Genomic DNA, 55,602 nt, shown 5'->3' on the forward strand with positions numbered 1-55,602 from the left:
GTGGCGGCGCACTGGTTCTACAAGGACTATGTCGAGAACGGGCCGAAGAAGAACATTGCCGCTTCTGACGAACTCGTTGCGCCGTTCCGCTGGCTGCGACAGGTGGTTGAGCTGCTGGAACACGGCGCGACACCAGAAGAATTCCTCGAGCATACAAAGCTTGAGATGTTTCAGGATCAGGTCTTCTGCTTCACACCTAAAGGCCGGCTGATCGCGCTGCCGCGCGGTGCCACTCCCATTGATTTTGCCTATGCGGTGCATACGGACATTGGCGATAGATGCGTCGGGGCGCAGGTCAATGGACGCCATGTGCCCTTGCGCTCGGCGCTGCGCAATGGTGATGAAGTTGAGATCATCGCCACCGAACAGCAGGTGCCACCGCCGGGCTGGGAAGACATCGTCAAGACGGGTAAAGCCCGCGCTTCCATTCGTGCGCATCGGCGGCGCGCAGAGCGTGGGGAGCATATCCGGCTGGGACGCGGCATCGTTGAAGCTGCATTGCGGGCGGAAGGTCTGCCGCGCGATGAGGCTGCTCTGGAAGTTGCCCTGCATGACATGCAGACAGTCTCGCTCGACAATCTGTTTGAACAGGTCGGACGATCCACCTTGAGTGTGGACAGTGTCGTGCAGATCATGACCAAGCACTTCACGCCGGAAACGGTGTCGCGACGACCAAAGATCAAAGGTGCAAAGGTTGCGGCAGCAGCCGGCAAGGCCCGTCAGGAAGGCAGCGTGCCGCGTCGCCGTCCGGATGCTGTGCCGATCACGGGAGCGGGACCGGGCACCGGTGTTACCCTGTCCGATGTTTCCATGCCGATCCCGGGAGACCGGGTTGTGGGCATTGTCCAGCAAGGCCGGGGGGTTGAAGTCTTCAGGATCGACAGTCCATCACTTGCTGAATTTGATGATGAACCGGACCGGTGGATTGACCTTGCCTGGGATATTGATCCGGAAGAACACAGGCTGTTTCCAGCCCGGGTCATTCTGACCTTGGCCAACACGCCGGGTGCACTTGGTGAAGTCGCGACCATTACCGGCAAATACGGCGCGAACATTGAAAACCTGATCACCACGGACCGCAAATCCGACTTCTACGAAATGGTGGTGGATATTGGTGTTGAGGGTGCAAAGCATCTCGAACGCCTGCTGACCGGTCTGCGGGCGCTTAAATGCGTGTCTGCCGCAACCCGGGTCTACGGATAGGGCTATTTGCAGTCGCCTTCCGGTTTGCTATTCAGCGACCCATGACAGATTCAACTCTCAGCCTAGATCAGGTCCTTGATGAATTTCGGGCCGCCGGTGCCCTGCTTCAGGGGCATTTCGTTCTTTCGTCAGGTCGTCACTCAGATACCTATCTTGAGAAGAACAAGGTCTTCATGGACCCGGCCCGAACCGAAAAACTTGCATCCGCGCTGGCGGCAAAAGTGCGGGCTCAAGTCGATGGCACAATTGATGTGGTCGTCGCGCCTGCGGTTGGCGGCATCATTCCCGGCTACGAGATGGCCCGACAGCTTGGCCTGCGCTCCATGTTTACAGAGCGCGAAGACGGCAAATTTGTCTTCCGGCGCAATTTTGTCCTCAAGCCCGGCGAGCGGGTCTTGATGGTGGAAGATATTGTGACCACCGGCCTGTCCTCGCGTGAGTGCCTTGCGGCTATCCGCGAAGCAGGGGGTAACCCTGTTGCTGCTGCATGCTTTGTGGATCGGTCAGGCGGCAAGGCGGACCTTGGCGTTCCACTTGTGCCGCTGGCTCAGCTTGATGTGCCTAGCTACGCACCGGACGAGCTGCCGGAGGCCCTGGCGGCCATTCCTGCTGTGAAACCTGGAAGCCGTAACCTCAAGGCCTAGGCCTCAGCCCGCGTCTTGGGAGATGCATGGCTGGACAGCGCGCTGCGAACTTTACTTTGGGGGCCGGGCGCACCATTTTTGAGCCTATGAGCACCAAAACACTTCGCCTTGGCGTCAATATCGATCATGTGGCCACCATCCGTAATGCGCGGGGTGGGCAGCATCCCGACCCTGTACGCGCTGCCGAGATTGCGGCCAAAGCGGGAGCCGACGGGATAACAGCCCATCTGCGCGAGGATCGGCGGCATATTTCCGACGGTGATATTGACCGACTGATGGATAATCTTGAGCTGCCGCTCAATCTTGAAATGGCCGCGACGGAAGAGATGCTTGAAATTGCGCTCAAGCATAAGCCCCATGCCTGTTGCCTTGTTCCCGAGCGCCGGGAGGAGCTGACGACAGAAGGCGGACTTGATGCCGCTGCCCAGCACAATCAGCTGGCGCCCTATGTGAGCGAGCTTGTTCACGCCAAGATCCGGGTTTCCCTGTTCGTCAATCCGGATCGGGTGCAGCTTGCGGTTGCCAAGGCCATGGGCGCCCAGGTGGTTGAACTTCACACAGGCTCATATTGCGATGCCTTGAATGATGGTGACCAGGAGAAGGCAGCAGGGGAACTTGCGCGGCTTCAGCAGGCTGCCCGTGAAGGCAACGATATGGGTCTGGAAATGCATGCAGGCCATGGCATCACATTTGATGGTGTCGGCGCGATTGCAGCGATACCTGAGCTGGTTGAACTCAACATTGGTCACTTCCTGATCGGCGAGGCGATTTTTGGCGGGCTTGATTCAACCATCCGGCGCATGCGGGCCATGATGGATCAGGCACGTGCGTCCTCGACGACGGCAATTGCGTGAGGCTGATATGATCCTTGGTATCGGAAATGACCTGATCGACATCCGCCGCATCGAAAAGACGCTTGAGCGGTTTGGTGATCGTTTTATCCAGCGGATTTTTACTGACATTGAGCAGGCCAAATCTGAGCGCCGCCTGCAACGGGCTGCGTCCTATGCAAAACGGTTTGCGGCCAAGGAGGCCTGTTCAAAGGCGCTTGGCACTGGTCTGCGACAGGGAACATTCTGGCGAGACATGGGTGTTGCCAATCTGCGCAGTGGCAAGCCGACCATGGTGTTGACTGGCGGTGCCCTGGGCCATCTTGAACGCATGACCCCCGATGGCATGGTGGCGCAGATTGATCTGACGATCACCGATGACATGCCTCTGGCTCAGGCCATTGTGATCATCTCTGCGGTCCCGGTAAAGAGCTGATATGAGTACCGGTATGACTGAAACCAACTCACCCTACAAAGTCGCAGCGCTGTATCATTTTGCGGTTGTTGATGATCCCGCTGGCCTGCGGCCAGACATTACGGACGTCTGCAAATCAAACGGACTCATGGGGACCATTCTTCTGGCCCCTGAAGGCATCAACGGAACTGTTGCCGGCACGCCTGACGGGATAGACAAGACGATTGCCTATCTGAAATCACTGCCACAGTTCACGGGCCTTGAGGTCAAGTACTCTGCTGCTACGGAAATGCCGTTCCTGCGTATGAAGGTTCGTCTCAAGAAAGAGATCGTGACCATGGGGGTGGACGGCATCGATGCTGCGCGCGCCAAGGGCGAGTATGTGGACCCGCTCGCATGGAATGAGATGATCGGTGACCCGGATACGATCGTTATCGATACGCGCAATGCGTATGAGGTTGCGATCGGCACTTTTGAGGGCGCGATTAATCCGGATACGGAGACATTCCGTGACTTCCCAACCTGGTTTGATGATTTTGCCAAGAACCTTCGCAAGGACACAGGCGAGCAGCCAAAGATTGCGATGTTCTGCACCGGCGGCATCCGCTGCGAGAAAGCAACGGCCTATGTGAAGGCACAGGGCTTTGATGATGTGCATCACCTCAAGGGCGGCATCCTCAAATATCTTGAAAATGTGCCTGAAGAAGACAGCAGCTGGAACGGGGACTGCTTTTTGTTCGATCAACGCGTGGCAGTCGGCCATGGGTTGAAAGAAAGCGATTATGGGCAGTGCTACGCGTGCCGCATGCCTCTCAATCCTGAGGAGCGAGCTTCGGACAAATATGTCCACGGGGAATCCTGCCCACATTGCTTTGATACAAAAACCGCCGAGCAGCGGGAGCGTTATCGGGAGCGTCAGCGTCAGGTGAATCAGGCCGCACAGGAAGGCCGCAAGCATCTGGGGTCGCGATGAGCGCAGACCCGATCCTCTTTAGTTTTCGGCGTTGCCCCTATGCGATGCGGGCACGTATGGCCCTGCTTGTCAGCGAGACCCCTGTGCGGCTGCGTGAGGTGGTGCTGCGCGACAAACCTGAAGAGATGATCGAAGTCTCACCAAAAGCGACGGTGCCGGTGTTACTGCCGGAGGAAGGCCGCGTCATCGATGAGAGCCTCGCCATCATGCTGTGGGCGCTGGAGCGGAACGACCCTCATGATTGGCTGGACAATCAGCAAGCCAGCCTGGACCTGATCCAGGAAGCAGATAGCGGGTTCAAGGACAAACTTGATCGCTACAAATACCCGACGCGCTACGAGGGTGTGGATCCGATCGAACAGCGCGATTCCGGTGTCATGTTCCTCAAGAAACTGGATGAGATGATTGCCCCTGAAGGGCAATTGCTTGGCGCCGAACCGCGCCTCGCTGACCATGCCATCTTCCCGTTTGTCCGGCAGTTCGCCAATACGGATCGGGAGTGGTTTGACGCGTTGCCACTGCCCGCATTGCAGAAGTGGCTGGAAGGGCATCTGGCATCTGATCTGTTTGCCACCACCATGACCAAGTATCCGCAGTGGAAGAGTGGTGATCCGGAGCCTCTCTTCGCCAGTTAAATTGGGCGTAAAGACCTCAAAACATTGCGATTCCGCTGGATTGCGGCTATCAGCGCCACATATATGGCAATTCTTCATGCTATTCGGGCACAATTGACCGAATCCGGCATGAGGCTCCATTGGGCAGCGCGATGCCTGACAGAGTGGGTGGAAAGCTTGTGAGCATGACGGATAAGACGAATTCGGTGCAGTCCAGCGGTGTGATGGAAACCATGCGCACAGTTGGCTATGCGCTGCTGATTGCGCTGATCATCCGGGCATTGCTGTTTCAGCCGTTTTCAATTCCCTCCGGCTCCATGCTCTCGACGTTGCTGATCGGGGATTACCTGTTCGTCTCCAAATATGCCTATGGCTATTCGAAGCATTCATTGCCTTTCAGCCCGCCATTGTTCTCTGGTCGTATTCTGGGCGGTGAGCCTGAGCGGGGAGATGTTGCGGTTTTCAAACTGCCGACCGACGGACGCACGGATTACATCAAGCGCGTGATCGGCCTGCCGGGCGATCGTATCCAGATGCGTGACGGCCAGCTATTCATCAATGATGAAGGTGTGCCGCGTGAGCGGGTCGAAGACTTTGTGGAAGAAGACCGGTTCGGCAATATCCGCCGGGTGGCGCGCTACCGCGAGACGCTGTCGAACGGCCGCAGCTACCTGACGCTGGATCAGGTGCGCGGCAGTTCCGGCGACAATACGGGCGTCTTCACGGTACCGGCCGGGCATTTCTTCATGATGGGTGACAACCGGGATAACAGTCAGGACAGCCGGGTGCCAGGCGCTGTGGGCTATGTACCATTCGAAAACCTGGTGGGTCGTGCCGAGTTCATTTTCTATTCGACGGATGGCTCTGCGCGGTTCTGGGAATTCTGGCAGTGGCCTAGCGTGACACGCTGGGGCCGCATCGGGCAGGGCGTCAATTGACGCGCAAGCCATCCACAATGGGTAAGAGTGCTGATCAAAAGACAGCCGATGACCCAGCCGCGTTGGCAAGACAACTTCAGCACAGCTTCAAAAACCCTGACCTGCTAGAGCGTGCACTGACGCATGCCAGTGCGACGCCGGCGTCAGGACCTGACAATGAACGCATGGAGTTTCTCGGCGACCGTGTGCTTGGGCTGGTGATTGCGGACGCCCTACTAACCCGATTTCCCTCAGCGCCTGAAGGTGAGATGGCGCCACGTCTCAACAAGCTTGTGCGTCGCGAAACATGCGCGGATGTCGCCCGTGACCTTGAGCTTGGCCGCTATCTTCATCTGGCACCAGCTGAAGTTGCCCAGGGCGGACGGGACAAGACAGCCATACTTGCCAATGCCATGGAGGCTGTGATTGCGGCGCTCTACATGGATGGCGGGCTGGAGCCATCTCGTGCATTTATTCTCAATGCGTGGGACAAGGCATTTGATGCGGTTGCGCAGATACCGCGTGATGCCAAAACCCTTTTGCAGGAACGCCTGCATGCCATGGGTCAATCGCACCCGAAATACACGGTGGTGGGTCAGGCGGGCTCTGACCATGCGCCTGTGTTTGATGTGGAAGTTCATGCCGGTGACGCAGGTGTTGCGCGCGGCAAAGGCTCCTCGAAACGCAATGCCGAGCAAGCTGCTGCAGCGGAATTGCTGAGCCAACTGGAAGAAAATGAATGAGTGAAGAGACTGGCACCAGCAAAGCGGGCTTTGTCGCGCTGATAGGAGCCCCAAACGCGGGCAAGTCGACACTGCTCAACCAGCTGATCGGTCAGAAGCTGGCGATCGTCACCCACAAGGCGCAGACGACGCGTACGCGTATCCGTGGCATCACCATGGAAGGCAAGAGCCAGATCGTGTTTGTGGACACCCCGGGCATCTTCACGCCGAAGCGCCGCCTCGACAAAGCCATGGTGGCTGCGGCCTGGGGTGGGGCGGATGATGCTGATGTCACGGCGCTGATCGTGGACGCCAAACGGACGCGACCGGACCATGAAGGCTTCATAGCCATTCTGGAAAGTCTGGCCGGCGCAAAGCATCCCTGTCTGCTGGTCCTCAACAAAGTGGATGAGGCGCCAAGGGAACGGCTGATGGAGCTGGCTGCTGTGGCCAACGAGAAGGCGACGTTTGCCGACACCTTCATGATTTCCGCCCTGAACGGCAGCGGGGTTGCTGATCTTCGGGCCCGTCTTGGTGCCATGATGCCTGAGGGGCCTTATCTCTATCCCGAAGATCAGGTTGCTGATCTGTCGCAGCGGGTTCTGGCGTCAGAAATCACGCGTGAGAAGCTGTTTCTGCGGATGCATGACGAACTGCCATACGCGACCACAGTTGAGACCGAAGGCTGGACCGTCAAGAAGGACGGGTCGATCAAGATTGATCAGGTGGTTTATGTGGAGCGTCCGGGCCAGAAGGGCATTGTGCTGGGCAAGGGCGGGGCCGCGATCAAGGAAATTGGGAAACAGGCCCGTCAGGACATTGAAGAGGCGCTGGATATCAAGGCGCATCTCTTCCTGTTTGTGAAAGTGCGTGAGAAGTGGGGTGATGATCCGGAGAGATACCGGATGATGGGGCTGGATTTCCCTGGCAAGTAGGCCGCCTGTGTGAGGGGAAGTTTTCCACAGCGCGGGATAAGCCGGTGCATAGTCGCATTTTTGTTGTCATTCTGTCTCAGAGAGACTCGCTAAGCTATTGATTTTACTGAATTGCTCCATGCGACTCAGTTGTCAAATCCAGACAAATGACGGGAGTTGGAGCACCGATGGACTGGTCCGATGAAGGCATCGTTCTGCACGTGCGCCCTCACGGCGAAAGCTCGGCCATTCTCGAGCTTCTGACACGGGATCATGGCCGTCACATGGGACTGGTTCGGGGGGGAGGCTCCAAACGCATGCGCGGCGTGCTGCAGCCGGGAAACACGCTGAGCGTCACTTGGCGGGCACGGCTGCAGGAGCATCTGGGGAATTATACCGCAGAGCCGGTGGCACAACGCGTGGCAACCGTGCTGGCGGATCGTCAGGCGCTCGCAGGTCTTACCTCATCGGCAGCGCTGGCGAGTGCTGTCCTGCCGGAACGCGAGGCACATCCGCGGGTGTATGACGGGCTGACCATTCTCCTGGATGCGCTTGATACCCCGGAAACCTGGCCGGCCATCTTGGTGCGCTGGGAGCTTGGCTTGCTTGAGGATCTCGGCTTTGGGCTTGATCTGTCAGCCTGTGCCCTAACCGGTGAGACGGAGAATCTGGCCTATGTCTCTCCACGATCCGGTCGTGCTGTCACCGCTGAAGCGGCCGGGACGTACAAGGAGCGGCTGCTACCGCTGCCCCCATTTTTGACCGGTGGCGGGCAGGCAAGTGCGGAGGATGTTCAGGACGGCCTGCGTTTGACCGGGTTTTTCCTGGAAAAGCGGGTTTTTGCGCCCTCGGACAAGCAATTGCCAGTGCCGCGTATCGGGCTTGCTGAGGCCCTTGCCGCCACTGAGGGGCGCTAGCTGCCGCTGATTGTTGCGCCCACGAGGGCCACAAAGGCCATCATCGCAAACAGGGCAGTTCCGGCGTAGAGCGGGGTGTTGGTCACGCTGCGTTTTGTCAGTTGGACCTGTCGCCAGGGGACGACCAGTATTGCGGGCAGAATAAGAAGCGTTCCTGCGCCTCCGGCCAGTTTTGCCGCGGTTTCAGCGGTCAGCGCGAAGCTAGACTGAGGGATGCCATAGCTCGCCAGCGCCGCCGTCAGCAGCGCTGCAACGGCCATGAACAGCCAGTATTGTCGGTTGGAGATCATCTGAGACCTGACCAGTTCCGCGTTTTCTGCAGGATGGCGGCGCTTGACCGCACGTGCGGTGCATGCGACCGGCTACAGTATACAGATTAGCTCGATTCGGGACACAGAACGCTTTGCCGCGAGTATCTGTGTGGGTCGTCGGAACACCGTATTCCTAGGTGGAGGGATACGTAGTAATTGAGTGTTGTGAAGGGGCCAATCTATAGCGACACACAACGGTCTCAGACATCATTTTGGGCATGTTTGGTGGACCGCCAGTAAGTACAATTTGGCCTTAGGTTGGTTGGCAAATGATTGGGGCGGTTCTTGCGGGTTTGAACTTGCTCTCGATTTTACCAGGAGTAGTTTTTGTTCTTGTAAAATATCGTGAGTGGAAGAGAGAAGAGCAAAATGCGGAACGTGGTTTCTTAGACTTCTATTTTAGAATAATCACGGAGCCTGAAAAAAGTCCTCTTTTAGACAAAGGAAAAGAGCAAGCTACGCCATGGATTCCATATGTTCTTTGGTTTGTTTTCGTGAACTTTGTGATGATTGTTTATGTGGTCATTTCGGTTTAGGTGGAGATTCAATGGTGATTCAAGTTACGGCGCAGCAATCACATGAGTAAACCCACGACACCACCCGAAGACGCCCGCCCGATTGCCCTGCGAGAGGCGCTTGAAGAGCGGTATCTGGCCTATGCCCTGTCCACCATTACCCAGCGTGCGCTGCCGGACGTGCGGGACGGGCTGAAGCCAGTTCAGCGGCGGCTTCTGTTCGCCATGCGGCAACTCAAGCTGGACCCCAATACGGGCTTCAAGAAATGCGCTCGTGTGGTGGGTGAAGTCATTGGCCGCTACCACCCCCATGGTGACCAGTCGATTTATGACGCGCTGGTGCGGCTCGCTCAGGATTTTGCCCAGCGCTACCCGATGGTTGAAGGTCAGGGCAACTTCGGAAACATCGACGGCGATAACGCTGCCGCCATGCGATACACCGAAAGCCGGATGACCGAGGTCGCCCGGTTGATGCTTGACGGCCTTGATGAAGACACTGTCGATTTTCGCGATACCTATGACGGCGAAGACGAAGAACCGGTGGTTCTGCCGGGCGCCTTTCCCAATCTGCTGGCAAATGGCACAACCGGGATTGCTGTTGGTATGGCGACCTCCATTCCACCGCACAATGCAGCGGAACTGGTGGACGCGTCGCTGCATCTCATCAAGCAGCCCAATGCGCGCGATGAAACGCTGCTAAAATATGTGCCGGGGCCTGACTTTCCCACCGGCGGCGTATTGATTGAGCCGGCTGAGAACATAGCCGAGGCGTATCGGACCGGGCGCGGGTCCTTCCGACTGCGCGCGCGCTGGACACGTGAAGACACGGGGCGGGGCGGCTATCAAATCGTCGTCACCGAGATGCCGTATCAGGTTCAAAAGGCGCGGCTGATCGAGCGGGTTGCTGATCTGCTGCAGGCCAAGAAGCTGCCGCTGCTCGGAGACATTCGCGATGAGTCCGCGGAAGACGTACGGCTGGTGCTGGAACCCAAAGTCCGGACGATTGATCCCGAAGTCCTGATGGAAAGTCTTTTTCGGGGAACCGACCTTGAGGTTCGTATCCCCCTCAACATGAATGTGTTGAGCGCCACGCAGGTCCCGCAGGTGATGAGCCTCAAGGACGTGCTGCGGGCCTTTCTTGACCATCGCCGGGTCGTGCTTCAGCGGCGGACGAATTTCCGGCTCGGCAAGATCGCCCACCGGCTGGAGGTTTTGGAAGGCTACCTTGCGGCCTATCTCAACCTTGATGAAGTGATCCGGATCATCCGTGAAGAGGATGAACCGAAGAAGGAACTGATCAAGGCTTTCAAGCTGACTGACGTTCAGGCTGAAGCCATTCTCAATATGCGGCTGCGTTCTTTGCGCAAGCTGGAAGAGATGGAAATCAAAGGCGAACACAAGGAACTGACGGCAGAGCGCAAGACGCTCAACGCCTTGATGAAGTCTGAGACCAAGCAGTGGGAGACGATTTCCGGCGAGCTGAAGGAACTGAAAAAGACCTTCGGTCCCAAGACCGATATTGGCCGCCGTCGTACCGAGCTGACCGATGCGCCCGATGTGGATGAGGCAGCTGTTGTTGAAGAGCTGACGGTCAAGGAACCCATTACGGTCGTGTGCTCGGAAAGCGGCTGGATCCGCTCCATGAAGGGGCATACGGACGATACATCGACGCTCAAATACAAGACCGGGGACGGGCCGCGTTTCGCCGTCCATGCGCAATCCACAGACAAGATCATTCTGTTTGCCACCAATGGCCGGTTCTACACGCTGGATGCAGCCAAACTTCCCGGCGGTCGCGGTTTTGGTGAGCCCGTGTCTGTGATGGTTGATCTGGGCGACGGTGAAACCATTGTGTCGTTGTTTGTGCACAAGCCGGGCAGACAATTGCTGGTGGCGTCACAAACGGGGTACGGGTTTGTTGTGCCGGAAGACGAGATCATTGCCATGACCCGCAAGGGCAAGCAGACATTGAACCTGGCGTCAGGCGATGAAGCGCAAACCTGCGTCACTGCTGACGGGGACACGATTGCGGTCATGGGTGAAAACCGCAAATTGCTCTTGTTCCCACTGGAGCAGGTCAATCAGATGACCCGCGGACGCGGTGTGCGATTGCAGCGCTACAAGGATGGTGGCCTACGTCAGGCCAAGGTCTTCACGTTGAAGGAAGGCTTCCAGTGGCGCGATGGCGGGGGTCAGAAAACGATCGATGCCAAGGCGCTCAAGGATTGGCGCGGTGACCGTGCGCAGGCTGGGCGGTTGCCGCCGACCGGGTTCCCCAAACGCGACTGGATTACGTTTGACGGCTCGGTACAGAGCGAGCTGTAGTACCTATTCGGCCGTAAAGCGATGAATGCGGTCATAGCCCCAGTAACGGACCATGAGCTGGTACTCGTCCCCTGAGGTGTAGCGGGCGGCATCCAGGGCAATCTCGTTGACGTCTTCCAGATAGGACTCTGGTGTCAGGTCAGCATTCATGACCACCTGTGCGCAGATTTCCTCAGGTTCACCCTGCACGAAGTTGCCGCCACGATCGGCCACAAACCAGCGATGGACGCGGCAGGGGGTTGAGGCTTCCAGCAGGATCGGGTCGTCCGTGTTGTTCTTGAGATTGACCGTGTAGCTGAACGGGACGTCGCCTTCGCGCGGCAGAATGACCTTCTCTGGGGCTGTGACCGTCAGGTGGACCGGGTCCTGATCCAACTCCAGCCAGCCCTGGCTGATGGCCACGGATACAATGCCTACAACCGCGATCATGATCAGCGTCGTTGCCATGTAGTTGGGGAGGCGCGGGCCGTCCGCTTTTTTGTCAATCGCCATGAAGTGTCTTCCTAGAAGTTAGCCGAACACGATTTCGGGCAGCCAAGTGGCGATCTCAGGGAACACCGACAATATGACCAGAGCAAGGAGCTGAATGATCACGAAAGGGATTGCGCCGCGATAGATGTCGGTGGTCTTGACCTCGGGCGGTGCGACCCCACGCAGATAGAACAGCGCAAAGCCGAAGGGCGGGGTCAGGAACGATGTCTGCAGGTTGATGGCCATCATCACCCCGAGCCAGATGGGATCAACGCCCATCATCAGCAGGACCGGTGCCACCACCGGTACCACCACAAATGTGATTTCGATGAAGTCGAGGAAGAATCCTAAGAAGAACATCACCAGCATGACGATGATCATCGCGCCGACGACACCACCGGGCATCGAGTTCAGGAATTCGTGCACCGTATCGTCGCCACCAAGCCCTCGGAATACGAGGCTGAACAGGGCAGCGCCCACGAGGATGACAAACACCATCGACGTGATCTCGGTGGTGGTGCGCACCACCTGTCCCAGGCAGCCATTGCTCAGGGTGCGGAGCAGGGACACATACATGCCCCAGGCAACGATCGCGCAAAGTATGTACGCCGCGCCACGGGCGATCTGCAGGGTCGAGCTGTCGGTGTTGAGCCCCAGGCGCAGGTCGAAATTTGACGTCAGGACAAAGAGGCCGAGAACGGATGCGGCTGCAAGAACCGGCGGCCAGATGCCGCCCATATGCGCCTTAGACAGCATGCGGATAATGCCGCCGCGCAGGGCAGGGGCATCGGTGTGGCCGGCGATATCGAGCAGGGGCTGGCGATATCCTGCCAGTAGCGTGGCGCCGACTGCGCCAACGGCAGCCGCTTCAGTCGGCGTGGCGACACCGGTCAGGATCGAACCAAGCACAGCAACAATCAGCAGGACCGGTGGAATGAGGGCCTGAAGGATGGGCCCCAGGCCCGGCTGGTTTGCCAGCTCTGACGCCTCTAAGGCAGGTGATGATGAGGGTTTGAAGAATGCCATCATCAATTGGTAGGTGATGTAGAGACCCACCAGCATCAGACCGGGCAGCAGGGCCCCGGCAAACAGGTCACCTACGGACAGTGCATCGGGTGAAAAGTTGCCCATGGACAATTGGGCATTCTGATAGGCGCTGGACATGACGTCGCCCAAGAGCACCAGCACGATGGACGGTGGAATGATCTGGCCAAGTGTCCCAGCGGCGGCAATTGATCCGGTGGCAAGGGCAGGGTCATAGCCACGCTTCAACATGGTGGGCAGGGAAAGCAGCCCCATGGTCACGACCGTTGCACCCACAATGCCGGTTGAAGCAGCAAGCAGGGCACCAACAATGGTGACTGAAATGCCAAGGCCGCCACGCATGGTGCCGAACAGGCGGCTCATGTTTTCCAGAAGCTCTTCGGCAACCTTGCTGCGCTCAAGCATCACGCCCATGAACACAAAGAGCGGCACTGCGATCAGTGTTTCATTGGTCATGGTTCCAAAAATGCGCTGTGGGAACGCACGCAGGAATGACAGGTCAAAGACGCCGAGCATCGCGCCCAGCACGGCAAAGATCAGTGCCGTGCCAGCCAGCGTGAAAGCGACGGGGAATCCTGCCAGCAAAAAGATGCACGCGGTTGCGAACATCGCAATGTCGAGAATGTCAGCAACGCCCATTACATGAGCTCCGGTGGAGCTTCAGGGCTCGGTTCTTCGTGTCCCATCAGAATGCGGACGGAATGTGCGGCAAGAGACACGCCCTGAAGAGCAACGAGGCCGGCGAAAATGATGATCACCGTCTTGAGCAGATACACACCATGGATACCGCTTGTTTCCTTGGACCCTTCAAAAATCGCCCATGAATTGGATACGTACGGCCAGGCCAGCCAGGCAACGGCAATGCACATGGGCAGAAGGAAGAAGATCACGCCGAACAGATCTGTCATGGCTTTACGTCGCGGCGTCGCTTCCCGGTAGAAGACATCGACCCGCACATGACCGTTGTGGAGCAGGGTGTACCCGGCGGCCAGCATGAACAGGAATCCATGCATGTAGACGATCGATTCCTGCATCCAGATGGAGCCGATGCCGAAGACATAGCGCTGCACAACAATGACGAACTGCACGACAACCATGATCAGGGCCAGCCACGAGACCGTGCGTCCGATCCGGTTGTTCAGTCCATCAATGAGGGCGATGAGGCGTGTCACGAGAGGTGCCGTCTAGCCTTCATTGCCGGTGCGCATGTTGACGTAGGCTTCTTCAGAGATGCGCGTCCAACGGATGGAGTTGTCCAGGTTCTCGCGGAAGCTTTTGTAGATGCGTCCGGCGATTTCGCTTTCCTTCGAGGCTTCTTCCAGCACAGTGGCAGAAGCATCGCGGAAACCTGCAAAAACCTCATCCGAGAATTTTTCAAGGATGACGCCATGGTCGCGCAGGAGCGTGTCCAGGGCGGCTGAGTTATTGTGGTTGAACTCGGCCAGGGTGTAGTCGTGCTCGGTGTGGCAGACATTCTGGATGATGCCCTGCTGTGACTTTGTGAGGCTCTCAAACACGTCCTTGTTGAAGACAGTCGCAAGGGCAGCACCGGGCTCATGGAAGCCGGGCCAGTAGTAGTATTTGGTGACTTTGTAAAAACCCTGCGCCAGGTCGTTCCAGGGGCCGACCCATTCGGTTGCGTCGATGGCGCCGGTCTGCAGGGCCTGATAAATGTCCGGACCCGGAAGGCTGACGGCGGCGGCGCCGAGCTGACGGAGCACTTCGCCACCAAGACCCGGCATGCGGATCTTGAGGCCTTTCAAGTCTTCGAGGCTTTCAATGCGTTTGTTGAACCAACCGCCCATCTGCACGCCGGTATTGGCAGACAGAAAGCCCTTGAGGTTGAACTGGGCCGAGAGTTCGTCCCACAGCTCCTGTCCGCCACCGTGGTAGATCCAGGCGGTTAGTTCATTGGCCGTCATGCCGAAGGGGACAGCGGTAAAGAATGAGAACCCGACGGACTTGCCCTGCCAGTAGTACTCAGCCCCATTGTAGCAGTCAGCTGTGCCGGTGGAGACAGCGTCAAAGCACTCAAAGGCTGGGACCAGTTCACCGGCGGCGTAGACCTTGATGGAGACCTGGCCGTCGGTCGCGTCTTCAATGCGTTTGGCGACGCGTTCAGCGGATGTGCCCAGTCCTGGAAAATTCTTCTGCCAGGTCGTCACCATTTTCAACTTGCGCTTGCCGGTCAGAATGGCCGGGCTCGCAGGCGTTGTTTCTGTGCTGGCGGTCGTCGTTGAGGCGTTGTCACAGCCGGCAACAGCCAGCGTAGCGGCAGCGGCACCGGTAACGGCGGCGCCGGTCAGGAAATCCCTGCGTTTCATCTTAGTCTCCCCGGAGATATTTGACGCGCAGTATAGGGATGGGGAGGCGTGGCGCAATCAGGCGTTGGAAGTGGTGTCAGACGGAGGTGCGAGGGGTGCCCAGCCATCCATGGTAAGGGCCTCCAGCGGCTGATATTTGGCCTTGTAGGCCATCTTCCGGCAGTCATCTATCCAGTAGCCCAGATAGACATAGGGCAGACCCATTTCGCGGGCTTTCTTCACATGATCCAAAATCATGTAGCTGCCCAGGCTGCGGGCTGATTCTGATGGGTCGAAAAAGCTGTACACCATGGACAGACCATCATCGATGACGTCCGTGACGGACGCGCCTACAAGCTTCTGGCGGCCCAGCGGTTCCTGGGTTTCATCGGTCAGGTCAGACCTGGTCCAGTATTCAAAAATGAGCGTGTCGACGGTGGTCTCTTCCACCATGGCGGAGAAGTCGTCCTCGTCCATGTCCGACATGCCGCCATTGGCGTGGCGATCCTGAAGGTAGGTGTGCAGCAACTCGAATTGGGGCTCGGTGGCAATCGGCTCACGGGGCACGCGTTCGAGATCCGTGTTCTTCTTGATGATGCGGCGTTGAGACGTGGAGGGTGCAAATATATCGACGGGGATGCGAACAGAGACGCAGGCTGAACATCCATCGCAAGCGGGCTTGTAGGCAATGGTCTGGCTGCGCCTGAAACCGGCACCGGTGAGCATGGAATTGATCGTATTGGCGTCCACATCGAGGAGATGGGTGAACACCTTTCGCTCAAGCTTTCCTTCCAGATACGGGCAGGGGGCTTCAGCGGTCAGATAAAATCGCGGGGCGGTTTTGCCCGGGTGTGTCACGTAAGGCTCCGAGTCATGCAGGACATGGTCACTCTACAGACCATAATACCATGGTGCGAAGAGAGAAAAAGCAAGCCACAGAATGATCACCAGTGGCGCGCCTGCCTTCATAAAGTCCGAAAATTTGTAGTGACCCGGACCAAGGACCAAGAGGTTGGTCTGGTAGCCCATGGGGGTGGCGAAAGAGCAGTTGGCCGCGAAGATCACAGCATAGACAAAGACCATAGGATCGACGCCTAGCCCGTTTGCCGTGCTGATGGCGATGGGTACAAACAGAACGGCGGTTGCGTTGTTGCTCAGGACGTTGGTGAGGATGGCCACCAGCAGGAAGAACACGGACAGCACCACTGCCGGCCCCAGAGACGCAAACACAGTGATAACCTGCTGGGCGATATAGGTTGCCCCGCCGGTCATTTCCAACGACGTGCCAAGAGCAAGAGCTGCACCCACCAGCAGGAAAATCTGCCGGTCGATGGCACGTGAACCCTGACGGATGTTGAGGCAGCCTGAGGCGATCATGGCGAAGGCGCCAAGAACGGCAGCAACGGCAATGGGAACAATGCCAAAGGCAGCTGCTGCGACCGTGCCACCAAGAATGATCTGCGCCTTGCGGGCGTTGCTTAGGTCTGGAATTTCGGTCGCAGACCACTCAAGCAGCAGGACGTCGCGGCTGGTACGCAGACCGCGCACGCTTTCGCGGGTACCGACAATCAGCAGCACGTCACCGGCCTCAAGACGTATGTCGCTCATCCGGGCACGGATCATACGGCTGCGGCGCTGAACACCGAGTACGATGCAATCGGTTTCCATCCGGAAACCCGCCTGTTCTACATTGCGACCGATAAGGCGCGAGCCCGGGGCAACGATGCTTTCGGCGAGCATGAGGTCGCGAACCGGGCGCTGCTCGTCCCCGTCGTCAGGGTCACTGGGGCCGCCATCCTGATGGATCAAGCCCTGAAAAATCTCAGGGTCCTGCTTGAGGGACTCAGTCAGCGTCGCGCGGGTGGCCGCGATGATCAGTGTGTCGCCCGGGCGCAGAACCAGATCTTCAAAGGGTGGCAGAAATGCATGCTCGCCGCGTTGAACCATGCGGACTGTGATGTTCTTGAGGGCCGGAAACATGCCGCCGGTGGCTTTGCTTCCAACCATTGGGTGGCCATAGCCCAATTGAAGCTGGGCAATGAACTGTTTGCCTGAGCCTTCCATTTCCTGCGCGAGATTGGCCCGAGAGGGAAGCAGTCGGGGCAGGATGCCAGCCACATACACAATGCCGACGGCGGCAAGGAACATGCCCGGTATGGTGAAGTCAAAAAAGCCGATGCGGTCCATTCCCGCTCGCTCGGCAGCACCGGAGGCCAGCAGGTTGGTGGATGACCCGATAAGCGTGGTCATGCCGCCGAGGATCGACGCATAGGAGAGCGGGATCATCATCTTGGAGGATGAGACCGCTGCCTTGGCTGCAAGGGCACTGACGACCGGGATGAAGATCACGGCGACGGGCGTGTTGTTCATGAAGCCTGAGACAATCAGGACAACCACAAGCATGACGCCGAGGGTGAGGTAGGGCGCGCGTGTCGCGTTTGCATTGCTGAGCTGGGCCAGGTCTTCAAGGGCGCCGGTCTGGAACAGGCCCTGACCGACCACCAGCAGCGCCAACACTGCGATAAGGGCAGGGTCCGCAAACCCGGCCAGCAGCACGCGGGCATCCAGAAGGTTGTTACCAGCGCCAACTTCGACCGGGAAGATATGGAAAAAGGCAAGCAACCCCGCGACAAGCGCAAGGGATGTCAGCTCAAGGGGAATGTCTTCCGAGGCATAGGCGGCGATGGCCACGATGATCGCAGCAAACACCACCCACATCTGCCAGACGTGAGAAAAATCGGCCTCCATAGGCCGCATCTAGGCATGGAGGAGGACGAAAGCCAAGCAGCGTTTTTGCTTGTTTTGTGGGGGAATCTTCTAGTGAGAAATCACCTGCGCATCGGGCGGAATGCTGGACGGCGAGTTAATGACAACCGTTCCAATCAGATAGTCATGCAGACAGCGTCGGCGTTTGTTGAAGAATGGGAACAGGAATAAAATGATGGTCGTTGACCAGGAGAGATAGAACACCAGCGTCTGCAATGCGCCCTGCAGATACTCAGGCCGTGCGCCGTCCCATGTCCGGACCTCGATACCCATGAAGCGCATGCCCGGAGTGGCCGAACTCGGACTGCCAATGGTGAAGGTGAAATAGGCCAGCCACATAAGCGGCGTTGCAAATGGCAGGGCAGCCCAGGCCAGTCCGAACGTCAAAACGCCAAGCACCACGAAGACAATCGTGAGAAATACGGTGGCGACCGCCAGAAGGAGCCAGTCAATGACGAAGGCCATAAAGCGCTTTTTCAGGATACCGTCGAACAGCTCCGGGTAGCGATCCGCATCAATATGGATGGCGTCGGCACCAGAGGCATCTCGCCAGTGTACCGGACCTGCGCGGTCAACCGTCGTCATTCACGTCTCCTGAAATCCACGTTCGTTAACGTAAAATGGGGACCGAGAGAACGAAGTGCAATAGGGGCGGTTTAAGAGAGTAGTTTCGCCTAGCGCATCTGGCTTGGCGGCAGAACCGGGGCTTCGCGCAGCAACACAATGGAAATGCGCCGGTTTGCAGCCATAAACGGGTCTTCCGGGAACAGCGGCTCGGAATCCGACTTGCCGGCAACCTGATAGACGCGATTGCCATCAAGGCCGTTTTCCATAAGCACACGCCGCGCGGCATTGGCACGCTCGGAGGTGAGTTCCCATGCGGTGTAGTCGTCGCCGGTGCTCATGGGCGTTGAATCGGTATGACCACCGATGGTTATGCGGTTGGGAAGCAGATTGAGCGTCTTGCCAATGGCGTCCAGCAGGACCCGGGTGCGCTCGTAAGGCACAGCGCTTTCGGCCGGGAACATGGACCGGCCTTCCTGGTCCACAAGCTGGATACGCAGGCCTTCGGGTGTTTCATCAATGATGATGTGCTTGGAAAGCTCTGCGAGTTCCGGCAGATCATTGAGGCTCTGTCGGATCGACATTTCAGCGCGTGCGAAAGAACGGGCTTCCTGTTTTGCTTCGCCATTGTCGATCAGCAACTGGCTCTCATGAGCCATTTCAGCGCCATCTTCTTTCTTGTCGCCGATTTGGCCTTCACCAGGTGTCTCGCCCTTGTCCTTGCCTTCGTCTTCCTTCTGTGCCGGCGGGGCGATGGAGACGACAACAGCTGTGATCGCGCCGCCTTCCTTGGCACCGCGGCTGTCATGGGCTGTACCGGCGAGAATGCCACCGGAGCCTGAGTTTGAGCGGCTGATGTTTGGGGGCGCGAAGTAATCTGCCAGCCCGTCTTTTTGCTCGGGCGTGGTCATGGAGATCAGCCACATGAGCAGGAAAAAGGCCATCATGGCGGTCACGAAGTCGGCGTAGGCGATCTTCCACGCGCCACCGTGGTGGCCGTGTGCGGCTTTCTTGACCCGCTTGATGATGATCGGCTGTTCGTTGCTCGACATGTGTGCGCCTTGATCCTTCTGGCGTGGCGGTCAGGTGCGGCCTAGACAGGCTGCAGCGAGCCTGTGCGTTCTTCGAGTTCAGCAAATGTGGGACGCGTGTCGCTCAGCAGGGCCTTGCGGCCGAACTCCACAGACACCGCAGGCGGGTATCCGGAGAGATGCGCGAGCAGGGCTGCCTTGATGCACTGGAAGTATTTGGCTTCCGCGTCATAGGTGTGCTTCAGCGACGCGGTCATCGGCGCAAAGAAGCCATAGGCCACGAACACGCCGAGGAAGGTACCCACAAGGGCACCACCAATGAGCTTACCGAGAATTTCCGGCGGTTCGTTGATCGAGCCCATGGTTTTGATCACGCCCAACACGGCGGCCACAATCCCCAGAGCCGGTGTGCCATCTGCCAGCGCCTGCATGGCGTCGATCAGGTGGTGGCGTTCTTCGTGATGGGTTTCTAGTTCCTCATCAATGAGCGCTTCAAGCTCGTGCGGATTTTCCGTGCCAAGAGTAATCAGCCGGATGTAGTCGCAGATGAAATCGACCGCGTGGTGATTGTCCATGACGGTGGGAAACTGTTTGAAGATGTCTGAGTCATGTGGATTTTCCACGTGGGCTTCCAGCGCCAGGTTGCCCTTGGCCTTGGCCAGCTTGAAGAACTGGAACAGGCAGCTGAGGAGCTCCAGATAGGATTCCTTGTTATAGGGTGATCCCTTCATGAGCGCGCCCATGGCGCCGCCCATCTGTTTGATGACGTGTCCCGGATTGGCAATGATGAAGGCGCCCATGGCGGCACCCAGAATGATCACGCCTTCGAAGGGCTGCCAGAGCACATAGAGCTTGCCGCCCATGGCCGCGTAGCCGCCCAGCACGCAGACAAACACAGTAATAATGCCGATAATCAGTTTCATCGCGCCGACGGTCCCAACCGAGTACTACGCCTCCGCACCCTGTGTGCTGAGACTTTTGCTGACATAATCTGAAGGGAAGTGTCCCCAAATCGCGTTAACACGCGGTTGAGGTTGATAAGCGTGGTTAATGCTTTGCTAAAGCAGCAGGTTGCCACTAACCAAAGCGTCGCCTAGAACGGCACAAATGCTTGCATTCCCGCCCAACGCCCATCCTCAGGCAATTCCTTTATGACCGACAATTCTCGAGATTTTCGTAACGCGCTTGGTTGTTTTGCGACCGGTGTCACTGTTGTGACGACACGAAAGGCGGATGGCACCCCTGTAGGGATCACCGCCAACTCCTTTTCGTCGGTCTCGCTGGACCCGCCTTTGGTGCTGTGGTGTATCGATAAATCCTCGGACACGCTGGCGGATTTTGATGCGGCAGGGCAGTTCGCCATTAATGTTCTGAGTGCTGAAGATATGAATGTCAGCAACGAGATGGCCAAACCGGGCCGTCATTCCATGGAAGAACATGTGGGCGGCAAGGGCGCCAAGACGGGGCTTCCTGTGGTGGAGACGGCGCTTGCTACCTTCGAGTGTGACGTGGAGAGCCGCCACGATGCGGGCGACCACATCATCATGGTTGGCAGGGTTGTTGGTTTCACCTCCACAACTGAAGGTGACCCGCTGCTCTACTTCCGCAGCAAATATGCGACGGCTGCCAAGTAGGCTTATCCGCCGGTTTCGTCTTTCAGCTTTTTGAGATTGTCCCGCATGGCGGTCAGCACTTTGACCGCGTGGGCATAGTCCTTTTTCGATACGCCTTCGATGGCGCGGGCGTGGATCATCGTGAACACACCCTGACCCAGAAACTTCACCGAGTGAAAATAGGGCGTGAGCCAGACCTGCTTTGAGCGGCGATCCGTGGGGTGGGGGCGGCGCTCCACAAGTCCCTGCTGCACCAGTTCATCCACATGGGCTCCGACCGAGACCTTGTGCATGACCATCTCATCGGCCAGCTCGGTCTGGGTGCGGCCGTCATTTTCCATGAGGAGGGCCACAACGGCTGATTGTCCCCGGCTCATGGGCATTCGACGGTCATATTCACCAGAGAGCAGACGCCCGAATTCCTGCAGAAGACTGGAAAATGCCAGCGCTTCTTCAATTTCCTTTTGATCCGGACGGGGGCCCGCCAGCGGAAGAGGAATCTTGGTGTCCTGGTCGCTCATGTTCCCACTATACCGACTTGGCGGCGTCGCGGAAAACAAACGCCCGCGCAGGCCCTAGTTGTGAGCCGGTCGCAATGTCAGCATGCCGATTGATCCCGTCTCGATTTCCGCGCGATCCGTGGTCATGCGAATGTGCCCGCCATCCGCCCAGAGCGTGGCGAATGTATCGTAATAGTCCGACGCCGGATTGCCGGACTGGCCCGTTGATATGATGTAGACGGAGTTGTTCATGTCATCGAAGTCAAAGACGGCGCGATAGCCCGCTGCATGAACATTGGCAAAGGGGCGGGCGCCGGACCCCGTCTGTCCGCGATTGACCGTGTACGGACCACCGGCGCTTGGGCGTTCGATATTGAAGATGTTGCGGACACCGGGAATGAAACCCATGGGCAGGTGATTGTTCACCACTGGGTGGGCATCACCCCAGTTCCACTTGCTCATGTCGTTGCCGTAGAGGTTGTTGAGGTCCTCAAGGCCCGCCGCAAGGGCGGTGCGAACTACATCCGTGCAGTGCTCGGTTTCAGTTGTTGTGGTGTTGTCGCACCAGCGTGCGGCCATCTCATCCCCGGAAAGGGCATTGAGGAGGAATGTCTCACGGCGGCGGCCCACACTATCTGCCAGCTCTCCAAGTTCATCCGCGTACAGTTTCTTGTGCAGCTGCTTCAGGGCGGCATGGAAGATCAAAGGCTGCGCAAGCTCCTTTTCCATGGTGGCATCCCAGTCGCGCAACAAGGCCTGTGCTTCTGCCATCTGGTCTGTTTCCGGTTCCACGCTGGTGAAGTAGGGGACCAGAAGAGCCGCCAATTCGGACTTGTTGTCGGCCAGCATGGCTTCAAAGCTTGCCACATCGTGCAGCCGCGTCGCCTCGATCATGTCCTCAATGCGGTTGGCCCGGTAAGGCCCATCCCAGCTTGAGGAAATGTAGTAGGGGAAATCATCCGCGATGATCTTGTTGTTGGCGGTCGCGATGTAGCCATGGGACGGGTTGATGACGCGCGGAAGTCCTTCGTGGGGGATCATGCCCAGCCAGTCATTGGCGGGATTGGCGCCGGACGCAGGCAGCAGTCCGCCGGTCTCATGCTCGTCGCTGCGCACAGGAACAGCAGCAGGGGCAATCATGCCGATGTTTCCGTCCACGTCAGCCACCACCATGCTCTGCATGGGCGACACCTGGAGGCGCGTAGCCTCGTCAAATTCCGCCACCGTGCGGGCCTTGGTGTAGCGGAAGCCCGCTTCAATGGTCGTGTCTTCGCTGGTGAGCGCCGTCCACTTGAGAGCAACGACCTGACCGTCGGCGACGACGTCGTCAAAGGTATCTGCAATGGCATCGAGGACAGGGCCATTGCGGGTTTCGCGTACCACAAGTGTTTCATCCGATCCCAGACGAACAACAATCTCTTCTTCGCGGATCGCAAAGTCCGCCCAGCCTTCAGGTGTCCGGTACTGCTCCGGGTTGTTCGGGTTTACGTCTTCAATCGCCATGTCCTGAGTGTCCGGACCGGTATTGGTGAAGCCCCAACCGATATGATTGTTGCGACCCAGTACGACGGACGGAATGCCAGGAATGGTAACGCCGATGACATTGCTGTCGCCGACACTCAGATGCGCGGCGTACCAGATGGAGGGTGCGAGCATGCCCAAATGTGGGTCGTTGGCCAGCAGAGGCTTCTGGCTCTTTGTCCATTTGCCATCCACCACCCAGTTGTTTGAGGCGCCGGGCGGACCCGTGTCGGGAATGGCGGCAATGATCCGCTCCAGGCCAAGCGTGCGATAGAGCGATGCGAGATCACGCACCGCCGGTTTGCTGTCGGCCGGGTAGGGCGGGTCAAAGGTCTTCATGTCTTCATCGTCCAGCACTTCCATGAGGCGGGTGCGCAGGACTTCCGAGAAGGCATTGCCGGACAGGCCGGCTGCCAGAAGCTTGACCATGCCGACCGAGTCAGCGGGCTGCCATGGTTCAGGTGTATGCATCAGAACCTGAAACTCCGGCGGATAAGGCCGGGTTGATTCAGACATGTAGGCGTTGACCCCGGCCGCATAGGCATCAAGCACCGCGCGAAGCTCCGGGGAGAGCACCGCAAGCGACCGTTCGGAATGCCCATAGAAATCCAGCGTGCGGATGATCTTGTCCGCGGGCAGGGCAGCGGAGCCAAACACTTCGGACAGGCGTCCCTGAACCACACGGCGGAAGAGTTCCATCTGCCAGAGCCGATCCTGCGCGTGGGAGACGCCTAGCGCGAATGCGGCGTCAGGGTCCGACTCAGCAAAGATGTGGGGAACGGCATGTTCGTCCCGAATGACCTCAACCGGGGCTGACAGGCCGGGCAAATCCATGGTGCCTGCGTAGTCCGGCACGGCACGCTCTGCGAGGCCGAGAAGCTGCAGCACCAGCAGGCCAATAACCACGGCCAGCGCGGCAAGCGTGATGGCTGCCCAGCGAAGTATCTTGATCGTCATGGCCTGCGGCCTCCCCACACCCTCGATATTTGATCCGGTGTACGTATTCCGGTCCCGAGTGGTTTCATGTTTAGTGCGCCCAATACATATGAGCGGCTCCACACATAGGAGCATTCCCCAGGAGATACCACATGGCACGCGTTGCGTTTATCGGACTTGGCGTTATGGGCTTCCCCATGGCCGGACATCTGGCCGAGGCCGGACATCAGGTAACGGTCTACAACCGCACCACCATCAAGGCCAAGCAGTGGCGTGAGGCCTACAAAGGGTCTCATGGGGGTTCCGGTGCGTGGACGCCCGCAAAGGCGGCAGCGGAGGCTGAGATTGTTTTCACCTGTGTGGGCAATGACGATGATCTGCGATCGGTGACCCTGGGGCCGGACGGCGTGTTTCAGACCATGCAGCCGGGCACGGTGTTTGTGGACCATACGACGGCGTCCGCCGATATTGCTCGCGAACTGGCTGCTGAAGCAGAAAAGCGGGGCTTTGGTGCCATTGATGCGCCTGTCTCGGGCGGGCAGGCAGGGGCGGAAAACGGTCAGCTCACCATCATGTGTGGCGGCGATCCCTATCACTACAAGACGGCGGAACCGGTCATGGCGGCCTATGCCAAGCAGTCGCGCCTGCTGGGGCCTGCCGGGTCCGGGCAGCTGACCAAGATGGTCAACCAGATTTGCATTGGCGGCCTTGTGCAGGGGCTGTCCGAAGCCATTCATTTTGCCCAGAAGGCCGATCTGGATGTGGCGGGCGTCATGGATGTCATCTCCAAGGGGGCCGCTCAAAGCTGGCAGATGGAAAACCGCTGGGAGACCATGAATGACGGCAAGTTCGATTTCGGCTTTGCCGTGGACTGGATGCGCAAGGACCTTGCCATCTGTCTGGCGGAAGCGGCCCGCAATGGAGCAGACCTTCCGGTCACCAAAATCGTCGATGGCTATTACGCCGAGGTGCAGGAGATGGGCGGCAATCGCTGGGATACCTCGAGCCTCATTGCGCGTCTCACCAAGGACTAGGCGTGCGTCACCGGCCTCGCGCCACCCGTTTGGGGCAAGGGCTGGCACAAAAGAGGGAAACGCTGCCATAGCGGGTCCTGTCCGTGTGTCCGTGTCCTGAATGTCCGTTGTCCGTGTCCGGTCAGACCGCCATGGCAACGCATCCCACGCCACCGGCCGGGGACTGACCAGCAGCGCACCTCACGCGGTTGAGACGCGAGGCTGTGAACAGGATACGGGTGGTCTGAGGGGCGGGGATAAGTTTTTGTTTTCCGGAACAGTCCGCATGGCCCCCACGGTCAAGCCGTGGCATGGCGGCGATATTTTATTGAAACCAAACAACGCCATTGCGCGGTTTAACCGGACAATCCTTTGAGCGCTTGCTACCCGTCCCGCAGCCGCTCTGCCACGTCCTTGGCAAAGTAGCTCAGCACGCCATCAGCGCCAGCGCGTTTGAAGGCCAACAGGCTTTCCATCATGACCTTTTCGCCATCCAGCCAGTTGTTCTGGGCAGCAGCCTGCAGCATCGCGTATTCGCCGGACACCTGGTAGGCGAAGGTGGGCATCTGGAAGGTGTCTTTCACCCGTGCCACCACGTCGAGATAGGGCATGCCGGGTTTGACCATCACCATGTCCGCCCCTTCTTCGATGTCCAGCGCCACTTCGCGCAGGGCTTCGTCGGTGTTGGCGGGGTTCATCTGGTAGGTGCGCTTGTCGCCCTTGAGCGCGCCCGACGACCCGACTGCATCGCGGAACGGGCCATAGAAGGCGGACGCGTATTTGGCCGCATAGGCCATGATCTGCACATCGGTGTGACCGGCATTTTCGAGCGCGTGGCGGATCGCACCGATGCGCCCGTCCATCATGTCGCTGGGAGCAATGATGTCGCAACCGGCTTCTGCCTGAACCAGCGCCTGGGTGCACAGCACCTGCACGGTTTCATCATTGAGGATGGTGTTGCCTTCCAACAATCCGTCATGGCCGTGGCTCGTATAGGGATCAAGCGCGACGTCGCAGAGGATGCCGATGTCCGGCACCTGGGACTTGATGGCCCGGGTGACCTGACAGATCAGGTTTTGCGGATTGAGGCCCTCGCTGCCGCGCTCATCGCGCAGGCCGGGTTCGGTGTAGGGGAAGAGGGCAATGACGGGAATGTCGAGGTCGGCTGCCTGGGCTGCCGCCTCAACGGCGAGGTCGACAGACAGACGATCAACGCCGGGCATGGTCGCCACGGGGTCCCGGACATTGTCACCATCGACCACGAAGATTGGCCAGATCAGATCATCAACGCTCAGCGCATTTTCCGCCGTCAGCCGACGGGTCCAGTCGCTTTTGCGATTGCGGCGCGGGCGGGTGGCGGGAAAACCGGGGGCCATCTGCTCGGGTGCATTGACCGAACGGCTGCCGATATTCTTGATGTTGGACGTCTTTGGATCTGTGCTCATATAACCTGCATAAAAGGCTATCGGCTTTCGGGCAAGTTTTTGGGGCACGGGTTGGGGTTGAGTGCATGCGGCTGCTAGAGCGCGACGAAATCATTTCTTTGTACAACCGGTTCGGCGCCAAACAGGACACTCAGGGCTGGTACGAAGACGAACCGCTGGCTGAGATGAAGCGCCACATGGCTTTCGATACCGCTGACAGCGTGCTGGAACTGGGCATGGGCACCGGTCGTCTGGCCCATGAGGTGGTGACGGAACTCACCCCCCGCGGCACGCGCTATATTGGCCTTGATCTGTCGCCGGTGATGGTCAATCTGGGGCGCAATCGACTGCGCCAGTGTGATCACGCCTTTGCCGTGGTGGGGGACGTGCGGGCCCCATTGCCGCTGAGAGACAACAGCGTCAGCCATGTCTATGCGGCCTATGTATTGGATATCTTCTCGGAAGATGAGATCCGGGCGGTCTATGACGAGGTGCGGCGGGTACTCAAACCCGGCGGCCTTTTCGGGGCTGTAAGTCTCACCGGTGGCTACTCGCCCCTGTCGCGCCTGACATCGAGCCTTTGGTCGGCCGTGCACAGATTGCGGCCCCAGGCAGTTGGCGGATGCCGCCCGCTCGAACTTCTGGCCTGTGTGCCGGACGAATTCGAGTTGGCCCATGCCTGCAAAAAGGTGGCGGGGGGTATTCCGTCTGAAGTGATTGTCAGCCGCAAACCGGCCTGACCACCGTTCACCTTCAGGCTTTGAAGTGTGTGAATACAGACCAGCTTCCGATCAGAATGAACCCGATGCCTGCCAGCAGTCTGATGGGCACCATGTCCAGATATTTGGCTGCGTAAGAGCCGAGCAGTACGGCGATACCTGTGGAGGCCGTCAGGGCAAGCGACGCGGCGGCAAAGACCAGCCACGGATTGAGGTCCTCATCGGTTGCAAACAGGAGCGAGGCCACCTGGGTCTTGTCGCCAAGTTCGGCAAGAAAGACGGTTATGAAGACCGGGATCAGGGCGTAAAGGCTCATTGATTGCTCCAATAATGGTGTTTGTGGCGGTGTCTGATCGTCCACTCAGATCTTTCGACGGTGTGTAGAGGATGGGCTGAGTCGTCTCAATCCCAGTGTTCCCCTTGGTCAATCCGGGCAGCCAATCCTGACAAATGCGGAGGCAATGATGGCGCGATTGCTCCGCGTTGACGCGCCAATGCGGCCTAGCTACACCCGTCATCACACAAACAAGAAAGAGCGGACGGGAGTAGGGCGGCAGATGGATTTTGCTCTGACGGAAGATCAAAGGGCTTTCTTCGACACGGCTTCAGATTTTGCTGCCAATGAACTGGCTCCCCATGCGGCTGAGTGGGACGAGAAAGCCATCTTTCCCGTGGACACCATGCGCAAGGCCGCAGCCCTCGGTTTTGCCGGCATTTACGTGCGCGAGGATGTTGGCGGGTCGGCACTGACCCGGCTCGATGCAGCGCTCATCTTTGAAGCACTGTCCCAGGGTTGCACCTCGACGGCCGCCTATATCTCGATCCACAACATGGCCGCGTGGATGATTGATACGTTCGGCAATGAGGACCAGCGCCAGAAGTGGCTGCCGAAGCTCACATCGATGGATCTCATCGCGAGCTATTGCCTGACTGAGCCAAGCGCAGGCTCGGATGCGGCTTCCCTCAAGACCAAGGCCGTGCGTGACGGCGACCACTATGTGATCAACGGCTCCAAGGCGTTCATTTCAGGCTCGGGGACGTCTGACGTGTATGTCTGCATGATCCGGACAGGGGGCGACGGCGCAGGCGGTGTGTCCTGTATCGTGGTGGAGAAGGGCACTCCCGGGCTGTCCTTTGGCGCGACCGAAAAGAAGATGGGTTGGAATTCGCAACCCACAGCCGCTGTCATCTTTGAAGACTGCCGCGTGCCCGTGGAAAATCTCATCGGCAACGAAGGGGACGGCTTCAAGATTGCCATGAAGGGTCTTGATGGCGGGCGCCTCAACATCGGTGCCTGTTCGATAGGGACTGCGCAGGTGGCACTTGATACAGCCATGGCCTACGCAAAAGACCGCCAGCAATTCGGCAAGGCGATTTCGACGTTTCAGGCGACCCAGTTCAAGCTCGCCGACATGGCAACTGAACTTGAAGCGGCCCGTCTTCTGCTGCGACAGGCGGCCACCAAGCTGGACCAGAAATCACCGGACGCCACCCAGCACTGCGCCATGGCCAAACGTCTGGCGACGGACACGGGCTTTGAGGTGGTCAATCAGGCACTGCAGATCCATGGCGGCTATGGATATCTCAAGGACTATCCTCTGGAACGGCATCTGCGCGATGTGCGGGTGCACCAGATCCTTGAAGGTACAAACGAAATCATGCGGGTGATCATCTCCCGCGAAATGCTGAACCGGTAGCTGAGTACATGTCTGAAGCTGAAATTCTTTTTGAGGTCAAAGGCGCTGCGGGTGTCATCACCCTCAACCGCCCCAAAGCACTTAACGCATTCACGCTGAACATGATGCACGCGCTGCATCCCCAGCTTATTGCCTGGGCGGATGATCCCAGGGTTGAACGGATCATCGTCAAGGCCGCCGGAGACCGGGCCTTCTGTGCGGGCGGTGACATCCGTGCCTTGTATGACTGGGGCACGTCGAACGACCCCATGGCGATTGATTTCTATAATCAGGAATACAAGCTCAACACTTTCATCAAGGAATACCCAAAACCTTACATCGCATTCATGGATGGCATCACCATGGGCGGCGGTGTGGGCTTGTCCGTACACGGATCACACCGTGTGGCGACCGAGAAAACGATGTTTGCCATGCCCGAAACCGGCATTGGCCTTTTTCCGGATGTAGGCGGTACATACTTTCTGCCTCGCACGCCGGGTCATACCGGTATGTGGCTGTCGCTCACGGGTGCTCGCCTTAAAGCTGCGGACGCGCTTTATGCGGGGATTGCGACCCATTACATGCCATCGGCGGATCTGGATGAACTGGAAGAGACCCTTTGCGCGTCCGGCGTCAATGTTAACGCCGCACTGACGATACATGCGTCACAGCCGGACGGCGGTTCACTTGAAGACCTGCAAGGTGACATTTCGCGGCTGTTCAATGGATCAAGCGTTGAGGATATTCTCAGTGCGCTTGATGCCGATGGCGGTGAGTGGGCGACCGCACAGGCATCTACCATTCGCACCAAGTCGCCAACGAGCCTCAAGGTGGCCCATCGGCAGATGGTGGATGGCGCAGACGCAGACTTCCGCACCTGCATGACAGTCGAATACCGCATTGTGTCGCGCATCATGAAGCGTCCGGATTTTTATGAAGGCGTGCGTGCCGCGATCATTGACAAGGACAACGCACCCAATTGGCAACCGGACACGCTGGAAGCCGTGAGTGACGACGACATCAACATGATCTTCGCCCCCGCTGATGGCGGCGATATTGACCTGGGCTAAACCGGGCAGGGGAGACACGTATGAGCACCATCGGATTTATCGGGCTTGGCAATATGGGCGGGCCTATGGCACGCAATCTGTTGAAGGCCGGCCACGACGTCACCGTGTTTGATCTCAGCGCGGACGCTGTTGCTGGATTGAAAGAGGCAGGTGCGTCCGTTGCTGCCAGTGCCGGTGATGCTGCTTCTGGAGTCGAGATTGTCGTCTCCATGCTTCCCGCCGGTCGTCACGTGGAAGCCGTCTATGGCGGTGACGATGGGGTCATTGCCCGTGCCGGGTCTGGAACGCTGCTCATCGACAGTTCCACCATTGATGTGGCCACAGCCCGCAGTGTAGCCGCCATGGCGACCGACAAGGGCCTGGCAATGGTTGATGCCCCAGTGTCCGGTGGCGTTGGCGGCGCGGAAGGCGGGACGCTCACCTTCATGGTTGGCGGTGAAAAAGATGATTTTGCCCGTGCGCAGCCAATTCTTGAAAACATGGGTAAAAATGTGTTTCACGCAGGCGGTGCCGGGAACGGGCAGGCCGCCAAGATCTGCAACAACATGCTGCTTGGCATCTCGATGATCGGCACGGCCGAAGCCTTCAACCTGGCTGACAAGTTGGGTCTCGATGCACAGACATTCTTCGATATTTCGTCCACGGCTTCAGGTCAGTGCTGGTCAATGACGAGCTACTGCCCCGCCGAAGGACCAGTCCCCACGTCGCCAGCCAACAATGACTACCAACCCGGCTTTGCTGCGGGAATGATGCTTAAGGATTTACGACTGGCGCAGGAAGCGGCTGCTCAATCCAAGGCACCAACGCCGCTTGGGAATGAAGCTGCATCGCTTTACGGCCTGATGGAAGCGGCAGGAAAAGACGGCCTCGATTTCTCCGGCATCATCAAGATGTTGCGCGGTGATTTGTAGGTTCAGGTGACCCCTCTTCTTATGCGTGCGGCCTAAGTTGTTATTCACGCTTTGCGGGTAATTTTTCTCCGAATGATACTTCGAGGGGAAAAATTCATGACGCCAGAACAAATTGAACTCGTGCAGCGCAGCTTTGCCAAAGTGGTTCCGATTGCAGCTAAAGCGGCTCAGATTTTTTACGGCAGGCTGTTTGAGATCGCGCCGGAACTGAAGCCGATGTTCAAGAGCAACATGGACGATCAGGGCCGTATGCTCATGTCCATGCTGGCGTCGGTCGTTGCCGGTCTTAACGATTTGGCAACCATCCTCCCCACGGCAGAGTCTCTAGCGCTCCGTCATCGCGACTATGGTGTTGTCCCGGAACAATACGAAACCGTCGGTGAGGCCTTGCTGTGGACTCTGGAGCAGGGGATTGGTGAAGACTTTACTACCGATGTCAGGGATGCATGGGTTGAAGCCTATGGGGCGCTCTCAGGCGCCATGATCAATGCTGCTGAGAATGCCGCTCTGCCGGTCGCCGCTGAGTAAATTGATTAAACTTTGAAATACATTGCGCCAGCAGTTTCGCGATCCATTAAGGCGGGACGCGTAAAGTTGCCACCGAGTTCGAGATAAATCCCGTCTAGAAAGGCGGGCTGGTATCGAAGAAACCGGGAGTATGAGTATGAATATGAGCGCTGCTGTGGCCGTTGATGAGACGCCGGAAACAGATGTATCCGCCCTCAAGGCCCATTACCTCGAAACGCTGACATTTGTGGAGCGGCTACACCGCTGCCTGCTTGATGTCATCAAGGACGAGCTTGATCGTATTGGCTGCGACGAGATCAACAGTGTGCAGGCATTGCTGCTGTTCAACATCGGCGATGCCGAGTTGACCGCAGGTGAGCTGCGGACACGTGGTCACTATCTTGGGTCCAACGTTTCCTACAATCTGAAGAAGCTGGTGGACACAGGTTACATCCACCACAAGCGGTCTGAAGCAGACCGCCGTTCAGTGCGTGTGAGCCTTACCGAGAAGGGTATGGAGATCAACGAACTGGTGGATGAGCTCTATGAGCGTCACCTGTTGTCTCTGCAGCCCGTTGGTGAAGTACGCGAAGACGACCTGTCGGTGATCAACACAACACTGCGCCGTCTTGAGCGCTTCTGGACAGACCAGATCCGCTACCGGCTCTAATTGCCTTCTTCCCCTGTCGCTACTTCCGGGGCGGCAGGGGAATAAACGCACTGGTCCGGGCCACATAGGCATCATAGCCCGGCCGGGACTGGTGCAGCCCACCCTCCAGCAGCGCCACACCGGAAATCTTCAAAATCAGCCACGTCATTACGACCGGTCCTACAACCGTCCACAGGTTTGCCGTGTCTGACGCCGCAATAAGGAACAGTCCCCACCAGATAAGCGTATTGCCGAAATAGTTTGGGTGGCGGGACCAGGCCCACAGGCCTTTGTCCATCACTGTGCCTTCATTGTCCTTGTCGCGCTTGAACGCGGCGAGCTGACTGTCAGCCAGGGACTCGCACATGAAGCCGGCGGTGAAGAAGACGACGCCCATGGCATCGAGCCAGCCCAAAGGGGCCTGTGCGTTGGCAATGCCAAAGATGACGGGAACACCGACCATGACGATCAACGCTCCCTGGAGGCCGAAGACGACATAGATGCTTTGCCATCTGAAATAGGGCCGGTTGCGGCGCATCGCCTGATATCGCTTGTCCTCATGGGGCTCTGAGAGCCAGCGCGACAAAAGGTAGATGCCCAAACGAAGTGCCCACAGGCTGGCGAAGCCCAAGAGTAATGTTGCCCGACCATGTTCCACATCGGCGGCCAGATAGGTGGTCCAGGCAACGACGCCAAAGCCGACCGGCCAGAAGGCATCGACGAAGCTGACATCATTGAGACGAAGACTGAGTAGCCACAGACCAAGTACGACAAGGCCGACAACAAGCAGATTGAGACCGATGAGACTTAGAGCCGTCAAAACTGAAATGCCTTTGGTCTGGCCGCTTGCGCGGGATGGAGGTCAAAGCGTTGCTGCAGGTCGTGCAGGAACGGTGCCTGTTTATGGTCGTAGGTGGCAGCTTGGCGACAAGATCGTGGTTAACAAACTATTACCTAGCGGGCTGGCGCAAAGGGCGCTAGATTTTTTCCCGTGGCTGCAGGCGCTTGGGGGAGCGATGTCGCCACGTCGCTTGTCGCAAATTGGCGGATGGAGTGGCATTTCTCGGTTGGCTCATGCCTGCGGGAACCGGGGGGTTTTCAGTGAACAAACACGCTGGTCCCCGTTGGGTTCCGTAGGTCTTATTGTTGCATGGAGTAGGGGAATTCTAAGGGTTTCCCCCCTCAAGCCGCCTATTAGAATTGGGATCGTTCCGTTTTGGCACGCACACTGATCAAGTCCGTCCTATTTGCTGCCACAGTCATGGCCCTTGGTGCCTTGGCTGCTGTTGCAGCCAATGCCGAGCCTGCGCGGTCCTACGATATTTTTGGCGACAGCCCCGCTGCTGCGCCGACAGCCCCTTCCAAGGACTATTCCGACCGCTCGTCTCCCAGCAGTTCCTTTGTGGATGACCCCTGGGCTGTTGACTGGATCGACCCGTGGGATGCGCCACGTCGCATTGAAGATTTTGAGAATGCCAAAGCACCGATGTCGGATGCACCCACGCTGGGTGATGCTGGCTACTGGCCGCTTCTGCGTGCCATCTCCATGTACAAGAACATTGTCGAGTGGGGTGGCTGGGACCGCATTCCAAAGACCGGCGGTAAGCTTGAAGAGGGCATTGTGGATGAGCTGCGTGTGCCGCTGCTTCGCAAGCGCCTTATTGCAACGGGCGACCTTACCGGTGCCGGTGGCAACCCAACTGTGTTCGATGCGGACGTCACGCGGGCCGTGCAGCGCTTTCAGTCACGCAACGGCCTTCTGCCGGACGGTGTCATCGGTCGCCGCACACTCGAAGCGCTCAACATGTCTGCGAAGGCACGTCTTGCGTTGCTTGAACGCAATCTCAAGCGCATCAACAAACTCTCCACCACACTTGGCGATCGCTACATCTTCGTGAACATCGCGGGCCAGAAACTCGAAGCTGTTTCAAACGGTCGGGTTGAACGTCGCCACCGTGTGGTGATTGGCAAGGTCGATCGTCAGACCCCGGAATATACGTCCAAGATTACGTTCCTTGCCTTCAACCCCTATTGGCACGTGCCGCAGTCGATTGCCCGCAAGGACATTCTGCCTCAGGTCCGTCGTGATCCGAGCTACCTCAAGCGGCTGAACATGCGCGTCTATCGCGGGTATGGCGGGCGTGAAGTCAATCCATACAATGTCAACTGGAACCAGGTGAACGAAAGCACGTTCCTGTTCCGTCAGGACCCGGGTCCGCGTAACTCCCTGGGCACGGTCAAAATTCACTTCCCCAATCCGCATGCAGTCTATCTGCATGACACGCCCTCCAAGAGCCTGTTCGGGCGCAACGTCCGTGCAAACTCATCGGGCTGTGTGCGTGTAGAGCATGTGCATGATCTGTCCACATGGATCCTCAAAGAGCAGGGCTGGGACCGCAAACGGGTGGATGAGTTGGTGGCCAGTGGTGCGCGCAAGGATGTGCGTCTGAAAAAGACAGTGCCGGTTTACATGCTCTATCTCACCGCGTGGGTGGACGAGCATGGTGTTGTTAATTTCCGCGACGACATTTATGGCCGCGACGGACGTCACGCTTCCCTCTAGACTCTGTGTATGAGTCGACCAGCAAAATTTGCTTATCTTGAGCATGACGGAATCCTGGCGTTTGCCCATCGCGGTGGCGCAGTGGATTTTCCTGAAAATACGATGGCGGCTTTTCAAGCGGCCGTGGATATGGGCTACCGGTACATAGAGACCGATGCCTATGCGACCCGTGATGGCGTGTTGCTGTCCTTCCATGATGACCGGCTGGACCGGGTGACCAATCAAAAGGGCGCGATCGAGGAGCTCGATTACGCAGAGGTCAAAACCGCGCTGATTGAAGGGCGTGAACCCATTCCCCTGATGGAAGACTTGCTGGGGTCATTTCCCGAAACCCGTTTCAACATCGACCCCAAACATGATGCCTGTGTGGTTCCGTTGATTGAGGCCATTCGACGGACCAATGCGGTCGAGCGCGTAGGGATCGGGTCCTTCTCTGACAGGCGCCTGCAGCAGATGCGAGACGCGCTGGGTCCAAAGCTGTGCACCAGTATGGGGCCTTGGGCCACATCGTGGATGAGATTTCGGGCCTGGGGACTTCCCATCGGCAGCTACAAGGCGTTTGGCTGCACACAGATCCCCGTGGTCCAGTTCGGTGTGACCCTTGGAAACAAGTCCTTTGTCGACACCTGTCACGCGAATGGCTTGCAGGTACACATCTGGACGATTGATGACCCGGTTGAAATGAATCGGTTGCTGGATATGGGCGTGGATGGGCTGATGACAGATAAGCCGGCGCTGCTCAAACAGGTGCTTGAGGAGCGGGGACTTTGGGCCTGACACCGGCCAGAGGTGGGTGACAGGGAGGCCAGATAGAAATTTCTGGCTTTTAAGCGCATTGGACCCCATTTTCGTGCGGCAATCCGCACTTTGCGGACTTTGGCTACGTGGCATAGATTGAAGGTCACAGATTGATCACAAGTCGCGATCCTTAGACGTGGATCAAAGACACCGGCAAAGTGGCCGGGTTAACAAAGCGTCAACCATAATCCCGTGAGAGTTGTCGCGGGAGGGGCTTTGCAACCCACCGTCCATGGATGGGGCGGGTGGTGCAAGGGCTTCTACGGGAAGACGGAGAGGGCCGGCAAATGAACCGGATTAACTATGACGACGCCTTGCAGGGTGCTTTGGACACCTTGCGTGCTGAGGGCCGCTATCGGGTTTTTGCCGAACTCGAGCGGCAGCAAGGCGCGTATCCGACGGCCAAACGCTACATAGATGGGGTCCTCGACGACACTATCACCGTGTGGTGCTCGAATGACTATCTGGGCATGGGACAACACCCCAAGGTGCTGGAAGCCATGCACACTGCTCTTGAAGTGACCGGTGCTGGATCAGGCGGCACGCGGAACATCTCCGGCACGCACCACTATCACATCGAGCTTGAGCGCGAACTCGCAGACCTTCACCAGAAGGAAGCGGCGCTGCTCTTTACGTCCGGCTATGTCGCCAATGAGGCAACGCTCTCAAGCCTTGCCCGCATTCTCAAAGGCTGTGTGATTTTCTCTGACGAAATGAACCACGCGTCGATGATTGAAGGCATTCGCCACGGTGGTGGTCCCAAGCGCATTTTCCGGCACAACGACCTTGAGCATCTCGAAGAGCTGCTGGCTGAGTCAGATCCGTCGGTTCCAAAGGTTGTTGCCTTTGAAAGCGTCTACTCCATGGACGGTGACATTGCCGACATTGGTGCGATTTGTGATCTCGCCAAAAAGTACAATGCGCTGACCTATCTTGATGAAGTGCATGCGGTTGGCCTCTATGGCCAGCGGGGCGGCGGTATCGCGGATCGGGATGATGTTCTCGACAAGGTCGATATCATCGAAGGCACGCTTGCCAAGGGCTTTGGCGTGATGGGCGGCTACATTGCGGCCTCCGCCCGTATTGTCGATGTGGTGCGCTCCTACGCGCAGAGCTTCATCTTTACGACTTCATTGTCGCCCGTACTGGCGGCAGGCGTTCTGGCCAGCGTGCGGCATCTCAAGGCCAGTAGTGCTGAGCGTGAAGCACAGCAGACACAGGCAGCTAAACTCAAAGCAGACCTGAAAGCCCGCGGGCTTCCGGTGCTGGATACGCCAAGCCACATTGTGCCGGTGATGGTGTGGGATCCTGTGGCCTGCAAAGCCATCTCGGATCGTCTTCTCGAAGCGCACAATATCTATGTACAGCCGATCAACTACCCAACCGTTCCGCGTGGCACTGAGCGCCTGCGGTTCACGCCCGGGCCGTTCCATGACGATGGCAAGATTGCTGCTTTGGTGGATGCGCTGGACCAGGTGTTCAGCGAGTTCAAGATTGATCGCAGTCGGGCGGCCTAATCCCCATGGTGGGCTCACGCAAACCGTCCGGGACTGCGTCAGCTGATCGGGTCTATTTTGAGTTTGTGCCGCGTGGGGCCTACGTGAAGGTGAGCGCCGTTCATGAAGGGACGGGAACCGAGGTCTCGATTGTTGGAGATGCCCGCGTTACCGAGGCTGATCTCAAACGCATCGCATTGCGCAAGCTTGAGAAAGCTCTTGCAGACCTTCCAAAAAAAAGGCGCTGACCTGAAGGGCAGCGCCTTTTGTTCTTTCGGACCAGACAGAAAGGCTACCGCCCTCCGCGGCCGCCTCGGCCACCGGTGCCAAGTCCAATATCCTTGGCGAACTGTGAACGCTGCTTGGAGTAATTGGGGGCAACCATCGGATAGTCGGCGGGCAGGTTCCATTTGGAGCGGTAGTCGTCCGGTGACATGCCGTAGTGGGACCGCAAGTAGCGCTTGAGCATTTTGAGGCGCTTACCGTCTTCCAGGCACACGATGTAATCGGGCGTGACGGACCGCTTGATGGGAACAGCGGGTTTCTGCTTTTCAGCGGGCGGTGTGGCGTCTGCGCCTGCAGCGCCACCAAGCGCACCGTGAACAGCACGAATTAACTCTGGCAATTCGGCTGGTGAAAGCTCGTTGTTGCTTACATAAGCGGCAATAACGTCTGCTGTCAGGCGTACGACTTCTTCGCGATCAATGGCGTCCAAGTCTTTGTCAAAGTCGCTCATTCCTAGCCTCCGGTTGGGCACTGTTATTTCAACTATTTCCTGCATATAGATGTCTAGGTGTGAGATAGCAATTCAACAGTCGCAAATAAAGGTCACGGAACATTGTATTGTCAAAATTAGCCCGCAGTAGTCGTGTCTGGTTGTGTTTAATTCAACTCATTACACCTATGCCGACTATTTCGAGATCGAATTTCTGACCTTCAATTGGCACTCTCCCCAGCACCATGCTCCACCTATGTGATAGGTACACGGGAAGAGGCGGGACGTGCGCAAGGCTGGTTTTCGGGCCGCCGACTTGCTTGCTGGCAGCAACCGGATTACCTCCTCCTGCACAGGCCTTTAGCGAGTCTTTGATGGCCTGACGTACCGCTCAACAAAATGCCACTGCAGCACCCGATATCGAGGAATGCCCATGTCACTTCAAGACGCTGATAACACGGCAAATGATGGTTTCTTCAGCCGGTCCTTGGCCGAGACAGACCCGGACGTTTTTGCCTCCGTCGGTCGTGAGCTGGGTCGGCAGCAAACGCAGATTGAGCTGATTGCGTCCGAGAACATCGTCAGCCGCGCTGTCCTTGAAGCGCAGGGCTCGGTCCTGACCAACAAATACGCTGAAGGCTATCCGGGGCGCCGCTACTATGGCGGCTGCGAATTTGTGGACGAAGTTGAAGTGCTGGCGATTGAGCGCGCCAAGCGTTTGTTCAATTGCGAGTTCGCCAATGTGCAGCCCAACTCTGGCAGTCAGGCCAACCAGGGCGCCATGATGGCGATGATAAAGCCCGGCGATACCATTTTGGGCATGAGCCTGGATGCGGGCGGTCACCTGACCCATGGCGCAAAGCCGAACCAGTCAGGCAAGTGGTTCAACCCTGTGCAGTACGGCGTTCGCAAGCAGGACGGTCACATTGACTATGACGAGGTGGCAAAGCTCGCGCAGGAACATAAGCCCAAGCTGATTATTGCAGGTGGTTCTGCCTATTCTCCGGTCATCGACTTTGCCAAGTTCCGTGAAATAGCGGACAGCGTTGATGCCTTCTTGATGGTCGACATGGCGCACTTTGCAGGTCTGGTGGCCGGCGGTGTCTATCCCAGCCCGCTGCCCTATGCAGATGTCTGCACCACCACCACCCACAAGACGCTTCGTGGCCCTCGCGGCGGCATGATCCTCACCAATGACGAAAAGCTGGCCAAGAAGATCAACTCAGCGATCTTCCCCGGTATCCAAGGCGGCCCGCTGATGCATGTGATTGCGGGCAAGGCGGTTGCCTTTGGTGAAGCCCTGCAGCCCAGCTTCAAGATCTACGCGCAGAACGTTGTCGAGAATGCGCGCGCGCTGTCTGCGGCCCTCCAAAAGGGCGGTGTGGACATTGTGTCCGGCGGCACCGACAGCCACCTGATGCTGGTGGATCTGCGCCCCAAGAACCTCACCGGCAAGGCAGCTGAGCATTCCCTCGAAAATGCGCACATCACCTGCAACAAGAATGGCGTCCCGTTTGACCCAGCCCCTCCGGCCATTACGTCCGGGGTTCGCCTGGGAACACCGGCCGGCACAACACGCGGCTTTGGCGTTGCCGAGTTCTCGCTCGTTGGAGACCTCATCACCGAAGTTCTGGATGGTCTCGTGGCCAATCCTGAGGACAACGGGGCTGTTGAAGCATCCGTCAAAGAGCGGGTCCTCGAATTGTGTGCACGTTTCCCAATTTACGGGTAAACAGAGACCCGGGCTTGATTCAGGCCTCTGCCTATATTGAGCCTATCGTCGAAGTCCGGTTTTCTGGGGATATTGGGACATGCGCTGCCCATTTTGCGGCAATGAAGACACGCAGGTTAAGGACTCACGGCCAACAGAAGATGCGGCCGCGATCCGTCGGCGTCGGTTCTGTCCGGCCTGTGGTGCCCGCTTTACAACTTTTGAACGCGTCCAGCTTCGTGATCTGACGGTCGTCAAGCGGAACGGCAAGCGGGAACCGTTTGACCGGGACAAGCTGATGCGGTCACTGCAAATATCCTTGCGCAAACGTCCGGTTGAGCCAGAACGGGTGGAGCGTATGGTGTCTGGGATCGTGCGTGAGCTCGAGAGTACCGGCGAATCCGACATTCCGGCCTCGATGGTTGGTGAACTGATGATGGAACGCCTGAAGCTGCTTGATGAAGTGGCCTATGTGCGGTTTGCATCGGTGTACCGGAATTTCCGGGAAGCCAAAGACTTTGAAAATTTCCTCGGTGGCCTCGGCGACGGTGAGGACGAAAACGGCGACGAAGACTAACAGCGCATTCTCGATGCCGCATGGTGCGGCCCGGCAGTGCGCACAAGCACAAGACCGGAGATGAGGGTGGATCTATCCCCCAAGGAACAGGCGGCGGCGGACATACGGTTTATGCGTATGGCGCTTGTGCTTGCGCGTCGCGGTCTTGGCCAGGTGGCTCCCAATCCATCTGTCGGCTGTGTGCTTGTTGATACGTCCGGTGATGTTCCCATGGTCGTTGGCCGTGGATGGACGCAACCAGGCGGGCGTCCCCATGCAGAGACACAGGCCATCGGTCGGGCAGGCGCAAGAGCGCGTGGCACAACGGCCTATGTCACGCTTGAACCATGTGCCCACACCGGCAAGACGGGCCCCTGTGCGCAGGCGCTTATTGATGCCGGCATTTCCCGTGCTGTTGTGGCGTGTACGGATGATGACCCTCGGGTGAATGGTCAGGGCGTCGCCATGCTCAAGGCGGGCGGCATTTCGGTGACGGAAGGCGTGCTTGAGGAGGAGGCCAGGGACGCCAATTCCGGGTTCACCTGCCGGGTCACCAAAAACCGTCCTGAAGTTCTGTTGAAAATTGCCTCAACGCTGGACGGTAAGATTGCGACCCATACCGGCAAGAGCCATTGGATCACCGGTGAAATGGCGCGCGAGCGGACCCACCTCATGCGGGCACAGGCCGACGCCATCATGATTGGCAGCGCAACGGCCATTGTTGATGACCCGCAGCTGACATGTCGGCTGCCCGGGCTCTCTGGCCGGTCGCCCATTCGCGTGATCGCGGATGGACGTCTCAGACTTCCCCTGACATCAAAGCTTGTACGCACCGCTTCTGATACGCCGGTCATTCTTCTGACACGTGAGGACGCTGACAAGGATCGTGCTGAGGCCTTTGAAGAGCAGGGTATTGAGCTGGTCCGAGTGCCCCTTGGCCCGGACAATCAGATGAACATGAGCGCGGCTTTGACGCTGCTGGCTGAACGCGGCATCACGCGGGTGATGGTGGAGGGCGGCGCCCGCCTTGCTGCCAGTCTGTTGCGCGACAATCTGATTGACCGCATCGAGTGGTTTCAGGCGCCAAAGATTATTGGCGACGACGGCTATTCTGCTGTCGCCGGGCTCGGGCTTGATGACATTGACCTTGATGCTGGCTTCGAGCGTCAGGCGGTCACTGCCTTGGGCGAGGACGTGCTGACTAGCCTGCGCGTCCGTCACGACATTTAGCGAAACACGAGAGATACACATGTTTACCGGCATCATTACCGACATCGGCAAAGTTACTGAGATCGAAGAACGCGGCGACACCCGCTTTCGGATCGCCACCATCTATGAGGCGGACGGCATTGACCTTGGAGCATCCATTGCCTGCTCCGGTGCCTGCCTGACGGTGATCGAGAAGGGCCGGGTGGATGACAAGACCTTCTGGTTTGATGTTGAGGCCTCCGGCGAGACCCTCAATCTGACCAAGCTGGGTTCCTGGAAGGAAGGGACGCGGATCAACCTTGAGCGCGCCCTCAAGGCGGGTGACGAGTTGGGCGGCCACATTGTAAGCGGTCATGTTGATGGCGTTGGCAGCCTGGTGAGCCAGAAACCCGAAGGCGACAGCTGGCGGCTGACCTTCAAGGCACCTGCGGATCTCATGCCTTATATCGCCTCAAAAGGCTCGATCACTATCGATGGCATCTCGCTGACAGTGAATGAAGTGGGGCAGGACACCTTCGGCGTGAACATCATTCCCCACACCCAAACACAGACGACACTGGGCGATCTTAAGGATGGTGACCCGGTAAATCTGGAAATTGACATGCTGGCGCGCTATGTCGCTCGCCAGATAGAGTTTGCAGGCCAGTAGAATTTAGTCGGACGTTTGGGCAAAACACCGCCTAACCCCAATAGAAACACAAGAAATCCAAGCGGCCGAACGGCCTGGCAAGGAGCACGTATGAGCGAGTTTTCCGAATTCCTGTCCCCGATCGAGGATGTCATCGAAGACGCCCGTAATGGCAAGATGTTCATTCTGGTGGATGCGGAGGATCGCGAGAACGAAGGCGATCTGGTGATCCCGGCGCAGATGGCGACCCCGGATGCGATCAACTTCATGGCCAAATATGGTCGTGGCCTGATCTGCCTTTCGATGACGGAAGAGCGGTCCGAGCAGCTCAATCTGCATTTGATGTCGTCGCACAATCAGTCGAGGCACCAGACGGCTTTCACGATTTCCATCGAGGCGCGCGAAGGCGTCACCACCGGCATCTCGGCCCATGACCGTGCCCTCACGATCGCGGTCGCTGTTGATCCCACCAAGAACTACACAGATATCGCGACGCCGGGGCACGTGTTTCCTCTGGTCGCCAAAGAGGGTGGCGTGCTTGTTCGCGCGGGCCACACCGAAGCTGCCGTTGATGTTTCGCGCCTGGCCGGTTTGAACCCGGCTGGTGTGATCTGCGAGATCATGAACGATGACGGCACCATGGCACGTCTGCCGGATCTCATTCAGTTCTCACAGCTGCATAATCTCAAGGTCGCGACCATCGCAGACCTGATTGCCTATCGCCGCAAGCATGACAATTTCATGCAGCGCGCCGTTGACCGGACATTTGAAACGGAAAACGCTGGCGAGTTCCAGATGATCGTCTACAAGAATAATGTTCAGTATTCTGAGCATATTGCTCTTGTGAAGGGCGACATCAGCACGCCTGATCCCGTGCTTGTGCGTATGCACGCCATCAATGTGTTTGATGACATTCTGGGCGCCAAGGGCGGCCGGTCGCATCTCATTGAAGAATCCATGAAGGCCATCGAAAAAGAGGGCCGCGGCGTTATCGTCATCATTCGCGATACGGACGCGACCATCGTGTCGGACATGCTGCTGACCGATGAAGAAACCCGGTCGCAGCAGGGGCCACGTCGCCTGCGCGAATACGGGGTTGGCGCGCAGATCCTTCTCGATCTTGGTATCCGCAAGATGGAACTCCTTTCAAATTCACCCAATCCCACCATTGTCGGTATCGACGGGTACGGCCTTGAGGTTGTCGGCATGCGTCCGATCACCAAGAGCTGATCCAGATAAAAGAAAAACCATGAGTAAGAAAAACCCACATATTCTGATTATCGAAGCCCGCTTTTATCCCGAGCTCACGGATGAAATGGCGCGCGGTGCCATTGCAGAAATTGAAGCTGCCGGCGGCACCTATGAGCGCATGGAAGTTCCCGGCGTTCTGGAGATCCCGGCGGCTGTGGTTTACGCGCTTCGGGCCATGAAGGTGACCGGTGGCCAGACGTCCTATGATGGCTTTGTGACCCTTGGCTGTGTCATACGTGGCGAAACAGCGCATTTTGATATTGTTGCATTTGAAAGCGCACGGGCGCTTATGGACCTGAGCGTCGAGCACGCGCTGGCCCTGGGCAACGGTATTCAGACTGTTGAGAACGAAGATCAGGCCTGGGCGCGGGCCAAGGTAGACGACAAGAACAAGGGTGGCGGCGCTGCTGCTGCCACATTGGCGATGATCGCCCACAAACGCGCCATGAAGGTGGATGGACTTTGAGCAAGAAGCCCGCACGACAACAGCCCCACGAAGCCCGCAGCAATTCGCGGTTGGCGGCTGTGCAGGCGCTCTACCAGATGGACATCGGCAGTGCTGACATCGGCGACGTGATCGCCGAGTTTCGCGCCGCCCGTCTTGGCCGCACCTATGACGGTGAAACTGCAGAAGAACTGAACGACGACAATCCGGCTGACGCGGACTTTTTTGAATCCATCGTCCGCGGTGTCGTGGAGAAGCAGGCGGAACTTGATCCGGCCATTGACAAGGCACTGGCATCAGGTTGGCGGCTGCCTCGGCTGGACGCCACGTTGCGCGCGACGCTTCGGGCCGGAACCTTTGAAATCTACGGGCGCTCCGACGTACCGCCCAAGGCGGTCATCAATGAATATGTGGGCGTGGCCCGCGCCTTCTTTGATGGGGACGAGCCAAAGGTCGTCAATGCGGTGCTGGACCGTCTGGCCCGCGAGCTGCTGGGTGATGTCTAGTGGCAAAGCAGGACGGCAGCTCTGAAACAGAGTTTGACTTGATTGCCCGCCTGTTTGCCCCCTTGTCCGACAGCAGCCACGGCCTGAACCTGACAGATGATGTCGGGCTTGTTCCTGATACGGATGGTCGAAGCTGCATCACCAGCGACATGATTGTTGCCGGCGTACACTTTCTTGCTGATGACCCTGCAGACCAGATTGCCCAGAAGCTTGTGCGGGTGAACGTATCCGACCTTGCAGCCAAAGGTGCACAGCCGGTCGGCTGTCTTCTGTCAGCGGCCTTCAACCAGCAGCGGGATGTCGCGTGGCTTGAGGCGTTTACAAAAGGGCTGGCTGAGGATCTTGCAGCCTATGGTCTTGTTCTCATCGGCGGAGACACGGTCAGGACACCGGGCCCCGACACCTTTTCTTTGACCGCTATCGGAAGGCTGGGCGAGGGGGGCATGGTAACCCGTGCTGGGGCCAAGGCAGGTGACGGTCTTTATGTCACCGGCACCATTGGAGACGCCGGACTTGGTCTCAGGATATTGCGGGAAGAATTGGGAGCGGTTGCCCTTGGGACCCGCACGCGCCTTGAAGGACGCTATCGTCTGCCACAGCCAAGGGTCGATTTTGGTCGCAAGCTTTCGGGCTTTGCCTCCGCCTCCTTGGACGTATCGGATGGTCTGATTGCGGACGCCGGCCATATGGCTGAAGCCTCAGGTCTGGCCGCGCGCATCGATTTTGATCGGGTGCCGCTGTCGTCCTCGGCAGCCCGGGTTGTGAAAAAGGACAGATCGTTGCATCTGTCGCTTCTGGGCGCGGGCGACGACTATGAAATCCTGTTCGCTGCATCGCCTGATGCAGCAGAGGCGATTGCAGAGGCCTCCGGTGATACCGAAACGCCTGTGACCCGGATCGGTGAACTGGCAGCAGGCAAGGTCGGTGAAGTCAGCGTTGTTGATACCCAAGGTGACACCCTCGATGTCCCGAAGTCCGGCTATCGACATTTCTAAGCGCCGCTAAGGTTCTTATTCCTCTCCGAATCGCCCACGCTTTGATGTCCACACACATCGAGGAAACCGAGATGTCGATCGAGGTAATTGAGGGATATGAGGCATCCGCTGCCGAGCTGATCCCGCGATATGAGTCCATCCCGACCGATACTGTGCTTGGTCCCATCCTTGATGCGTTGCCCGGTACCCCGTGCCGTGTGCTGGACGTGGGGGCGGGGGCTGGTCGAAACCCTGCCTGGTTTGCGGAGCAGGGGCATGCGGTCACGGCATGTGAACCGGTCGATGCCTTTCGAGAGGCCGCGTCTCATAAGTATGCCGATGCAGGGATCAGATGGCTGGACGCCGCCTTGCCCGGTCTTGAGGCAGCTGTGTCCCTAGGGGAAACCTATGATTTTGTGCTTCTGAGTGCCGTCTGGCAGCACATAGAATTACCCAGACGCGCTGCGGCAATGGCCACATTGAGGTCTGTGATGGCGCACAAGGCAACGCTGGCAATGTCTGTGAGGCATGGGCCCGGTGCTGCTGGCCGGCCAGTCTTCGGTGGGACCGATAAAGAGACACAGGCGCTGGCACATGACTGTGGGCTCACCGTGCGCTTTACCCGGCACACAGCCTCCATTCAGGCCGCCAACAAGGCTGCTGGGGTGACCTGGTCGTGGATGGTGTTTGACGCTCCCTGACAGCCCTGTAAGTGCCCTGTTCCCGCGGTTTCCATGCGGCCTGCCGGACAGTTAACGCGGTTGCCTTGACCGGGGACCTTTGGCATTGTGGCGCCATCAATCGCGGGGGAGGGGTTGGTTGCGCCGGATGCGGTCCGGCACGGCCTTAACAGGGCTTCACCCGTCGAAATACAAACCAATAGATTGGCTGCCGGCCCTCCGGCAGACCTAGTCAGGGGAAATTTCCGAAAATGAGTACAACCATGATGGCCATTCTGGCCGCGGGCGTTCTTTCGCTCGTCTATGGCGCGTGGGCAATTCGCTCCGTGCTGGCGGCGAGCCCGGGCAATGCGCGCATGCAGGAAATCGCAAGCGCTATTCAGGAAGGTGCTTCTGCCTACCTCAATCGCCAGTACACCACGATCGGCCTTGTCGGGGTGGTGATCTTTGCAATCGTCTGGGCGCTGCTGGGCATGCTGACCGCAATCGGTTTTGCGGCTGGTGCCATTCTGTCAGGCCTTGCCGGTTACATCGGCATGGTCGTGTCCGTGCGCGCCAATGTGCGCACGACGCAGGCCTCATCTGAAAGCCTTGCTGCTGGCCTCGACATTGCGTTCAAGTCCGGTGCTGTTACAGGCATGCTGGTGGCTGGTCTCGCCCTGCTGGGTGTGGCTGTCTACTACACAGTCCTCACAGACACGCTGGGCCACGCGGCCAATTCCCGTCAGGTGATTGATGCGCTGGTGGCTCTTGGCTTCGGTGCGTCGCTCATTTCAATCTTTGCGCGTCTTGGCGGCGGTATCTTCACCAAGGGTGCGGATGTGGGCGGTGACCTTGTGGGTAAGGTTGAAGCCGGTATTCCGGAAGATGACCCCCGTAACCCTGCGACCATCGCTGATAACGTTGGCGACAACGTGGGCGACTGCGCGGGCATGGCGGCTGACCTGTTCGAAACCTATGCGGTGACGATCGTGGCCACCATGGTTCTGGCCTCCATCTTCTTTGTCGGTGCTGCCGGCGAAGCCATGATGATCTATCCGCTGGTTATTGGTGCGACCTGCATCGTGACCTCGATCATCGGCACGTTCTTCGTGCGTCTCGGCTCGAACGGTTCCATCATGGGTGCGCTGTACAAGGGCTTCATCGCCTCAGCCGTTCTGTCGCTGATCGCCTTGTACTTCACGACCGACTACGTGGTTGGTCTTGAAACGACCTACACCCTGGCGAGCGGTCTGGCCTTCACAGGCATGGACCTCTATCTCTGCGGCATTTTGGGTCTGGTCATTACCGGCCTCATCATCTGGATCACCGAGTACTACACAGGCACCAACTACCGTCCTGTGCAGTCTGTGGCGGCGGCTTCCAACTCCGGTCACGGCACAAACGTGATCCAGGGTCTGGCTGTCTCGCTTGAAGCAACGGCGCTTCCGGCTCTTGTCATCGTTGCGGGCATCGTTGCCACGTTCAACCTGGCGGGTCTGTTCGGCATTGCAATTGCGGTGTCAACAATGCTGGCTCTTGCAGGCATGGTTGTGGCGCTCGATGCGTTTGGTCCGGTGACGGACAATGCTGGTGGTATCGCTGAAATGGCCGAGCTGGACGAAAGCGTCCGCAAGACCACTGATGCGCTTGATGCTGTTGGCAACACCACAAAGGCTGTGACCAAGGGCTATGCCATTGGCTCTGCGGGTCTGGGTGCGCTGGTGCTGTTTGCGGCTTACACGGAGGACCTCAAGTTCTTCGCGGCAAGCCCTGAGCTCTATCCGTACTTTGCCGGCATCAATGTCGACTTCTCGCTGTCCAACCCATATGTCGTGGTTGGCCTGCTGGTTGGCGGCATGCTGCCTTACCTCTTCGGTGCCATGGGCATGATGGCTGTGGGTCGCTCCGCGGCTGCCATCGTTGAAGAAGTTCGGCGTCAGTTCAAAGCCAAGCCAGGCATCATGCAGGGCACGGAGAAGCCGGACTACGGCCAGGCCGTTGACCTGCTGACCAAGGCGGCCATCCGCGAGATGATCGTCCCGTCGATGCTGCCGGTGCTGTCACCTGTTGTCCTGTTCTTCGTGATCTCGGCTGTGGCTGACAAGTCCGCTGCATTCTCAGCACTTGGTGCGATGCTGCTGGGCGTTATCGTGACAGGTCTCTTCGTGGCCATCTCCATGACTGCCGGTGGCGGTGCATGGGACAACGCCAAGAAGGTGATTGAAGACGGTGCCCATGGCGGCAAGGGCTCAGACGCCCATAAGGCTGCTGTGACAGGCGACACTGTTGGTGATCCTTACAAGGACACTGCTGGTCCGGCTGTGAACCCGATGATCAAGATCACGAACATCGTGGCTCTGCTGCTACTGGCCGTTCTGGCTCACTAAGCGTCAGACCATCCAAGACAAAGAAGGCGGCGTCCCATGTCGGGGCGCCGCCTTTTTCTTTGCCTGTTTCCAGGTTGCAATTGGCATTTCGGCCTCAGTCCTGCCGTGCCGCATAGGCTTGAATGATCGCGGTATAATCGTCCAACTCCGGAAATTTCTCAAAGCTGTGCGGGGTTTCAAGCTTTACCCAGTCGAGCTTTTCACTGGTGTAGCTCTCAACATAGGGCTCTGTGCCGGATGTGTCGTCCAGCATCGGAGAGCGCACATTGATGAAGGCGCCATCCATAACTCGGGTGAATACCCAGCTCATGCAGTTGGGACAGAACATGTGGTCGATTTCGTCGCCCTTGAGACCGCCGACAACGGGCTGGCCCTTGGTGACCTCAAAGGCGTCACCGGCAACCATGGCGCTGAGCGAGTAGGGGCCGCCGGTCATCTTCTGACACCCGGTGCAATGGCAGGCCATCGTGATCATCGGCGGCCACGGTATCCGGAAGCGAAGCTGTCCACATCGACAGCCTCCTTCGCGGATATGAGCACTATCAGCCAAAGATTAGAGACCCGGTGTGGGGTCGGCGCGCGTTGCACCGCCAAAGCGACCGAGGTTGCCGAACATCTGCTGCAGGAACGTCAGTTCCTTGCCGCGGGTTGGCGTTTCCTGGTTGATGAAATTCACGATCTTGCCGTCTTCGAGGCCGTAATAGCCGAGCTGTTTGACGTTCTCGTTTTCATCGAAATAGACCGCCACGATTTCACGATCGACGGCTTCTTCGCGATAGAACATCAGCTGTTCATGGATGCTTGAGATGTAATACCAGGAGTCGCCTTCCACGGTGGACACAGTGGAGGGTGAGCCAAAACTGGTGAGCACGCTGTCTTTATTGTCGATGCCAACCCGGATTTCGGAGATCAGGTCTTCGTTTGGCACGTACCCGCGCTGGGTGACGGTTGGCACGCATGCCGCCAGACCCGCGGCCAGCACAACGGCCAAAGCGGACCCCTTAAGGATTTTGCGGGTAAAGATTTTGTCGGTGCCTGCGCCCATGAGCCACAGTGAAATTGGGGAATGCGTGCGCACTTTACTCTCCGTAGATGGCGGGCGCTGAGACAAAAATCGGCGATATCGTCCAACGCACCAAATCATATGCCAATTCATGAAGAGCGAGGGCCTTCTTGGCAAGAGGGTCATTTGGGCTTAATGCAGGCAGCGCCTTCACATGTTGGAGTGCACCAGAGAGGACGACCATGGTTTTAGACCGCATCCTGGCCCCATTCCGGGCCAACAAGAGCCATCAACCGGTGCTGGAGGCGCTGTACACCTCCATCATGACGCAATCGCGTGACCCGCATTTCTATGCGGCTCTGGGGGTGCCAGACAGCGTCGATGGGCGGTTCGATATGCTCGTGATGCACTGCTATCTCGTCGTGGCGCGGCTTCGTGATGGAGATGAGGCGGCGGGAGACCTGTCCCAGGAGCTTTTCGACCACATGTTCCGTGACATGGACCATGCCCTTCGGGAGCTGGGTGTTGGAGACATGGGTATCAGCAAGCGCATTCAGAAGATGGCCGCCAAATTCTATGGGCGCGGCGAGGCTTATGATGAGGCTCTGGCCCAACCCAATGACGTGGCGCTGATTGAGGCGATTGACCGGAACGTTTTTGCTGACGCAACTGCGGATCCCGGCAGCCTGGCGACGCTGGCGTCCTATCTGCGCGCAGCTCAAGCGTCGCTGGCGTCACAGTCGATTGATGCCATCGGTGACGGGCGCGTTGAATTTCCCAAGGTGAATGCAAATGGCTGACGCTGGTTCTGATGAGACCCACGTACCCGAGTACTCCTATGTTGTGGATGTGGCTTCCCTCCCTGCAACCGGCATAGAGAGGCCCATCCGGCCGTCGGACGCTGAGATGGCTGCCGTTGCGGAGCGTCTCGGTTTGCAGGCCATTGAGCGTTTTGACATTCGCATTGCAGTGCGTCCCTGGCGGGGGTCCGGCGCGCGTATGACCGCGTCGTTCGAAGCTGACGTGGTGCAGACATGCGTTGTCACTCTGGAGCCTGTGCCCGCAACGGTGCGAGACGAGTTTGAAGTGAAGTTCCTGCCGGCAAAGATGATCGATGACCCCAAGCCGGGTCAGGAGATTGATGTGTCGCCGGATGAAGACGCGCCGGAGCCATTGGGCGGGGAGACCGGCACAAGTTTTGATGCGGGCGACGTGACCGTTCAGTATCTGTCGCTTGCCCTTGATCCTTATCCGCGAAAGGCAGATGCGGCGATTCCCGAAGAGGCGACGACACCTGAGGAACCGTCACCATTCGCGGCGCTGGCTGCATTAAAGCCCAACGGCAAAGATCAATAAAAACAAATAGTTAGTGTCAAGGTTGAGTTGCTGCGGCGTTGCTTTATGTTGCACGCCGCCTGCGCCGGGGTCCTTTCTCGTGGATTCGTTTCCTATTTGTGGCTGCAGGCATTCATTCCTGTTCCGGTGCCGGGGGCTTGTCCCCGTGCCAGCCGGGCAACTGATTTGAAGCGGAGTTCTTATTGGCCAGCAGCATTACCATCGCTCTGGATGCCATGGGTGGCGATCTGGGATGTGAAGCTGTGGTCAGTGGGGCGGGTATTGCTCGCGTTCGCCAGCCCGATGTTCACTACGAATTTCACGGCGACGAAGCGCAGCTAAAGCCGCTTCTGGATGCGGATGCCGAACTCAAGGCCGTCTCCACGATCCACCACACAGACGTTGCCATCTCCATGGATGACAAACCAAGCCAGGCACTGCGTGCCGGGCGCAAGGTCTCGAGCATGTGGCTGGCCATTGATGCCGTGAAGCAGGGACGTGCACATGCTGCTGTCAGTTGTGGCAACACCGGCGCTCTCACTGTCATGGCGCGGATGGTGTTGCGCACCATGCCCGGCATCAGCCGCCCGGCACTGGCGGCGATCTGGCCCACCATGCGCGGCGAAACCGTGGTGTTGGACGTAGGTGCCAATGTGGTGGCTGAGCATGACGCGCTGGTGAACTTTGCCATCATGGGCGAAGCCATGGCGCGGACGGCGCTGGGACAGCCCAAGCCAAAGGTTGGTCTGCTGAACATCGGTGCCGAAGAGATGAAGGGCAACGAAGAGATCAAGGCCGCCGCAGAGGTTCTGCGCTCAACGCATATGGATTTCGAGTTTGTCGGTTTCGTTGAAGGCGACGACATTTCAAAGGGCACAGTGGATGTCGTGGTCACCGATGGTTTCACCGGCAACATCGCTCTCAAGACTGCTGAAGGCACAGCGCGTTTGATTGGCGATTATCTGTCCAACGCCATGCGCCGGTCGCTGGCATCGCGTATCGGATATCTGTTTGCGCGCGGGGCATTCAACATTCTGCGTCAGCGCATGGATCCAAGCCGCGTCAATGGCGGCGTGTTCCTTGGCCTTAACGGGGTCGTGGTCAAAAGCCATGGCTCGGCAACCGCTGAAGGCATCGCAGCAGCCCTCGATCTGGCCATCGACATGGCCCGCAACGACATCATCAAGAAAATCGCCGTCGACCTCGAAGAAGTTCATGGCGAGCGCGAAGAAGCAGCACAGCAGGCACAAGCAACACCGGAGCCCAGCACGGTATGATCCGTTCAATTGTAAAAGGCGTCGGCGCGTATCTGCCGGAGCGCATCATTACCAATGCCGAAATGGCCACCTTGGTGGACACGTCCGACGACTGGATTACCGCCCGCACGGGCATTCATCAGCGCCACATAGCAGCCGATGGTGAGCTGACCTCCGATCTGGCCATTGCAGCCTCAAAGGATGCCCTGGCCAATGCCGGTGTCCATGCGGATGATCTGGATCTGATCATTCTGGCAACAGCCACGCCCGACGATACGTTCCCCGCAACTGCCACCGTTGTGCAGGCAGCACTGGGCATGGAGCGCGGGTTTGCGTTTGACATGCAGGCCGTGTGCTCGGGCTTTGTGTATGCCGTCGCGACGGCTGACAATTTCATCAAGGCCGGCCAAGCTAAAAACGTCCTGGTGATCGGGGCTGAAACCTTCTCGCGCATTCTTGACTGGGAAGACCGCACGACGGCTGTTCTGTTCGGCGATGGTGCAGGGGCCCTGGTACTGCAGGCAGGGGAAGGCGAGGGGTCCAATACGGATCGTGGCGTCCTGACAAGTCATCTGCATTCTGATGGTCGTCATCGCAGCAAGCTTTACGTGGACAGTGGTCCGTCGCGCGGCTCTGTTGGTCACCTGCGCATGGAAGGCAAGGAAGTGTTTCGCCATGCTGTGGTGAACATTGCTGAAGCCATCGATGAGGCGCTGGACGCAACAGGCCTTGAGGCCAAGGACATCGACTGGTTCGTGCCGCATCAGGCCAACAAGCGCATTCTGGATGCGACGGCCAAACGCATCGGTCTTGCGCCTGAAACAGTGGTGATGACAGTCGGGCAGCACGCCAATACGTCGGCCGCCTCTGTGCCTCTGGCCCTGGATGTTGCGGTCAAGGATGGGCGTATCAAGCAGGGCGACATGGTCCTGCTGGAAGCGATGGGCGGCGGCTTTACGTGGGGATCGGCCCTCATTCGCTGGTAGGTCACCCGCGCGAACGCATTAACTTTTTGAGTTAAGCTATTGGGGACATTGGGGTTGCGGCATTTAAGCAGCTTGCGATAAGACCGCTTGAGGAGTACAAAAGTAGCCATGAGTCGTACACTTACACGCGCAAATCTGAGCGAGGCCGTCTATCAGGAAGTCGGCCTTTCCCGCAATGAATCCGCTGACTTTGTCGAGCGGGTGCTGGAAGAGATTTCGTCCAGCCTTGAGCAGGGTGAAACCGTCAAGGTCTCATCCTTCGGCGCTTTTTCGGTGCGCGAAAAAGGCGGTCGTGTGGGACGTAACCCGAAAACGGGCGAAGAAGTCCCCATCAAGCCACGACGTGTACTGGTCTTCCGGCCAAGCCATGTGCTCAAGGACCGGGTCAACAAGTCCGCACCACGCGACGATGCGCCGGTTGCTGACAGTCCCGAAGTCGCCTAACCCGGTTGAGCCCCGATTCCGGGCCTGAGGGTTCCATGAACGTGCAGAAGTCACCAGACGCTTTTAGAACCATATCCGAGGTCGCCATGGACCTTGATGTGCCTCAGCACGTGCTGCGTTTCTGGGAGACCAAGTTCACACAGATCAAGCCACTGAAGCGCGGCGGCGGCCGGCGCTACTACCGGCCTGAGGACGTCGATCTGCTGCGCGGCATTCGCACGCTGCTCTATCACGACGGTTACACAATCAAGGGCGTGCAGAAAGTCTTCCGCGAGCAGGGCGTACGCCATGTGAGTGAAATCGGCCGCGAGGAATACGCAGCGGAGCTGGCCGAGGCGGAAGCCGCCGGTGAGGGTGCAGAGCCGCTTGTGGAAGAGCGGGTGCCAGCCACACCTGCGCCCGCATCAACGCAGCATGTGGCTCCGGCGCCATTTCCACCTGTGCCGCTTACGGAAGATCAGCAGATTGAACTTGAGCTGCTTCTCGAAGAGCTGGAGGGCCTCAAAGCCAAGCTTGAGAACGCCCGCGCGGCGACGTGGTTCTGATCCGGAACTGAGCGCAATTTCTGGCGGAGATGGCGTTGCGGATCGGCAGAACCGCCCCTATAGTCCGCCTCCCTCCCGGCGGGATTTGACGTCCTGTCGCGATCTAACGGAGCGTAGCGCAGCCTGGTAGCGCACTTGTCTGGGGGACAAGGGGTCGTCGGTTCAAATCCGGCCGCTCCGACCATATTCGGCGATAAGCCACTTAGCAGGCCGTGTTTGACGTGATGTCAGGCGCGGCCTGTTTGTTTCAGCGGCGCGCGTGGGTAGCAGGCGGTGCTGCCAGCATCAGGCCCCAGATCATCCCCATCAGCACATACAAATGCCGCCAGTGGTTGATGTCGATGATGATGGCCTCGGCAATGAGACCGATGAAGCTTGCAAACGCGACGATGAAGACGCCTCGCCTTGGGCCATGCATGGCGTATTTGAAGCCTCGCACCAGCGTCAGGCCGAAGGCCCCCACCAGGCCCACAAGGCTGATGAAGCCGCCGCTCACAAACACATTCAGATAGACATTGTGGGTGTCCTGGGCTGCGAGCATTCCCCAGTTGTTGGCGCCGATGCCAAAAGGATTGATCATCGCCATCTTCAGGGCTTCAAACTGGCCGGAAAACCGGCCGCCCTGTTTGGTGTCATAGGACTGCAGGCCCAGTCGCTGTTCGAGCAGCTCACGCACTTCGGGAATTGTGATGGCCCAGCCGATGGCGAGGGTGAGCATGACGCCTAGCAGAATGGTGATCATCACGATGCGGCCGCGCTGCCCACGTGTTTCAGGCGCCATGCTGGCCAGCACCGCAAAGGCAGCCGCGGAGAGCATCATGTGCAGCCACGCGCCGCGTGAAAAGCTGAGGAACAGCCCAAGCACCAGCACTGTTGCAATCGGCCCCCAGAAGAAGACGGCAGGCGTTACGCCGCGCGTCGTCATCCGCCAGATGGCATAGATGGTGGGCGGCACCAGGAACGGTCCGTATACGTTGGGGTCTTCAAACAGTCCCTTGGCGCGACCTGACCCCAGCAGAATGTCAGCACCGGGAATGAACCCGAGATAGCCGCCAATGCCCAAGGCAGCCGCGCACAGGCCTGCGAAGATGTAGCCACCCCACAGCGCCTTGAGTGCCCGGTCGGGTGAGGCCGTCACCACTGCCGTGTAGAACACGAAGGTGAGGGTGAGATATGTCGATGTCTGCAGAAACTTGATCGACATATCGATGTAGCGCGCGCCGGTGCCGCCGATCATGTAGCCGCACAGAACCAGAACCATCAGACCAAACGGCAATGCCACGCCGGCAGGAATACGCAGACCCAGCATGAACAGCATGCCGGCCGTTGCGACCATCAGCAGGTCATAGGGTGCAGGTTCGCGCAGCACATAATGAGAGATCGCCATCAGGCAAAACAGCAGGACCGAGGCAAAGGCCGTGTTTGCGATGTCGAGGCCGTGGCTCCAACGCGCCGACGAAGACATATCCTGCGTCTGCGGTGCTGGATGAGCTGCATAAGCAGACATGTCAGGCCCCGTTGGCAGAATGCGGTGTTGCGGGGCTCAACATCTGAGGCACGCCATCGCGAACAGGAAGGCCGGTCAGAGCCGTGCGATAGACGTCATCCACCCCACGCACCATGGTTCCGACTGAGAAGCGATGGGCAATGTCCTGACGCATCTGTTTTGCAACGGTATCCGCCTGCGCCGGTGCATTCAGTGTGCGGGTGATGGCATCTGCCAGCGCCAGAGCGTCTCCGGGCGGCACGAGGCTGTCGGCGCGTCCGGCAAAGATTTCCGGGATGCCGCCGCAATTGGTTGCGACCAGCGGCATGGCAGCGGCCAGTGCTTCCAAAACGATGTAGGGCAGGGACTCTGCCAGGGAGGGCACCACCAACATTCCGGCAGATGCAAAAACCTCACGAGCCGGCATCGCACCGGGAAAGGTGACCATGGGGGCCAGGCCTAGATTGCAGGCCCGGTCGATGAAATGCTCGCGATCTGGTCCATCGCCTGCGATGACGACCCGCAGATTGCGTCCGCGCATGGTTGCCAGCGCATCCAGCAGCACGTCGATGCCTTTCAGCATGCGCAGCTCACCCACAAAGGCGATGTCGTAGGTGCTCTTGCGGTT

The 55,602-nt window shown here is 58.3% G+C and carries 60 protein-coding genes and 1 tRNA gene (2 of these 61 cut by a window edge); 41 read left to right on the top strand and 20 right to left on the bottom strand.

Annotated features, from left to right (window positions below; translation table 11 throughout):
- From ABXH05_RS11145 to recO, 10 genes are all read left to right on the top strand, one after another.
- On the top strand, window positions 1–1,203 hold the 3' portion of the coding sequence (locus ABXH05_RS11145) for a RelA/SpoT family protein (protein ID WP_348140852.1). Its footprint begins 1,167 nt before the window's first position; the window shows 1,203 of its 2,370 coding nt (coding positions 1,168–2,370); its start codon lies beyond the left edge, outside the window; it ends in the stop codon at window positions 1,201–1,203.
- A 41-nt stretch (window positions 1,204–1,244) separates the two neighbouring features.
- A complete protein-coding gene (pyrE, locus tag ABXH05_RS11150) occupies window positions 1,245–1,847 on the top strand; it encodes an orotate phosphoribosyltransferase (RefSeq protein WP_348140850.1) in 603 nt (200 codons plus the stop codon).
- Window positions 1,848–1,933: 86 nt separating this feature from the next.
- Window positions 1,934–2,701: a pyridoxine 5'-phosphate synthase gene (locus ABXH05_RS11155; RefSeq protein ID WP_353562382.1), complete on the top strand. Its 768-nt coding sequence runs from the start codon at window positions 1,934–1,936 to the stop codon at window positions 2,699–2,701.
- A 7-nt stretch (window positions 2,702–2,708) separates the two neighbouring features.
- Entirely contained in the window at window positions 2,709–3,113 is a 405-nt protein-coding gene (gene acpS, locus ABXH05_RS11160) for a holo-ACP synthase (RefSeq protein ID WP_353561080.1), read from the top strand.
- A gap of 1 nt (window position 3,114) precedes the next feature.
- On the top strand, window positions 3,115–4,065 hold the full coding sequence (trhO, locus tag ABXH05_RS11165) for an oxygen-dependent tRNA uridine(34) hydroxylase TrhO (protein ID WP_353561081.1): 951 nt from the start codon (window positions 3,115–3,117) through the stop codon (window positions 4,063–4,065).
- Window positions 4,062–4,700 carry a glutathione S-transferase gene (locus ABXH05_RS11170; RefSeq protein WP_353561082.1) on the top strand — a complete coding sequence of 213 codons (639 nt, stop codon included), beginning with the start codon at window positions 4,062–4,064 and terminating at the stop codon, window positions 4,698–4,700. Before trhO ends, ABXH05_RS11170 begins: the two co-directional genes overlap by 4 nt.
- Before the next feature lie 164 nt (window positions 4,701–4,864).
- Window positions 4,865–5,617: a signal peptidase I gene (gene lepB / locus ABXH05_RS11175; RefSeq protein WP_461495089.1), complete on the top strand. Its 753-nt coding sequence runs from the start codon at window positions 4,865–4,867 to the stop codon at window positions 5,615–5,617.
- A 17-nt stretch (window positions 5,618–5,634) separates the two neighbouring features.
- Window positions 5,635–6,339: a ribonuclease III gene (gene rnc / locus ABXH05_RS11180; RefSeq protein ID WP_348140842.1), complete on the top strand. Its 705-nt coding sequence runs from the start codon at window positions 5,635–5,637 to the stop codon at window positions 6,337–6,339.
- A complete protein-coding gene (gene era / locus ABXH05_RS11185; protein ID WP_353561083.1) occupies window positions 6,336–7,253 on the top strand; it encodes a GTPase Era in 918 nt (305 codons plus the stop codon). Before rnc ends, era begins: the two co-directional genes overlap by 4 nt.
- 167 nt (window positions 7,254–7,420) lie before the next feature.
- A complete protein-coding gene (gene recO, locus ABXH05_RS11190; RefSeq protein WP_353561084.1) occupies window positions 7,421–8,149 on the top strand; it encodes a DNA repair protein RecO in 729 nt (242 codons plus the stop codon).
- On the opposite strand, the gene ABXH05_RS11195 is transcribed toward recO, so the two are convergent.
- Window positions 8,146–8,439 carry a hypothetical protein gene (locus tag ABXH05_RS11195; protein WP_348140836.1) on the bottom strand — a complete coding sequence of 98 codons (294 nt, stop codon included), beginning with the start codon at window positions 8,437–8,439 and terminating at the stop codon, window positions 8,146–8,148. The genes recO and ABXH05_RS11195 overlap by 4 nt on opposite strands.
- A gap of 290 nt (window positions 8,440–8,729) precedes the next feature.
- Here ABXH05_RS11195 and ABXH05_RS11200 point away from each other — a divergent pair, with 290 nt between their 5' ends.
- Together ABXH05_RS11200 and parC are read left to right on the top strand one after the other, a co-directional pair.
- Complete coding sequence (locus ABXH05_RS11200) at window positions 8,730–8,996, top strand: hypothetical protein (protein ID WP_353561085.1); 267 nt, start codon at window positions 8,730–8,732, stop codon at window positions 8,994–8,996.
- Between the two features lie 42 nt (window positions 8,997–9,038).
- Entirely contained in the window at window positions 9,039–11,300 is a 2,262-nt protein-coding gene (gene parC, locus ABXH05_RS11205) for a DNA topoisomerase IV subunit A (protein WP_353561086.1), read from the top strand.
- Between the two features lie 3 nt (window positions 11,301–11,303).
- Here the strand turns inward: parC and ABXH05_RS11210 are convergent, their stop codons facing one another.
- The 9 genes from ABXH05_RS11210 to motA form a co-directional block, all read right to left on the bottom strand.
- The gene (locus tag ABXH05_RS11210; protein WP_348140832.1) at window positions 11,304–11,792 is read right to left on the bottom strand and encodes a hypothetical protein; all 489 of its coding nucleotides are present in this window, start codon (window positions 11,790–11,792) and stop codon (window positions 11,304–11,306) included.
- Between the two features lie 18 nt (window positions 11,793–11,810).
- The gene (locus tag ABXH05_RS11215) at window positions 11,811–13,454 is read right to left on the bottom strand and encodes a TRAP transporter large permease (protein WP_348140830.1); all 1,644 of its coding nucleotides are present in this window, start codon (window positions 13,452–13,454) and stop codon (window positions 11,811–11,813) included.
- Window positions 13,454–13,987, bottom strand: a complete 534-nt coding sequence (locus ABXH05_RS11220; RefSeq protein ID WP_353561087.1) for a TRAP transporter small permease subunit — start codon at window positions 13,985–13,987, stop codon at window positions 13,454–13,456. Before ABXH05_RS11220 ends, ABXH05_RS11215 begins: the two co-directional genes overlap by 1 nt.
- 12 nt (window positions 13,988–13,999) lie before the next feature.
- Window positions 14,000–15,139, bottom strand: coding sequence for a TRAP transporter substrate-binding protein (locus tag ABXH05_RS11225; RefSeq protein WP_353561088.1), 1,140 nt, complete (start codon window positions 15,137–15,139; stop codon window positions 14,000–14,002).
- Window positions 15,140–15,196: 57 nt separating this feature from the next.
- Window positions 15,197–15,976 carry an arginyltransferase gene (locus tag ABXH05_RS11230; RefSeq protein WP_353561089.1) on the bottom strand — a complete coding sequence of 260 codons (780 nt, stop codon included), beginning with the start codon at window positions 15,974–15,976 and terminating at the stop codon, window positions 15,197–15,199.
- Between the two features lie 33 nt (window positions 15,977–16,009).
- On the bottom strand, window positions 16,010–17,866 hold the full coding sequence (locus ABXH05_RS11235; protein WP_353561090.1) for an SLC13 family permease: 1,857 nt from the start codon (window positions 17,864–17,866) through the stop codon (window positions 16,010–16,012).
- A 69-nt stretch (window positions 17,867–17,935) separates the two neighbouring features.
- Window positions 17,936–18,469: an RDD family protein gene (locus ABXH05_RS11240; protein WP_353561091.1), complete on the bottom strand. Its 534-nt coding sequence runs from the start codon at window positions 18,467–18,469 to the stop codon at window positions 17,936–17,938.
- Window positions 18,470–18,558: 89 nt separating this feature from the next.
- Window positions 18,559–19,500, bottom strand: a complete 942-nt coding sequence (locus ABXH05_RS11245) for a flagellar motor protein MotB (protein ID WP_353561092.1) — start codon at window positions 19,498–19,500, stop codon at window positions 18,559–18,561.
- Between the two features lie 41 nt (window positions 19,501–19,541).
- Window positions 19,542–20,402 (bottom strand): flagellar motor stator protein MotA, encoded by an 861-nt coding sequence (gene motA / locus ABXH05_RS11250; RefSeq protein ID WP_348140817.1) that lies wholly within the window; start codon window positions 20,400–20,402, stop codon window positions 19,542–19,544.
- A 228-nt stretch (window positions 20,403–20,630) separates the two neighbouring features.
- On the opposite strand from motA, the gene ABXH05_RS11255 reads away from it, so the two are divergent.
- Entirely contained in the window at window positions 20,631–21,113 is a 483-nt protein-coding gene (locus tag ABXH05_RS11255; protein WP_353561093.1) for a flavin reductase family protein, read from the top strand.
- Between the two features lie 2 nt (window positions 21,114–21,115).
- On the opposite strand, the gene ABXH05_RS11260 is transcribed toward ABXH05_RS11255, so the two are convergent.
- Both ABXH05_RS11260 and ABXH05_RS11265 read right to left on the bottom strand, forming a co-directional pair.
- Window positions 21,116–21,613 carry a MarR family winged helix-turn-helix transcriptional regulator gene (locus tag ABXH05_RS11260; protein ID WP_353561094.1) on the bottom strand — a complete coding sequence of 166 codons (498 nt, stop codon included), beginning with the start codon at window positions 21,611–21,613 and terminating at the stop codon, window positions 21,116–21,118.
- 54 nt (window positions 21,614–21,667) lie between these two features.
- On the bottom strand, window positions 21,668–24,070 hold the full coding sequence (locus ABXH05_RS11265) for a penicillin acylase family protein (protein ID WP_353561095.1): 2,403 nt from the start codon (window positions 24,068–24,070) through the stop codon (window positions 21,668–21,670).
- A gap of 131 nt (window positions 24,071–24,201) precedes the next feature.
- Between ABXH05_RS11265 and ABXH05_RS11270 the strand changes: the two genes are divergently transcribed.
- Window positions 24,202–25,083: an NAD(P)-dependent oxidoreductase gene (locus ABXH05_RS11270; RefSeq protein WP_353561096.1), complete on the top strand. Its 882-nt coding sequence runs from the start codon at window positions 24,202–24,204 to the stop codon at window positions 25,081–25,083.
- Window positions 25,084–25,445: 362 nt separating this feature from the next.
- Here ABXH05_RS11270 and hemB read toward each other — a convergent pair whose 3' ends face one another.
- A complete protein-coding gene (hemB, locus tag ABXH05_RS11275) occupies window positions 25,446–26,438 on the bottom strand; it encodes a porphobilinogen synthase (protein ID WP_353562384.1) in 993 nt (330 codons plus the stop codon).
- Between the two features lie 134 nt (window positions 26,439–26,572).
- Between hemB and ABXH05_RS11280 the strand changes: the two genes are divergently transcribed.
- Window positions 26,573–27,226, top strand: coding sequence for a class I SAM-dependent methyltransferase (locus ABXH05_RS11280; protein ID WP_353561097.1), 654 nt, complete (start codon window positions 26,573–26,575; stop codon window positions 27,224–27,226).
- A gap of 13 nt (window positions 27,227–27,239) precedes the next feature.
- On the opposite strand, the gene ABXH05_RS11285 is transcribed toward ABXH05_RS11280, so the two are convergent.
- Window positions 27,240–27,521, bottom strand: coding sequence for a TMEM165/GDT1 family protein (locus ABXH05_RS11285; RefSeq protein WP_353561098.1), 282 nt, complete (start codon window positions 27,519–27,521; stop codon window positions 27,240–27,242).
- 241 nt (window positions 27,522–27,762) lie between these two features.
- Between ABXH05_RS11285 and ABXH05_RS11290 the strand changes: the two genes are divergently transcribed.
- The 5 genes from ABXH05_RS11290 to ldtR all read left to right on the top strand — a co-directional run bounded on the left by ABXH05_RS11290 (window position 27,763) and on the right by ldtR (window position 32,039).
- A complete protein-coding gene (locus tag ABXH05_RS11290; protein WP_353561099.1) occupies window positions 27,763–28,902 on the top strand; it encodes an isobutyryl-CoA dehydrogenase in 1,140 nt (379 codons plus the stop codon).
- Window positions 28,903–28,910: 8 nt separating this feature from the next.
- Entirely contained in the window at window positions 28,911–29,951 is a 1,041-nt protein-coding gene (locus ABXH05_RS11295) for an enoyl-CoA hydratase/isomerase family protein (protein WP_353561100.1), read from the top strand.
- A gap of 20 nt (window positions 29,952–29,971) precedes the next feature.
- On the top strand, window positions 29,972–30,862 hold the full coding sequence (gene mmsB, locus ABXH05_RS11300; protein ID WP_353561101.1) for a 3-hydroxyisobutyrate dehydrogenase: 891 nt from the start codon (window positions 29,972–29,974) through the stop codon (window positions 30,860–30,862).
- A 96-nt stretch (window positions 30,863–30,958) separates the two neighbouring features.
- Window positions 30,959–31,390 (top strand): globin family protein, encoded by a 432-nt coding sequence (locus tag ABXH05_RS11305; protein ID WP_353561102.1) that lies wholly within the window; start codon window positions 30,959–30,961, stop codon window positions 31,388–31,390.
- Window positions 31,391–31,526: 136 nt separating this feature from the next.
- Window positions 31,527–32,039 carry a transcriptional regulator LdtR gene (ldtR, locus tag ABXH05_RS11310; protein WP_348141142.1) on the top strand — a complete coding sequence of 171 codons (513 nt, stop codon included), beginning with the start codon at window positions 31,527–31,529 and terminating at the stop codon, window positions 32,037–32,039.
- Between the two features lie 19 nt (window positions 32,040–32,058).
- Here the strand turns inward: ldtR and ABXH05_RS11315 are convergent, their stop codons facing one another.
- Window positions 32,059–32,838: a DUF1295 domain-containing protein gene (locus ABXH05_RS11315; protein ID WP_353561103.1), complete on the bottom strand. Its 780-nt coding sequence runs from the start codon at window positions 32,836–32,838 to the stop codon at window positions 32,059–32,061.
- A gap of 396 nt (window positions 32,839–33,234) precedes the next feature.
- Between ABXH05_RS11315 and ABXH05_RS11320 the strand changes: the two genes are divergently transcribed.
- The 4 genes from ABXH05_RS11320 (at window position 33,235) to ABXH05_RS11335 (ending at window position 37,123) form a co-directional block, all read left to right on the top strand.
- Window positions 33,235–34,581, top strand: a complete 1,347-nt coding sequence (locus ABXH05_RS11320; protein ID WP_353561104.1) for a L,D-transpeptidase family protein — start codon at window positions 33,235–33,237, stop codon at window positions 34,579–34,581.
- A gap of 9 nt (window positions 34,582–34,590) precedes the next feature.
- Complete coding sequence (locus ABXH05_RS11325) at window positions 34,591–35,358, top strand: glycerophosphodiester phosphodiesterase family protein (RefSeq protein ID WP_353561105.1); 768 nt, start codon at window positions 34,591–34,593, stop codon at window positions 35,356–35,358.
- A gap of 308 nt (window positions 35,359–35,666) precedes the next feature.
- A complete protein-coding gene (gene hemA / locus ABXH05_RS11330; RefSeq protein WP_353561106.1) occupies window positions 35,667–36,896 on the top strand; it encodes a 5-aminolevulinate synthase in 1,230 nt (409 codons plus the stop codon).
- Between the two features lie 5 nt (window positions 36,897–36,901).
- Window positions 36,902–37,123 (top strand): DUF6898 family protein, encoded by a 222-nt coding sequence (locus ABXH05_RS11335; protein WP_353561107.1) that lies wholly within the window; start codon window positions 36,902–36,904, stop codon window positions 37,121–37,123.
- Between the two features lie 44 nt (window positions 37,124–37,167).
- Here the strand turns inward: ABXH05_RS11335 and ABXH05_RS11340 are convergent, their stop codons facing one another.
- Window positions 37,168–37,611, bottom strand: a complete 444-nt coding sequence (locus ABXH05_RS11340) for a Ros/MucR family transcriptional regulator (RefSeq protein ID WP_043949168.1) — start codon at window positions 37,609–37,611, stop codon at window positions 37,168–37,170.
- Window positions 37,612–38,023: 412 nt separating this feature from the next.
- On the opposite strand from ABXH05_RS11340, the gene glyA reads away from it, so the two are divergent.
- From glyA to ABXH05_RS11390, 10 genes are all read left to right on the top strand, one after another.
- Entirely contained in the window at window positions 38,024–39,322 is a 1,299-nt protein-coding gene (gene glyA / locus ABXH05_RS11345; RefSeq protein WP_353561108.1) for a serine hydroxymethyltransferase, read from the top strand.
- 79 nt (window positions 39,323–39,401) lie between these two features.
- Window positions 39,402–39,878, top strand: coding sequence for a transcriptional regulator NrdR (nrdR, locus tag ABXH05_RS11350; protein WP_353561109.1), 477 nt, complete (start codon window positions 39,402–39,404; stop codon window positions 39,876–39,878).
- 66 nt (window positions 39,879–39,944) lie between these two features.
- The gene (gene ribD / locus ABXH05_RS11355) at window positions 39,945–41,087 is read left to right on the top strand and encodes a bifunctional diaminohydroxyphosphoribosylaminopyrimidine deaminase/5-amino-6-(5-phosphoribosylamino)uracil reductase RibD (RefSeq protein WP_353561110.1); all 1,143 of its coding nucleotides are present in this window, start codon (window positions 39,945–39,947) and stop codon (window positions 41,085–41,087) included.
- Between the two features lie 19 nt (window positions 41,088–41,106).
- Complete coding sequence (locus tag ABXH05_RS11360) at window positions 41,107–41,715, top strand: riboflavin synthase (RefSeq protein WP_353561111.1); 609 nt, start codon at window positions 41,107–41,109, stop codon at window positions 41,713–41,715.
- A 90-nt stretch (window positions 41,716–41,805) separates the two neighbouring features.
- On the top strand, window positions 41,806–42,924 hold the full coding sequence (gene ribB, locus ABXH05_RS11365) for a 3,4-dihydroxy-2-butanone-4-phosphate synthase (protein WP_353561112.1): 1,119 nt from the start codon (window positions 41,806–41,808) through the stop codon (window positions 42,922–42,924).
- Window positions 42,925–42,943: 19 nt separating this feature from the next.
- Window positions 42,944–43,411 (top strand): 6,7-dimethyl-8-ribityllumazine synthase, encoded by a 468-nt coding sequence (gene ribH, locus ABXH05_RS11370; RefSeq protein ID WP_348140773.1) that lies wholly within the window; start codon window positions 42,944–42,946, stop codon window positions 43,409–43,411.
- On the top strand, window positions 43,408–43,896 hold the full coding sequence (nusB, locus tag ABXH05_RS11375) for a transcription antitermination factor NusB (RefSeq protein WP_348140771.1): 489 nt from the start codon (window positions 43,408–43,410) through the stop codon (window positions 43,894–43,896). The genes ribH and nusB overlap by 4 nt, the downstream gene beginning before the upstream one ends.
- Window positions 43,896–44,891, top strand: coding sequence for a thiamine-phosphate kinase (gene thiL / locus ABXH05_RS11380; protein WP_353561113.1), 996 nt, complete (start codon window positions 43,896–43,898; stop codon window positions 44,889–44,891). The genes nusB and thiL overlap by 1 nt, the downstream gene beginning before the upstream one ends.
- Window positions 44,892–44,962: 71 nt before the next feature.
- Window positions 44,963–45,571 carry a class I SAM-dependent methyltransferase gene (locus tag ABXH05_RS11385; protein ID WP_353561114.1) on the top strand — a complete coding sequence of 203 codons (609 nt, stop codon included), beginning with the start codon at window positions 44,963–44,965 and terminating at the stop codon, window positions 45,569–45,571.
- Window positions 45,572–45,801: 230 nt separating this feature from the next.
- A complete protein-coding gene (locus ABXH05_RS11390) occupies window positions 45,802–47,919 on the top strand; it encodes a sodium-translocating pyrophosphatase (RefSeq protein WP_353561115.1) in 2,118 nt (705 codons plus the stop codon).
- A gap of 94 nt (window positions 47,920–48,013) precedes the next feature.
- Here ABXH05_RS11390 and ABXH05_RS11395 read toward each other — a convergent pair whose 3' ends face one another.
- Window positions 48,014–48,469, bottom strand: a complete 456-nt coding sequence (locus ABXH05_RS11395) for a GFA family protein (protein WP_502947736.1) — start codon at window positions 48,467–48,469, stop codon at window positions 48,014–48,016.
- Between the two features lie 3 nt (window positions 48,470–48,472).
- A complete protein-coding gene (locus ABXH05_RS11400) occupies window positions 48,473–48,997 on the bottom strand; it encodes an outer membrane protein assembly factor BamE (protein ID WP_353561117.1) in 525 nt (174 codons plus the stop codon).
- Between the two features lie 167 nt (window positions 48,998–49,164).
- Here ABXH05_RS11400 and ABXH05_RS11405 point away from each other — a divergent pair, with 167 nt between their 5' ends.
- The 7 genes from ABXH05_RS11405 to ABXH05_RS11435 all read left to right on the top strand — a co-directional run bounded on the left by ABXH05_RS11405 (window position 49,165) and on the right by ABXH05_RS11435 (window position 53,672).
- Window positions 49,165–49,722, top strand: coding sequence for a ubiquinol-cytochrome C chaperone family protein (locus ABXH05_RS11405; RefSeq protein WP_353561118.1), 558 nt, complete (start codon window positions 49,165–49,167; stop codon window positions 49,720–49,722).
- Window positions 49,715–50,278 carry a YceD family protein gene (locus tag ABXH05_RS11410; protein WP_353561119.1) on the top strand — a complete coding sequence of 188 codons (564 nt, stop codon included), beginning with the start codon at window positions 49,715–49,717 and terminating at the stop codon, window positions 50,276–50,278. Before ABXH05_RS11405 ends, ABXH05_RS11410 begins: the two co-directional genes overlap by 8 nt.
- 182 nt (window positions 50,279–50,460) lie before the next feature.
- Window positions 50,461–51,534 (top strand): phosphate acyltransferase PlsX, encoded by a 1,074-nt coding sequence (gene plsX, locus ABXH05_RS11415; protein ID WP_348140757.1) that lies wholly within the window; start codon window positions 50,461–50,463, stop codon window positions 51,532–51,534.
- Entirely contained in the window at window positions 51,531–52,499 is a 969-nt protein-coding gene (locus ABXH05_RS11420) for a beta-ketoacyl-ACP synthase III (protein ID WP_353561120.1), read from the top strand. Before plsX ends, ABXH05_RS11420 begins: the two co-directional genes overlap by 4 nt.
- Before the next feature lie 108 nt (window positions 52,500–52,607).
- The gene (locus tag ABXH05_RS11425) at window positions 52,608–52,943 is read left to right on the top strand and encodes an integration host factor subunit alpha (protein ID WP_353561121.1); all 336 of its coding nucleotides are present in this window, start codon (window positions 52,608–52,610) and stop codon (window positions 52,941–52,943) included.
- 35 nt (window positions 52,944–52,978) lie between these two features.
- A complete protein-coding gene (locus ABXH05_RS11430; RefSeq protein ID WP_353561122.1) occupies window positions 52,979–53,488 on the top strand; it encodes a MerR family transcriptional regulator in 510 nt (169 codons plus the stop codon).
- Window positions 53,489–53,595: 107 nt separating this feature from the next.
- Window positions 53,596–53,672, top strand: a tRNA-Pro gene (locus ABXH05_RS11435).
- A gap of 63 nt (window positions 53,673–53,735) precedes the next feature.
- On the opposite strand, the gene ABXH05_RS11440 is transcribed toward ABXH05_RS11435, so the two are convergent.
- Together ABXH05_RS11440 and ABXH05_RS11445 are read right to left on the bottom strand one after the other, a co-directional pair.
- Window positions 53,736–54,995 (bottom strand): O-antigen ligase family protein, encoded by a 1,260-nt coding sequence (locus ABXH05_RS11440; protein ID WP_353561123.1) that lies wholly within the window; start codon window positions 54,993–54,995, stop codon window positions 53,736–53,738.
- A gap of 1 nt (window position 54,996) precedes the next feature.
- A protein-coding gene (locus ABXH05_RS11445) for a glycosyltransferase family 4 protein (protein WP_353561124.1) crosses the window boundary here: on the bottom strand, window positions 54,997–55,602 show its 3' portion. 630 nt of this gene lie beyond the right edge of the window; 606 of the gene's 1,236 nt are visible here — the last part of the coding sequence; the start codon falls outside the window, past its right edge — the gene reads right to left on this strand; its stop codon occupies window positions 54,997–54,999.

Source organism: Pyruvatibacter sp. HU-CL02332 (genome assembly GCF_040362765.1).
Lineage (GTDB): Bacteria > Pseudomonadota > Alphaproteobacteria > CGMCC-115125 > CGMCC-115125 > Pyruvatibacter.

What these genes read in the sequence shown, in the direction of transcription:
- ABXH05_RS11290 (WP_353561099.1), top strand. Translation starts at nt 27,763, where the DNA reads ATGGATTTTGCTCTGACGGAAGATCAAAGGGCTTTCTTCGACACGGCT.
- lepB (WP_461495089.1), top strand. Translation starts at nt 4,865, where the DNA reads ATGACGGATAAGACGAATTCGGTGCAGTCCAGCGGTGTGATGGAAACC.
- ABXH05_RS11245 (WP_353561092.1), bottom strand. Translation starts at nt 19,500, where the DNA reads ATGTCGAGCAACGAACAGCCGATCATCATCAAGCGGGTCAAGAAAGCC.
- ABXH05_RS11410 (WP_353561119.1), top strand. Translation starts at nt 49,715, where the DNA reads ATGGCTGACGCTGGTTCTGATGAGACCCACGTACCCGAGTACTCCTAT.
- pyrE (WP_348140850.1), top strand. Translation starts at nt 1,245, where the DNA reads ATGACAGATTCAACTCTCAGCCTAGATCAGGTCCTTGATGAATTTCGG.
- ABXH05_RS11195 (WP_348140836.1), bottom strand. Translation starts at nt 8,439, where the DNA reads ATGATCTCCAACCGACAATACTGGCTGTTCATGGCCGTTGCAGCGCTG.
- ABXH05_RS11360 (WP_353561111.1), top strand. Translation starts at nt 41,107, where the DNA reads ATGTTTACCGGCATCATTACCGACATCGGCAAAGTTACTGAGATCGAA.
- acpS (WP_353561080.1), top strand. Translation starts at nt 2,709, where the DNA reads ATGATCCTTGGTATCGGAAATGACCTGATCGACATCCGCCGCATCGAA.
- ldtR (WP_348141142.1), top strand. Translation starts at nt 31,527, where the DNA reads ATGAATATGAGCGCTGCTGTGGCCGTTGATGAGACGCCGGAAACAGAT.
- ABXH05_RS11440 (WP_353561123.1), bottom strand. Translation starts at nt 54,995, where the DNA reads ATGTCTGCTTATGCAGCTCATCCAGCACCGCAGACGCAGGATATGTCT.
- ribH (WP_348140773.1), top strand. Translation starts at nt 42,944, where the DNA reads ATGAGTAAGAAAAACCCACATATTCTGATTATCGAAGCCCGCTTTTAT.
- ABXH05_RS11260 (WP_353561094.1), bottom strand. Translation starts at nt 21,613, where the DNA reads ATGAGCGACCAGGACACCAAGATTCCTCTTCCGCTGGCGGGCCCCCGT.
- ABXH05_RS11430 (WP_353561122.1), top strand. Translation starts at nt 52,979, where the DNA reads ATGAACGTGCAGAAGTCACCAGACGCTTTTAGAACCATATCCGAGGTC.
- ABXH05_RS11265 (WP_353561095.1), bottom strand. Translation starts at nt 24,070, where the DNA reads ATGACGATCAAGATACTTCGCTGGGCAGCCATCACGCTTGCCGCGCTG.
- parC (WP_353561086.1), top strand. Translation starts at nt 9,039, where the DNA reads ATGAGTAAACCCACGACACCACCCGAAGACGCCCGCCCGATTGCCCTG.
- ABXH05_RS11340 (WP_043949168.1), bottom strand. Translation starts at nt 37,611, where the DNA reads ATGAGCGACTTTGACAAAGACTTGGACGCCATTGATCGCGAAGAAGTC.
- rnc (WP_348140842.1), top strand. Translation starts at nt 5,635, where the DNA reads ATGGGTAAGAGTGCTGATCAAAAGACAGCCGATGACCCAGCCGCGTTG.
- ABXH05_RS11280 (WP_353561097.1), top strand. Translation starts at nt 26,573, where the DNA reads ATGCGGCTGCTAGAGCGCGACGAAATCATTTCTTTGTACAACCGGTTC.
- ABXH05_RS11215 (WP_348140830.1), bottom strand. Translation starts at nt 13,454, where the DNA reads ATGGGCGTTGCTGACATTCTCGACATTGCGATGTTCGCAACCGCGTGC.
- ABXH05_RS11335 (WP_353561107.1), top strand. Translation starts at nt 36,902, where the DNA reads ATGGTGGGCTCACGCAAACCGTCCGGGACTGCGTCAGCTGATCGGGTC.
- ABXH05_RS11385 (WP_353561114.1), top strand. Translation starts at nt 44,963, where the DNA reads ATGTCGATCGAGGTAATTGAGGGATATGAGGCATCCGCTGCCGAGCTG.
- motA (WP_348140817.1), bottom strand. Translation starts at nt 20,402, where the DNA reads ATGAAACTGATTATCGGCATTATTACTGTGTTTGTCTGCGTGCTGGGC.
- ABXH05_RS11170 (WP_353561082.1), top strand. Translation starts at nt 4,062, where the DNA reads ATGAGCGCAGACCCGATCCTCTTTAGTTTTCGGCGTTGCCCCTATGCG.
- ABXH05_RS11305 (WP_353561102.1), top strand. Translation starts at nt 30,959, where the DNA reads ATGACGCCAGAACAAATTGAACTCGTGCAGCGCAGCTTTGCCAAAGTG.
- ABXH05_RS11210 (WP_348140832.1), bottom strand. Translation starts at nt 11,792, where the DNA reads ATGGCGATTGACAAAAAAGCGGACGGCCCGCGCCTCCCCAACTACATG.
- ABXH05_RS11235 (WP_353561090.1), bottom strand. Translation starts at nt 17,866, where the DNA reads ATGGAGGCCGATTTTTCTCACGTCTGGCAGATGTGGGTGGTGTTTGCT.
- recO (WP_353561084.1), top strand. Translation starts at nt 7,421, where the DNA reads ATGGACTGGTCCGATGAAGGCATCGTTCTGCACGTGCGCCCTCACGGC.
- ABXH05_RS11285 (WP_353561098.1), bottom strand. Translation starts at nt 27,521, where the DNA reads ATGAGCCTTTACGCCCTGATCCCGGTCTTCATAACCGTCTTTCTTGCC.
- ABXH05_RS11295 (WP_353561100.1), top strand. Translation starts at nt 28,911, where the DNA reads ATGTCTGAAGCTGAAATTCTTTTTGAGGTCAAAGGCGCTGCGGGTGTC.
- ABXH05_RS11155 (WP_353562382.1), top strand. Translation starts at nt 1,934, where the DNA reads ATGAGCACCAAAACACTTCGCCTTGGCGTCAATATCGATCATGTGGCC.
- ABXH05_RS11200 (WP_353561085.1), top strand. Translation starts at nt 8,730, where the DNA reads ATGATTGGGGCGGTTCTTGCGGGTTTGAACTTGCTCTCGATTTTACCA.
- ABXH05_RS11425 (WP_353561121.1), top strand. Translation starts at nt 52,608, where the DNA reads ATGAGTCGTACACTTACACGCGCAAATCTGAGCGAGGCCGTCTATCAG.
- nrdR (WP_353561109.1), top strand. Translation starts at nt 39,402, where the DNA reads ATGCGCTGCCCATTTTGCGGCAATGAAGACACGCAGGTTAAGGACTCA.
- hemA (WP_353561106.1), top strand. Translation starts at nt 35,667, where the DNA reads ATGAACCGGATTAACTATGACGACGCCTTGCAGGGTGCTTTGGACACC.
- trhO (WP_353561081.1), top strand. Translation starts at nt 3,115, where the DNA reads ATGAGTACCGGTATGACTGAAACCAACTCACCCTACAAAGTCGCAGCG.
- ABXH05_RS11405 (WP_353561118.1), top strand. Translation starts at nt 49,165, where the DNA reads ATGGTTTTAGACCGCATCCTGGCCCCATTCCGGGCCAACAAGAGCCAT.
- ABXH05_RS11420 (WP_353561120.1), top strand. Translation starts at nt 51,531, where the DNA reads ATGATCCGTTCAATTGTAAAAGGCGTCGGCGCGTATCTGCCGGAGCGC.
- ABXH05_RS11225 (WP_353561088.1), bottom strand. Translation starts at nt 15,139, where the DNA reads ATGAAACGCAGGGATTTCCTGACCGGCGCCGCCGTTACCGGTGCCGCT.
- ABXH05_RS11325 (WP_353561105.1), top strand. Translation starts at nt 34,591, where the DNA reads ATGAGTCGACCAGCAAAATTTGCTTATCTTGAGCATGACGGAATCCTG.
- ribB (WP_353561112.1), top strand. Translation starts at nt 41,806, where the DNA reads ATGAGCGAGTTTTCCGAATTCCTGTCCCCGATCGAGGATGTCATCGAA.
- hemB (WP_353562384.1), bottom strand. Translation starts at nt 26,438, where the DNA reads ATGGCCCCCGGTTTTCCCGCCACCCGCCCGCGCCGCAATCGCAAAAGC.
- ABXH05_RS11270 (WP_353561096.1), top strand. Translation starts at nt 24,202, where the DNA reads ATGGCACGCGTTGCGTTTATCGGACTTGGCGTTATGGGCTTCCCCATG.
- ABXH05_RS11390 (WP_353561115.1), top strand. Translation starts at nt 45,802, where the DNA reads ATGAGTACAACCATGATGGCCATTCTGGCCGCGGGCGTTCTTTCGCTC.
- mmsB (WP_353561101.1), top strand. Translation starts at nt 29,972, where the DNA reads ATGAGCACCATCGGATTTATCGGGCTTGGCAATATGGGCGGGCCTATG.
- ABXH05_RS11240 (WP_353561091.1), bottom strand. Translation starts at nt 18,469, where the DNA reads ATGACGACGGTTGACCGCGCAGGTCCGGTACACTGGCGAGATGCCTCT.
- era (WP_353561083.1), top strand. Translation starts at nt 6,336, where the DNA reads ATGAGTGAAGAGACTGGCACCAGCAAAGCGGGCTTTGTCGCGCTGATA.
- glyA (WP_353561108.1), top strand. Translation starts at nt 38,024, where the DNA reads ATGTCACTTCAAGACGCTGATAACACGGCAAATGATGGTTTCTTCAGC.
- ABXH05_RS11255 (WP_353561093.1), top strand. Translation starts at nt 20,631, where the DNA reads ATGACCGACAATTCTCGAGATTTTCGTAACGCGCTTGGTTGTTTTGCG.